Genomic DNA, 54,995 nt, shown 5'->3' with positions numbered 1-54,995 from the left:
CGCCGCCAGCGTTCGTCCTGAGCCAGGATCAAACTCTCCATAAAAGAGTTCGATGTCTCTGACATCAAAATAAAAATAATTCATTGACGGGATATTTAAATATCCCTCTTCGCTTGGCTTTTTGTTTAGTTTTCAAAGGTCAAAAATCCGGAAGCTGCCGACTTTAAATGTTGCCTCTGCCAGCCATCCGATTAATGTGTTGTCGTTTTTTGCGACTCAATTAATATAACATCTTTCGCCGAAGCCGTCAACAACTTTTTTAAAAAACTTTTCAAAATGTTTTTCAATGCTGTTTCCGTTTCGCAGCGACGGATAATAATATACCATGATATAAAAAGATAATGCAATACTTTTTACAAAAAAAATTATTTTTTCTCAAAAACTTTTGATTTTGTCCCATATTCCCCTTTTCCTCGGACACTTCTATCACTATATACCAGGCCGCGCTCTGCATATCTTAAGAACTCATTCAGAAATCAAAGCTATTTTTCCACCAGAATCAACTTAGATGAAAAGTCAGAGGCACTCCTGCAGGCCAATTCCCAAAAATTCATGGCTCGACCGCAGCAAAAAACTAAAATACCTCCATTTATAATAACAGAGCTGAAAATTAAATGAGAGAGGAACTTAATGGAATGAAGATAATTAATAAAGGTTATCTTTGCCGCCTGCCAGATACCATGATCTCTTTTTCCCCCACTAATAAAATTTGTTCCTTTTATCCCCAAAAAAATCCTGTACCGGTGAAAGCCGGTACAGGAAATTAACGTTAATTCTCTTCGTGTCCATCTTCACGCTTGCGCATTTGAGGGAATAACAGAACATCCCGTATTGACTGGGCATTCGTCAGCAGCATCACAAGCCTGTCGATCCCTATGCCTAATCCACCGGTTGGAGGAAGACCGTATTCGAGAGATTCAATGAAATCTTCATCCATCATATGAGCTTCATCATCCCCCTGTTCCCGTTCAACTAACTGAGCTTCAAACCGCTCCCGCTGATCGATCGGGTCGTTTAACTCTGTAAAGGCGTTGGCATGTTCACGTCCAACAATAAATAATTCAAATCTGTCCGTAAACCGCGGATCTTCATCATTTTTCTTAGCTAATGGAGAAATATCCAGCGGATGGCCGTAAACAAAGGTAGGCTGGATAAGCTTTTCTTCTACGAACATTTCAAAGAATTCATTTACGACATGGCCAAACTTCATTGTTTCTTTAACAGGAACGTTATGCTCTTCAGCTAACTTCCTGGCATCCTCATCACTCATCTCCTGCCAAAAGTCCACACCGGTATGCTCTTTAATAGCGTCAACCATATGGACTCTCTTCCAGGCAGGAGCAAGGTCAAGCGTTTCCCCGCCGTACTGGATTTCAGTTGTGCCAAGAACGTCTTGGGCAATGTGGGCTACAAGGTTTTCAGTCAGAGCCATAACATCTTTGTAATCCGCATAAGCTTCATACAGCTCTATCATTGTAAACTCGGGATTATGCCTCGTAGAAACCCCTTCATTACGGAAAACACGGCCGATTTCATAGACCTTTTCCAGACCGCCTACAATAAGGCGCTTCAAATGAAGCTCTATCGCAATTCTCATATAGAGGGTCATATCCAGTGCATTATGATGCGTAACGAATGGACGTGCGGAAGCACCGCCCGGAATAGCATGCATCATCGGTGTTTCAACTTCCAAATAACCGTGGTCATCTAAATAGCGGCGCATGGATTGAAGTATTTTACTGCGCATAACGAATGTGTCACGCACTTCAGGATTTACGATTAAATCAAGATAACGCTGACGGTATCGCTGTTCCACATCTTTAAGCCCGTGATATTTATCCGGCAGAGGACGAAGCGACTTAGTAAGGATCTGGAAGTCTTGTGCTTTTACAGACAGTTCTCCCACTTTTGTTTTGAATACCACACCGGTTAAACCGACGATATCACCGATATCAGCCCTGGTAAACAAGTCATATTGTTCCTCGCCCACCTGGTCTTTACGTACATATATCTGAATTTGGCCGGTTAAATCCTGGATATGAGCAAAGCCGGCTTTACCTTTTCCCCGCTTTGTCATCATGCGGCCTGCCATCGTAACAGATATTTCTTTTTCAGCTAAATCATCTTTTTCAAACGAATCATAGGCCTCTTTAATGGTCTTGGCATCATGGGAACGCTCAAACCGGGAGCCGAAAGGATCTATCCCTAAATCGAGCATATTTTTTAATTTTTCCCGGCGAACCTGCAGCTGGTCAGTGGCATCGAATTCTTGAGTCAACTCTACCATCTCCTGTAATATGAATTTTTTGCACGCTTTATCTATTGGCACCTTACATCAATCCTGTATGTATTCCTTCCGGATCTTGCTGTAAATATACCTTTAATGAGCTTGCTCAACAAAGTAAAAGCTTAATCTCTAAGAAGAAAACTGCCAGTAAGCTACTGGCAGTTTCGTCTGATTCTCAGAGGTATTATAGGAGAGTTCTCCCTTATTGTCAACTTATTACGCCTGCAGAGCTCTTTTTCGGGAAGGCTTTTCCTCAAGGACTGACGATAAGTTTGTTAAAACCTCCGCCATTTCATCCCGTGTGGTAAGCTTATTAATTTCATCGCGCATGCGTGCAGCGCCGCGCAGTCCTTTAATATACCAGGAGGCGTGCTTGCGCATTTCCCTGACAGCCACCTCTTCACCTTTCAGCTTTATCAGCCTGTCCATATGAAGAATGCAGACTTCCATTTTTTCCTGTGGTGCAGGCTCGGGTATATTCTCTCCTGTTTCAAGGAAATGAACCGTACGGTAGAGCATCCAAGGATTACCCAGTGCCGCTCTTCCGATCATCACACCGTCGACTCCTGCCTGATCCATCATTCGCTTGGCATCTTCCGGTGTTTCAATATCACCATTCCCAATAACAGGAATATTTACCGCTTCTTTTACCTGCCGGATAATATCCCAGTCGGCTTTTCCTTCATACATCTGGTAGCGGGTGCGCCCATGCACAGCGACTGCTTTTCCTCCTGCAGCCTCAACCGCTTTGGCGTTTTCAACTGCATACACATGGTCGTCATCCCATCCTGTACGCATTTTCACTGTCACCGGTTTATCTGCAGCTTTTACCGCCACGGAAACCATTTCATATATTTTGTCCGGGTTTAAAAGCCATTTAGCTCCTGCGTCACACGAGGTGATCTTTGGAACCGGACAGCCCATATTTATATCAATAATATCGGCATTCGTCTGTTTATCAACGACTTTAACAGCTTCAACGAGTGTGTCTTTCGTCCCTCCAAAAATTTGCAGACTTAACGGTTTTTCCCGCTCGTCCACGTAAAGCATTTGCAGGGATCTCTCATTTTTATGGAGGATGGCTTTGTCGCTCACCATTTCCGCACAGACGAGACCTGTTCCAAATTCTTTAGCGATCAGCCGGAACGCCGGGTTACAGACTCCTGCCATCGGTGCAAGAACGACCGGGTTTTTCATGGTGATATCACCGATTTTTAACATCATCTTCACCTCTTAATTCAATTAATGGATGTCAGCTCGTCGTACGTGACATTTAAAGCCTGTGTCACACGTTTTACGAGATCATCTCCAGGTTCGCGGGTTCCCCGCTCCACTTCCCCCAGGACCGACACAGAAACACCCAGCATTTTCGCAAACTCTTCCTGTGTATATCCCTTCAGCTTTCGGAACGCCCGAATCCTTCTCCCCCATATGAGCTCTTCCATTTACGCACACCCTCTTTTCCGGTTAATTGACCAGTATAATCATCAATCGTCCGTCCATTTCCAAAACGCAGGTAAGGCTCAATTTCTTGTAAAGGTATTAAAACAAACCCCCGCTCAAACATACGGGGATGTGGAATTTGTAATGTTTCCAACTCTATATTTTCATTGTTATACAGTAAAATGTCAAGGTCAATCGTCCGTGGTCCCCATTTTTCTTTACGCTTCCGTCCGCCTGCCTGCTCAATTTCCTGAGTTAAATCCAATAATTGTAAAGGCGGCATAGAAGTAGCTATTTTTACTGCCATATTTAAAAAAGAAGGCTGGTCCTTAACACCTACAGGGGCGGTTTCATAAATGGAAGATACTTTAAGCATTTCAACTTCCGGATTCTCTGATAATTGCTGGACAGCCTCAGCTAAATAATTATCCCTCTCTCCCTGATTAGAGCCGAGTGCAATATAGACGGTATTGTGTTTATCCCCTGTACTCATCCGCCTTTCTGCTCCCTTCGGATTTCGACTGCCACCGAATCATAATGGCCGGGTATAGGAGGATCAGGCTTAGTCACTTTAACGACGCAGGCATCGATTATTTGAAATCTTTCCAGCAGGATATTCGCCAGCCGGGCTGTCAGTGTCTCTACTAATTTCACAGGCTCTCCTTCAAGAACTTCCTTGGCCGCTTCATAAACTTCAGCATAATTAACTGTCTTATTCAGATCATCGTTCTCGCCTGCCTCTCTTGTGTCCATTTCAAGGGTGACATCAGCGAAAAAACGCTGTCCTAATTTATTTTCTTCCGGAAAAGCTCCATGATACCCGTAAAATTCCATTCCTTGAACAAATATTTTGTCCATCAGCCCCATCTCCCTCTTCTTAGATTGTTTGAGGTAAAGGAGAATCCCCTTTACCAATCATGACGTCCATCATTTTTGTCATCCTGCTGATCTCAAGGACATCATGGACTCTTACGATATCGCAGCCTTTATCAATTCCAAGGCATACAGTCGCTCCGGTGCCTTCCACCCGTTCTTCTACAGGAAGGTCAAGCGTTTTAGAAATCAGGGATTTTCGTGAGGTTCCTAACAGAACCGGATAACCGAGAGAAGTTACCTTCTCCAGGTTTCTCATGACCAGAACATTTTCTTCGTAAGATTTTGCAAATCCTATCCCGGGATCAAGAATGATTTTGTCTTCTTTTACACCTGCCTCCCTGCAGATACGAATACTTTCCAGCAAATCAGCTTTTATATCATCCATCAAGTTATCATAAACCGCTTCTTTCCGGTTATGCATAAGGATAATTGGCACACGGTGGCGGGCGGCTACTTCAGCCATCCGGGGGTCGGCTTTACAGCCCCACACGTCATTTATAATATTTGCTCCGGACTTAATTGCCTCATCAGCAACTTTCGCTTTATACGTATCAATGGATATCGGAACGTTTACCGCTTCTCTAACTGCCTTAAGGGGAGAAAGCACTCTCCGGAGTTCTTCCTCTTCCTCTACAGCTGTGGCACCCGGCCTCGTCGATTCTCCTCCAAGGTCAATAATATGAGCGCCTTGCAGAACCATATTTTGAGCCCTTGAGGATGCCTCCTGTTCCTGATTAAACTTGCCCCCATCTGAGAACGAATCAGGAGTCAGGTTAAGAATACCCATCACATACGTTTTTTTGGAAAAATCAAGTTCATAGCCGTCCCATCGTACTACCTTGTCCTTCTTCATCTGCGATCACCTTATTCCTCTCTTAGTTAAGCTCGTTACGGGTCCACAGGCCAGGCGTATACTTATTGAATTTCTCTTTAATCTGCTTATAAAGGGCGCCATCGCGGCCGGGGAATAACTGCCCGTCCCACTCATTTACTGCAACTGCCTCCTGAATTGCGTTGGTTACGAAGACTTCATCAGCCTGAAGAGCCTCCTCCAGAGGGAACCGCCCTTCGTTCACTGGAATCTGTTCCTTCACTGCCGAAGCACGTACAAACTGCCTTGTAATACCGTTTAAACAGCCGCAAGTTAAATCGGGTGTATACATTCCCCCGTTTTTTACCCAGAAAAGATTAGACACGATCCCTTCAGAAAGAAAGCCGTCTTCCGTTAGAAAAATACCTTCTTCTCCTGGAGCATTCCCCAGTTCTCTTTTACCTAATATATTATTTAAATAATGGTGGGACTTCAAACGGTATGCTCCTTCCGGATTATTTCGTCTGAGTGTGAGAGTGGAAGCTTTCTTTTGATCAGGCATAGACTGCGGCAGTGGTTTTACGAAGACGATAGTGACCGGTTCCTCATATGTCTCTGTTGTTAATCCTATACCCCTTTCGCCCGCAGAAATATTCCACCTGAAATATCCGTCATTTAACCCGTTCAGCCGGAGAAGTTCTTTAATAATTACGCTGGTACGTAAACGGCTGTAAGGGGGAAGCTTTATATTCATCTCTTCAGCGCTTTCATGGAGACGCTGAAAATGGTCATCCAGTAAAAATGGATGACCTTCATACGTACGGAAAGTTTCAAATAACCCCAATCCATATAAGAATCCATGGTCAAACGGCGAGAGACGTACGTCTTCCTCTTTCATAAAAGAACCATTTACGTAGAGGTACATGTTTTGTCAAACTCCTTATACCGGTCAAGAAAGTTTCTTAAAAGCTGTTTTCCGGTTCCTGTCATAATTGATTCCGGGTGAAACTGTACACCTTCAAGAGGATATGTCTTATGGCGGATGCCCATAATTTCTCCTTCTTCCGTTTCAGCAGAAATTTCAAAGCACTCAGGGAGTGTTTCCCTTTTTACAATTAACGAATGGTAACGTGTGGCCGTAAATGGATTTGAAAGACCTTCAAAGACGGTTTTACCGTCATGTTTAACTTCAGACGTTTTTCCGTGCATCAGACGTTCTGCCCTGATCACATCTCCACCAAACACTTGAGCCATCGACTGGTGGCCTAAACAGACGCCAAAAACAGGAATTTTTCCGGCAAACTGCCTGATTGCCTCCATACTGATACCCGCTTCATTAGGCGTACACGGCCCAGGCGATATCATTAAATAATCAGGTGACAACTCTTCGATATCTGCAACAGTGATCTGGTCGTTCCTCTTGACGATGAGCTCTTCTCCCATCTCACCTAAATACTGTACAAGGTTATACGTAAATGAATCATAATTATCAATCATTAAAATCATAATATTTTCCTCCTCAGCTCTTCTTCACTCATCTCTTTTGCTTTCCATAAGGCTTTCGCTTTCTTCAAAGATTCTTTATATTCCGCCTTTGGATCCGAATCAATCACTATGCCTGCCCCGGCCTGGACATGCGCCTTGCCGTCTTTGATCACCATTGTCCTTATCGTGATGTTTAATTCCATATCGCCCTGAAAACCGATCCAGCCGAATGACCCTGTGTAGGCCCCGCGTCTTACCGGCTCCAATTCTTCAATGATTTCCATCGTCCTGATTTTAGGCGCCCCTGTAATTGTACCTCCCGGAAAAGTCGCCGATATCACATCAAGTGCATCATAATTATTCGCTTTTTTTCCTTTAACGTTGGAAACGATATGCATGACGTGGGAGTATTTTTCAATCACCATGAGCTCGTCCACTTCCACCGAACCATATTCGCTTACACGCCCGAGGTCATTCCGCTCCAAATCCACAAGCATGATGTGCTCTGCACGCTCTTTTTCGTTATTAAGCAGCGTATCAGCGAGCGCCTGGTCTTCCTCGTCGTCTTTCCCTCTTGAACGGGTTCCTGCTATAGGCCGTGTGGATATTTCCTCACCTTTCACTTTAACTAAAAGTTCAGGGGAAGCACTGACGTACTGCAATCCCGGTGTGGCCATATATCCCATGTACGGAGATGGATTAACCCGCCTCAGGCAGCTGTAAATATGAAGCGGTTCTGTGTAAAGCGGCCGTGTTTCCCTGACAGAAAGGTTAACCTGAAACACATCGCCTTCCCGTATATAATATTTTGTTTTCTCTACTGCCTTTTTAAATTCCTCCTCAGGGAACGAACGTTCCAGAACTTCCCTGTCAGGCTGCTTTTCTGTTTTTTTTACCGGAATATAATGGTGCCCGGCATTTTTTCCGGCATTCATCCACTTCTCTTTCAGTAAGACTGGCCTTTGTACAGCATCAGTTTCTTCCTTGGGTACAATAGTTATAAACCAAATCTCATCTTTTTTATGATCTATAACCGTGACTTCATGGAAAGCCAGCAAGCAGACATCATCCGTTTGCAAGTCGTCGGCCGCCTGGTCAGGGAGACTTTCAATTTCACGGATCAAATCGTAACTGAATTGCCCGATCAGGCCGCCTTGAAATTCGGGAAGAGACGGATCAGATTTAACGTGAAAGGGTTCAAGCCACTTTCTCAATGATGAGAGCAGCGGTCCTTTCAATTGTTCCTCACCATCTGCTGTCTGAACTGTAAGTAAATGATCTTTCCCGCGCAGCACAGCCCACGGATCTAAACCTATGATCGAATAACGGCCGCCCCGGCCGCTTTCAAGCAATATATGATAATCTTTATTTTCAGATAAATAACTGTAAGTTTGAAACCAGTCGGGGGTAATATCCTTTAATGGGCTTACTTCGCCGACGGCCTTGTATTTTTCCCGAGTCATTAATTAATCCACCTCACGCTAGTTGACCCTATAAAATGTCTTTCAACCATTATACGGTGCAATGGAAAGGGGCGCAATCTTTCAGTTTTCGCATACCAGGCGGAACTGTGTCCTTATTCAATAAAAGAAAGGCCCCGCACAGTTGTGCAGAGCCTGCAGTAAATAACAGTTTTTATTGTTCTTCTTCGAACTGGTACAGCGGCGTACTTAAGTAACGCTCACCGTTACTTGGAATGACAGCAACTACTTTCTTTCCTTTTCCAAGGCGCTTTGCTACGTCCAGAGCAGCATAAATAGCTGCCCCTGAAGAAATGCCTCCTAAAATACCTTCCTCACGTGCGGCACGGCGGGCATATTCAAAAGACTGCTCGGTTGACACTGTCATGACTTCATCATAAATATCTGTATTTAAAATATCAGGAACAAATCCGGCTCCAATACCTTGTATTTTATGAGGCCCTTTGTTTCCTCCGGATAAAACAGGAGAATCGGATGGCTCAAGCGCGATCAGCTTTACGTCAGGAAATTTGGATTTCAGCACTTCTCCTGCACCTGTAATCGTCCCGCCTGTACCAATACCTGAAACAAATGCATCAAGCTGGTCCCCGACCTGCTCGAGCAATTCTTTCCCTGTTGTTTCACGGTGGATTTTTGGATTGGCTTCATTCTCGAATTGCTGAGGCATAAAATAGCCATTCTCTTTTTGTAATTCTCTCGCTTTTTGAATGGCGCCTCCCATTCCATCAGGGCCGGGTGTAAGTACAAGTTCCGCCCCATAGGCGCGAAGCAGGTTCCGCCTTTCCAGACTCATTGTCTCAGGCATAACCAGAATAGTACGATACCCTTTAGCAGCAGCGACCATCGCTAAACCGATTCCTGTATTTCCGCTCGTCGGTTCTACAATTGTATCTCCTTCTTTTAAGGTGCCCTTCTCTTCGGCATCTTCAATCATAGACAAAGCGATACGATCTTTTACGCTGCTCCCCGGATTCATAAATTCTAGTTTCAGATAAACATCTGCATGCTCATCTGTTACAAGCCTTTGCAGTTTTACTAAAGGGGTTTCTCCTATTAACTCAGTAATGGAATTCACAACTTTCGCCATCTTTGTTCCTCCTCTTTTAATACCAAGTAAATCGATTGGTTTAATTTAGATAAATCGTACCAAAGTTTCTTCCGGAGGTCAAGAAATATATGGTTACTCCTCCGCCCGTTTTTCTTCCAATAAGTCCTGAAGCTCTTTCTTGGAGAAAAGGTACCTTTCATTACAGAAGTGGCATGTTGTTTCGGCGCCTTCATCTTCTTCGATCATAGCTGTAATATCCTCTTCACCCAGGCCGATAATAGCGTTGCCAATTCTTTCTTTTGAGCATTGGCACTGAAAGGATACAGCCATGTTATCAAGCGTTGTATAATTCCCTTCCCCGGTAAGCGCCTCTATAATCTCTTCAGGCTTTTTACCTTCCTGAATCATTGAAGAGACAGGAGGCAGGCTATTTAGCCGCTGTTCGATCTCATCAATTGTTTCGTCTTTTGCTCCCGGCATCATTTGAACAATAAATCCACCTGCTGCTTCTACTTCTTCTTCCTGGCCAATGACGACACCCAGACCTACTGACGACGGCGTTTGTTCAGAGGAAGCGAAATAATACGTGAAGTCTTCTCCTAATTCTCCTGAAACAATTGGGACACTTCCGGTAAAATAATCTTTCATACCTAAGTCTTTAACCACAGAGAGTGTTCCTTCCCTGCCTACAACCGCAGCGACATTCAGTTTTCCATTTTCTCTCCGTTCAGGGTCGAGGTGAGGATGGGTGACATATCCGCGGGCCGTGCCGTCCGCATGCGCATCAATAATTATAGGGCAGGCGGGGCCGTTCCCTTCAATTTTAATTGTAAGCTTCTCGTCTCCTTTAAGCATAGAACCCATCATCGTTCCTGCAGTAAGAGACCTTCCAAGTGCCGCTGTCACTGTGCGCCACGTTCCTTGCCGCCTCGCAGCCTCTTTGACCATTTCTGTAGACTGGATGGCATACACTCTTACTGTTCCGTCATAAGCTAGTGCTTTAACTAAATAATCTTTCATAATATCTGTACTCCTTTTATCTGTAAAAATGTTAATTTGTATTTTTCTCGTAAATCAGCTGAAGCCCTTTAAGAGTCAGCCATTCGTCTGCAAAATCTATAGCATCTGTTTCCTTCTTTATCATAGCTGCCATACTCCCCGTAGCTACTACGGCAGGATGGGTCTTAGCTTCTTTTTTTATCCTGGTGACCATGCCTTCCACTTGTGCCGCCATGCCGTAAAGAAAACCCGACTGCATCGCGTGGACCGTATTTTTGCCAATGACACTCTTAGCTTTAATTGTTTCCACTTTAGGCAATTTAGAAGCGTGGGAGGATAAGGCGTCCATGGAAATAGACATGCCTGGTGCGATGACTCCGCCAGCATATTGTTTTTTTTCGTTAATATAACAGAACGTGGTCGCAGTGCCGAAGTCCACTATGATGAGAGGCGACCCGTAATAAGCTGTGCCTGCTACTGCATTGACAATTCGGTCGGAGCCTACTTCTTTAGGGTTGTCATACAGGATATTCAGCCCCGTTTTAATTCCCGGCCCGATAAACATCGGCTCTGACTGAAAATAAGAAGCGCATACCTTCTTCAGGCACTGGTCCATTTGCGGGACAACAGAAGAAATAATAATACCATCTATCTCTTCCAATTTAAGCCCTTTAAACTGAAACAGCTGATGGATCAGGACGCCGTACTCATCTGCTGTTTTCGCAGGGTTCGTTTCTACTGTCCAGTGAAATAATAACGTTCCATTGTTATATACCCCTAAAGCGGTTTTCGTATTCCCTGCATCAATAACAAGATTCATGACACAACCTCCGTGTTATATTTTCTCAAAAAAAAGGGTGCCCTCACTGCCCTCCACCTCGCGTTTAACATTTTAAGTTTTAAATAACTTAAAACGGAGTTAAACATCGTGATGGACGACACAGTGTTAATGGCACACCCTTAATTATTTACTCGTCTTTTTTCCGGTTATCGTCGTTGTCATCATTAGCCGGATCTGTTTTATCATCTGAATCGGATCCAAGGAAGTCTTCCATGGCATCCTTTTCTTCATTTTTACCTTGAATGTTGACCTTCACATCATCTTCTCCTTCTGACCCTTTCCCATTTAACTTTTTAGTTACGTGGTGGTCATCCGGAAGCTTGCCATCTTCAATAAGAGAACGAATCTGTTCTGCATCCAATGTCTCGAACTCAAGTAATGACTGAGCCACAAGCTCGAGGCTTGCTTTATTATCGAGAAGAATCTTTTTACAGCGTTCGTAAGATTCTTTTAGAATGCGCTGGACTTCAAGGTCAATTTCGTGAGCAATGGCTTCACTGTAATTCTGTTCATTATTAATGTCTCTGCCAAGGAACACTTCTCCCTGAGAGCTTCCAAACTGAATTGGTCCAAGCTTATCACTCATACCATACTCCATAACCATTTTACGCGCAATTCCAGTAGCACGCTGGAAGTCATTATGAGCACCTGTACTTACTTCATTGAACATTACTTCTTCAGCAACACGGCCACCCAGAAGCCCGACAATTTTATCCAGCAGTTCAGGTTTTGTCATAAAGTACCGGTCTTCCTTAGGAAGCATCATAGCGTAACCGCCAGCCTGTCCGCGCGGTACAATGGTTACTTTATGCACCATATCCGCACTTTCCAGTTTTACCCCGACGACAGTGTGACCCGCTTCATGATGGGCAACAATATTTTTCTCTTTCTCAGAGATGACACGGCTTTTCTTGGAAGGCCCTGCAATGGTACGGTCGATCGCTTCTTCCACAGATTCCATGTCGATCTTTTTCTTATCGGAACGGGCCGCAACGAGTGCAGCTTCGTTTAATAAGTTCTCCAGATCGGCCCCTGAGAATCCAGGAGTACGCTGGGCAATCGTTTTTAAATTCACGTCATCTTCAAGCGGCTTGTTTTTCGCGTGTACGCCAAGAACCGCTTCACGGCCCTTAACATCAGGACGGCCAACCATAATCTGACGGTCAAAACGTCCAGGACGCAATAACGCCGGATCAAGAATATCTGCACGGTTCGTTGCAGCAATCAGGATAATACCTTCATTGACACCAAAGCCGTCCATTTCAACCAGCAGCTGGTTTAACGTCTGTTCACGCTCGTCGTGTCCTCCGCCTAAGCCGGCACCGCGGCGGCGGCCCACAGCATCAATTTCATCAATAAAGATGATACATGGCGCATTCTTTTTCGCATTTTCAAACAAATCACGAACCCGGGATGCCCCGACCCCGACGAACATTTCAACGAAATCAGAACCACTGATTGAGAAGAAAGGCACACCGGCTTCACCGGCCACTGCCCTTGCTATTAATGTTTTACCTGTACCTGGAGGGCCTACTAACAGAACCCCTTTAGGAATACGGGCACCTATATCAGCAAATTTTCGCGGTTCCTTGAGGAATTCCACGACTTCAACCAGTTCCTGTTTCTCTTCGTCTGCTCCGGCAACATCTTTAAAGCGGGCTTTTTTCTTGTCCTCACTGACAAGCTTCGCTTTACTTTTACCGAAGTTCATCACACGGCTTCCGCCGCCTTGAGCCTGGCTCAGTAAGAAGAAGAAAAGGATAAATATGATCACAAACGGAATGATGGCTGTAAAGAAATTCACCCAGCCGCTTGGTTCTTCTGCCTGTTCAATCACAAGTTCATTAATTCCTTCTTCACCTTCACCCGTCGCAGCAACAACTTGCTCCAGAAGTACCTGGAGGTCCGGCACATTAACTGTAAAATATTCGTCCTCTTCTGCACCTCTCAGTTGTCCACGGGCTGCATATACATCTAATCTGGGCTGAATCGATAAGGATTCAATATTATCATTTTCCAGCTCCTGCTGAAATTCGTTAAATGATATTTCTGTCGTTTCATCCGGGTCTGCCTGAAACACACTGACAATCCCGACAATTACTAAGAAAATCAATAAATAAAAGATCGTATTTCTAAAAATCCGATTCATCCTGAACCTCCTCCCACGTCAAATACACTTAGGTAATAGTATCATACAAATGTCATAAATCACAATTAATTACTTTTGATAAATTTCAGGTTTTAAAACCCCGATATACGGAAGGTTACGGTAACGCTCAATGTAATCAAGCCCATAGCCCACAACAAATTTATCAGGAACAGTAAATCCGGCGAGATCAGGGTAAATCTCTTTTTGTCTACCTTCCGGTTTATCAAGAAGGGTTACGATTTTCACTGACTTCGCCTGCCGGTAATGAAAGAGCTTGACGATATAGCTCAGCGTGTTTCCGCTGTCTATAATATCTTCAAGGATTAACACGTCTCTTCCTTCAACAGATGTATTTAAGTCTTTAACAATCTTAACTTCTCCTGAAGAAACAAGTTCATTCCCGTAGCTTGAAACATCCATTAAATCAAATTCAAGGTGCGCATCAATCTTTTGGATTAAATCTCCCATAAAAGGAAGAGAGCCTTTTAATATTCCTACCACTAATGGAAACTTGTCTTTATATTCTTCCGTTAATTGCGCTCCTAATTCACTAACTTTCTGCTGAATTTCTTCTTCAGTAATTAATATTTCCTGCATATCTTCTCGCATAATTTTTTCAAAAACCTCCTAAATAATGTATCGTCCTCTACCCAGTTACAAAGCCCTGTGCCTATGTATAGATCTGATAAGTCAGTTTAATGACTCTTCCCGATTCACTGTCTACAACTGCTTCATTGGACCGCTTTAACAATGGAACCCACACTATTTTACCTTGACGGTCAGTCACAACGGGCCAAAGATCCCTGTCTCTTTTAGGAACCTTTTCTTCCATAAATAAATCTTTCAGCTTTTTTGTGCCGTTGCTGCCGTAAAAAGACATTCTGTCTCCCGGAAGCCGGGCCCTCACAATAAGCGGAAGAGCTAATTTGTCCATATCAAACCAGACTGAATCTTCTGAAGCATTTTTATCGGCTTGGGGAGAATCCGGCATGATAAGCAACTTTCCTAGAGGCAGTTCTGTTTCTCCGGGGATAGCCAGTTCCTGCGGCTCAAAGTGATCGATCCTATGGAAATCGGCCGAATCATTAATCATAAAAATTAAATGGTCGTAGGACTTTTCGACGACCGTGTGATTAGGCAGATGAAGCAAAGCCGAGGGGTGGCTGTTTTTCAACAAACCTATAACAGATTCAATATGAGACCGGTCAATTTGTAACTGATTTTTTATCGAAAGATAGTTTAATATTAGATGAATGACCCTTCTTTGTAAAGCATTGGGGATTTTTTTAAACTCAGGAAGGGAAATAACTGTTTCTTTCTCTTCGCGTCTGGTAATTATACCTGACGCAAACCTTTCTGCTTCACTTTGAAGCCACATTTCTTCTTCTGCCCACACTTCTGACTGCCACTGAAAAGCCTCATGGGCTTTAGGGTTCTCTTCTTTTACAAAAGATAACACATGATTTCTAATACGGTTTCTCAAATAGAGACCCGTCTGATTTGAGGCATCCTCATTATAAGGAATCCCATGACGTTCACAGTAAGCCTCCAAATCGCTTTTCTCCACCGCTAAAAAAGGCCTCACGAGCCAGCCTTCGGCAAATGGGCGCTTAACCGGAATTCCTTTTCTCCCTGACAGGCTTCCCCGGATCTGTCTCATAAGCATCGTTTCGACCTGGTCGTCACCATGGTGTGCAGTGACCAGTTTATCTGCGCCAAGTTTCTCCATTAAACCGGCAAACCACTCATACCTGCATGTTCTGGCTGCCTCCTGCGTTGATAACCCTTCCTTTTCTTTCAATGCTTTTACGTCCGCTTCATACAGATAATAAGGAACATTCAGACGGCTACAGTAGGAGGAGACCAGTTCGGCATCCTTTTTGGAGGCTTCACCCCTTAAGCCATGATCTACGTGAGCCACACTGATGAAAAGCGGAATGTCTTCTTTCATATTATGGAAAAAATGGAGCATAGCCATGCTGTCCGGGCCTCCTGAAACTGCAAGAAGAAGGTGGTCTCCCGCATTTATCAGCTCATGTCTTGAAATAAATGAATTAATGGCCTGTTTCATAACGGTTTCCTATTCCTTTCCCGAACGAGAAGATTGATAATGCCAATACCAGCCCCGCAGCAATCGCTCCTGCCTGAAGCATTGTTTCTACACCGTATTCAAGCCCTTGAATATACTCTCCTTCTACAAAAGAAAGCATAGTGAAATACGCCCTGCTTCCTGGCACTAGAGGTAATATGCCCGGAATAGACAATGTTGTAACCGGAATTCGTATTTTTTTTGCTAAAAGATGGGCTATAGTCGCAGCGGTTAATGAGGCCATCACTGTGGCAATTACAGAAGAAGCCCCTATTGCTGTACCTGTCTGGAGAACGAGCCACGTGACTACGCCGATGCACCCGCCTAACAGGAGAGCACGTCTCGGCACACTGAATATAATTCCGAATCCTATAATAGCAGCAAACGTCAGTACTGATTCAATTAAAAGGTTCATAAGATAAACTCCTATCTATATAAACAGCGAAATGGATAAGGCTATTCCACTCGCAATGGATAAAGATGTCATTAACGCTTCCACCCCGCGGCTCATACCCGCCAGCAGATCTCCTGACAAGAGATCCCGGACAGCGTTCGTTAAAGGAACCCCGGGTACCAGCGGCATGAGGGAACCGATAATAATCTGGTCAAGGTTAAAACCTAAACCGATAAACACGAGAAAAATCGCTGCAGAGCCGCCCAGAAATGCAGCTGCAAGCTCGGCTGCAAATCTGACCTTTAAATACCGTTCAAACTCAACGAGTGCCACACTTGCCGCGATAGCAGCAATAAATGCCGGTAACAGGTCACCAAGACCGCCGCCAAACAAATATGAAAACCCGCTCCCGGCCACCCCCGCGGCCAGGTGTATAAGCCATATCGGGTAATTAACGGGAGAATGGTAGATGGATTCCAGTCTTTCATGAGCTTCTTCAACACTTAATTCACCCGATGTAAATTCGCGGGACACCTGGTTTACTTCGGTTACTTTATTTAAATCCTGCATACGGTCGTCGATCCGCACCATTTGCATCAGATCTTCTTTTCCCTTTCGCTCTTCAAAAGAAAGAAAAATACCTGTAGTTGTCGTAAAGCAGTGCACATTGGTAAACCCGGCCGCACGAGCCATTCTTTCCAAGGTTTCTTCCACGCGGTATGTTTCTGCCCCATAAGTAAGCATAATCTCTCCTGCCAACAGGCAAATATCCATGACTTCATCCGCCGCATTCATCCGCTCTTCCTCCCGTCACTCCCTGTAAACCTTATAAACTATACGTTCAGGAATCTATTATCCCACCAAGTATAGAATATAAATGGTAAGAAGAAAAGAGGCAAAAAACACTGTTTCCAAATAGCCTTTACGTTCCCGCGTGACAGGAGTTCCTGCCGTTTTATTGACAGGTGCATTCCTTTTTTTCAGAACAGCTTTTCTTTTCAGCCTGGACGGCACGGCCGCGCGTTTCTGGTTCCGCAAAGCCATTAATACGTCTTCCTTCATTTGCCCTGCATCTTCATATTTTTGCTCAATTCCTTTTTTAATGACAGTAAAATACGGGTGCAGAAGCGGTGCGCCTGTCACCTTTTCCAGAATATAATCAGTTCCTTTCTGTGATGTTTTCCGGAAACGGCTTGGGTAAGCCCTGTTAACCATCAGCATAGCGACCGCGAACAAGTCGTAAGAAGGTTCTGCTTTCCTGTCTCCTTCTCCCCAGTAACCCCGGTCAAAATACTCGGTATATTCTTTTATAGAACGTCCGGCTTTAGTAATCCCCCCGGGATCAATCCACCTCAACTGATAAGGCTGTTTTGTAATAAGAAGGTTTTCGGGCTTTAAATCACCGAAAATCCAGCCTCCAGCATGCATTTTGTGTAAATCTCCAAGAAGTTGGGCGGTAAACAGGCCAAGCCACTCGCTTCCTTTATTAATAACAAAGGGCATAAACGGCTGGCCCTGAATAAACTCCATCACATAAAAAGAAGTGGTGCCGTGTGACGTAACAACATCATCCATATCCAAAAAAGAAGGTCCGAGGGAAAGCCCCTGAACCTTCGACACCCGTCTGAGGACATTAACCTCAGAAGAAACAGACATGGCCTGACGGGCGACCTTAACAGCCACAAGACGCCCCCCTGTTTGAGCTAAATAAACGCGGCCAATAGCGCCTTCCCCAAGTATTCGGATAATCCTGTATTTGTTTCCGTGCCACTTGCCGGTAATCACCTGTCCGGGAGTAAAATTATATGCCTGTTTCTTCGATAAAGAGTCTTTCATTATCTGACGGTCCTTTCTTCATCCTTTTCATATGGACTTTGATGGCTTCCGTAATAGCCGGACCGGTAGGCGTAATGCCTGAGGAAGATAACTTTTTAAAAGCCCCTTTCAAAGAATCCAGCTGCGGAGTCCAGGAAACAAGTTTATCAACATGCGATCTTTTCCCGGGAAATGAATAAAGGCAAAAATGATTTTCACCCTCCCGGGAACGAAGGCTCAGCGATAAATCCAGCAAAGCTTCCTGAACTCGCGGCAGTTTAGTTTTCATACTTGCGCTCGTATCTACTAAAATGAGAATATCCAGGTTCGACGTCTCGCCCAGCTCATCGACTACTTCCATTAGCTCCTCTCTTTTTTCAGGCTCTAAATCTTCCATTTCCTGTTTCGTTCCTAATATTTGCCGAATTTCCCTGTTAACCACGCCGTGTATTGTTTGAGTCATTGCTTTTTTAGTCACCATTTGAACTGTCTGTGAAAGCTGCCTTGCATAAACCACCTCGCTCATGCCGCCTCCGGATTGGGCGATCTGTGTAATTTCTTCCATCCCTCTTTCACTTTCATCGCCTTCATTCGTAATACCTATAACATTTACTGACAGCCCTTCTTCCCTGGCCATGGCAGCCATTGCTACAGGGTCTTCTCCCGCATTTGAGCAGCCGTCTGTAATTAGCAATATTTGTCTTACCGTACCTTGACTCATGGAAAACACGCTCCTATCTTGTTTTTATAAGCCTTTACAAGATTAAGAGAGTTTATACATGAGTTTACGCCCAATTCTGCGCCGGAGAAGCAATAGTTGCCCACTTAGGTGCATAGTGGTCTATTCTTGCGGCAAGCACCGTCATATCATCATGAATCTCCCCTTCTGATTCACGAATCATTCGTTCCATTAGTAAGTCAGCCACCTCCTGAGGATCATTCGTTTCCATCTCACGGATCATCCGTTTCATCCATATGTCTTTGTTTTCCACCATTTTAGAAGCTTCATAAATTCCGTCACTCATCATTATGAGCAAGTCTCCTGCCTTTAACTGCTCCGATACAACATCAACATCCACTTCTCTGATCATGCCTATCGGTAAGTTCCCCGCTTCAATAGACATCACCTGATCACCGCGTTTAATATAACTCGGCGTAGACCCGACTTTCAAAAATTTAACAATACCAGTCTGCAAGTCAATCATTCCAAGATCCAATGTGGAAAACACTTCCTCATTCGACCTTAGCGAGAGGACTGAATTAATGGACTTGATTGCTACCGTCTCATTAATTCCAGACAGTAAAATTCTCTTTAATAAGTCAATCGTTTCCTGGCTTTCAATGTGAGCCCGCCTTCCGTTCCCCATGCCGTCGCTAATGGCAAGAGCATATTTCCCTTCACCAATCTCCATCGTAGAGAAACTGTCTCCCGAGACCCATTTCCCCCCTTTTGCTGTATGAGCCACTCCTTGCTCAACTACAAATGTTTTTGTAGAACCAAATAATACTTTTGTTTCCGGCCCTGAAGAAGATACTGCTTCTGTAAACTTAACTACAATAGCTTCATTGAGAATATTTGTAAGGAGCGGTGCCACTACTTTTTCAGCTTCATTATAATTATTTTGCGGGAGCACCATCTCTATATCCACATTCCCCGGCTCAAGACCGTACACATCCACCATTTCCACATCTATTCCGATATCTTCCAAAGATTCTTTAATATCCGCTTCCTGCTGGTCGTGCACTTTCTTTTCACGCTGAATATCCTTAGCAAAGTCTCCCATTACCTGAGAGACCCCGATAAGCTGGTCAGCTACAAGACGCCTGCTTTCGAGCAGCTGATGTCTGATCCGTTTTTCGCCGTCCCGTTCTTTCAACTTACTATTAACTGTGTCTACCACCTTTTGGTCTATCAGGCAATGAGTTCGCCAGGAAGCAGCCAGCCCCCTGTCTTTAATTTTCCCATGCTCTTCGCAGTCTTCTGCGATCCTTTCCATAAGAGAGTATGTTTTTTCGAAATCCTTTGCCCAGCACTGATGTTTTTTCATGCACGTCTGGCATGTAGTTTCCGTGACCGTGCTTAAAAATAAATCAACCTCCCTGTCTTTTTCGGCTTGAACCTCATTTTTATCATGAAAGGAAAAGCTGCGTGAGAGGCTTAAGAACAATTCCGAAAACTGTTCAACCTTCCCGGCAGTCATATCCCTGATTTTTCTCAAATACTTCTGTTGTTCCTGAGCGTGTTCAGTGGTCCCCGGAATATAGCCAGCCAGACGGTCTGTCCACTTTTTAGGCGTGACCAGGAACAGACCTACTGCCACCAGACTTTCATAAAGAGTAATAGTCAGCGGAGCCTGATTGTCTGCATACATCGCCATTAACAGGCTGGCAACCAGAAGGCCTGAAGCTGTGGCAAGTTTCCTGCCCTCTTTTAATAACCCCCCAAGTAAACCTGCAAAAGCAAGCAGACTCATGGAGAAAAGATGAGCTACATTTGCGAGCGAGAGAATTAACCCCATAATGACCCCGGCCGTTGCGCCGATCGTCGCACCGCCTGTAAATGCAAAGATCAGTACAATATATCTGGCTACCATATGTTCAATTGACAGCTGGTAGATAAGCCACCCTACTGTCCCAGTCAGCAAGGAGCCAATTAATATAACGAGGCAGATGACCTCTTCATGCCTTAAATTTAAATGCTTTCTTCGTTCGAAGAACAATGGAACACTCTGAAGGAAAATAAGTGTGATGATCATAGCCAGTGCACCTTCAACTGATGCGGTAAAAAGGTGGTACAAGGAAGCCTCCTGCTGAAGTGATAAACTGATCATCCTGGTTGCGGCTACCACTGTAAACACAGTTACAGGAAGGAAAAGGTCTTTTTTATCCACTTTCAGCATGATGCTCTGTAAGAGGAAATACAGGAGAATAGCCATGGTGGTGTGCCCGGCGTATTCAAAAGAAAGACTTGTCGAGCCGGCTATAAGAGCAAAGGAAGCCGGCAATGTCATACTTCTCCGCCATTTGAAAATAACCGCCAAAAAAGGAATCGTGAACGGAAGCAGCTGGAGGAGGATCACAGCCCTTCCCAGCAAAAAGCCTATCCCCATAATCAGAAGAAGAGCTTTCCAGTTTCCAATACGCGCTTTAGTCTTCACTGCTGATGGCCGGCTTTCCTCCTTTTTTCTCCATGTCATCCCCCTCAGTCCACCGATTGGAGAAACAGCTTGTCCATTCATCTTAGTAACCCCGCTTACCCCGCCTCTTTCAAACATTTTCTCCACCACCCCTGTTAAAAGTTCGTTCTCTTATTAAATCACGGGACAAATACAAACTTTGTCAAAGCAATGGAGTAAATTACAAAAACTCTTCGACCATTATCTACGGCATACGTCTGCTAATCGGAAGATGGTACACAATGATTCGCAGACCCTTCCGTATAGACCCACACTATGGAAAATAATGACACATATTATAAGTTTACAGTTTCTGGGGGGTCTGACCCCTTTGTGAATTTAAATCATACAAAAAGCCGTTTTGGAAAATCGCTTGTGCGATTAACCAAAACGGCTAATATATTATATATTTAAGTTTCAGCAGTAAGGTGTATTATCCTCGTTTAGAATTTCGCCCCCCGCGCTTAGATTCCGTATTACGCTTCAAAGAGGTGAGTCTTTCTTCGCTGTCTTTAAGAAATCGGCTCATTTTATCTTCGAAAGACATGGCCGGTTTCCGCGGGCTTGGCTTGGAAGACTTTCTTGGAGGACGTCGCTCTGATGTTTGAGCGCTGGCCGGCTGTGCCTTCGCTTTACGAATGGAAAGACCGATCTTCCCGTCTTTTTCCACATTCATGACTTTCACAGTTACTTCGTCACCGACAGTTAAAAATTCATTGATGTCCTTTACATAACTGTCCGCCACTTCACTGATATGGACAAGTCCTGTGGACCCACCCGGCAATTCAACAAAAGCACCGAAATTAGTAATACCAGTCACTTTCCCTTGATACTTACTGCCTACTTCAATGGACATGTAAAAATTGCTCCTCCTTCATGGAACTTAAGTAAATATTATTTTTTTATATTATACAGATTGTCTTGGATGTGTGTCAATCAGACGTTGAAGATCTTGGAAGCTGGAAGAGCGTTTCTCCTTCTTTCGTCAGAAAGAAATCCCTTCTGGCCAGTTCAGCGATATATTCCGGGTCATGAAGCCACTCTATTTCCTGTTTGAGGCTCTCTTCTTCCCGTTCCATTAACTGTAACTCTTCTTCCATTTGGCGGTTTTCTTCTTTCTGCGCCTGAATAGATGTATGCTGCTGGTAAAGAGTGACACCCGCGACGCCCATAATAAGGGAAAAAATAATCGCAAACACAGACAATCGTCTGATCAGCCCTTTTTTTCGTCTTAGTCTTTGTTCTTCTAACAAAGTTTGTTTTTCCATATACTCTGAACTTAACTGACGCACTTTCCTCCGATTGTCCTGCTGCATGTTTTCACCCCTTCATGGTTTTTTCCGAAACTTGTTAAAAATATGACCTAAACTTCTGCCTAGCGCAGCGATTTTTAATCTCTGTTTTTTAAATGGTTGTCCACTTTTGTCATCGGCAAATTTTATAAGTTTAAAAATAGGCCAAAAGGTCCATTTTAGAAAAAAGGATAATATTCCCCATATTGCAATTACTAATATCATACCTAAGTGGACAACCAGTTTCAACAGACCTTTTGTTGGATTTATAAAAACAACATAGGTAAAACGAACTAAAAATTGATATATTCCTGAAATAATCCGTAACAAAGTCTCCAGAAACCTTCTGTAAGTCCGTTCAAATAAGGCACGGTAGGCGGCATAACCAAATAAAACGGCCAGAAACAGATAAAACCGAACCTCCCCGTTATTCACATAAAGGAGCACTCCAAAATAAATAAGTCCCTGAGCCACCCAGAACAAAAAATCGTTTAACGCCCTTGTCCAACGGAATGCTTTTCTTTTTCCCAGCACACGCTCATAAGTATCAAGAGAAGAGCCCAGCCACAGACCCATGACAGCACTTGCCAGCATGGAGGCCATTTGAATATCTAAACTCACTTGAATAACTTCCCAAAGAGGCCTTTTGATTTCTCGCCATGATGCTGGTCAAGGTAAACGAGGTCATCGATCCTTCCTTGAATTGATACATTACCCTCCTCAACATCCAGGTTCTTCATCTGAAGATTGTGTCCGCGAATGGATAAATAGCCCATATCTGTTTCCAGCAGAAACTCTTCGCTGTCAAAGCTTTCAACTTGCTTAACCCCTGATATATCAAGTGTCTTTCTTGCATTCAGAATAAGCCTGTGATCACGGGCAGGACCTCCTGCTCCTTGCTGCATATAATTATATGAGTGTTCCATTGCCATCCTCCTTCATACATTCTTTAAATCTAATGTATGACGGCAAGGAAGGAAATAGAACAAGCCCTCTACTCGTTATTGACTCTCTCTTCTTTTAATACGGTATAAAAAGTCGCCGCATCTTCTTTTTTCGCTGCTTCTTCAGTACGGTCAATTCGAAGGACGAGGTGTTTCTGGCCAAACTGGATCTCCAGTTCATCTCCCACCTTTACATCCGTTCCGGCTTTTGCCGTCTGCCCATTTACTTTTACTCTTCCCTGGCTTGTTACTTCTTTCGCCATCGTCCTGCGTTTAATTAAACGGGACACTTTTAAATACTTATCAATACGCATCGTGTTTTCCTCCTTCTATTCCTTCTCTTTCGCTTCTTCCCACAGAGCATCTAGTTCCTCAAGCGACTGGTTTTCAGGGGCTTTGCCTTGCTTATTGAGAGCCTGCTCAATATAACGGAACCTTCTCTCAAATTTGTTATTTGTCTGCCTTAAAGCCTCTTCCGGGTCAATCTTGTGATAACGGGCTAGATTAACAAATGCAAAAAGAATATCACCTAATTCTTCCACAGCGGATTCATAGCTTCCTTCTTTTAAAGCATGGAGCCATTCAGCGATTTCTTCCTGCAGCTTCATCCACATAGGAGCTTCGTCTCCCCAGTCAAAACCCGCTTTAGCTGCTTTCTTTTGGAGTTTATAAGCTTTCAGCAAACTCGGGAAAGAGGCTGGGATACCGTCCAGTAAAGAAGTAATCTCATCTTCTGCACGCCCATTTTCCTTTTTCTCCTGCTTTTTTATATCTTCCCAATTGGCTGTCACTTCTTCAGCATTCTCTGCCTGGACGGTGCCAAATACATGCGGATGTCTTCTGACCATTTTTTCATTTAAACGCTCTATCACATCTTCCATGTTAAAGAAACCTTCATCTTCACCTATCTGGGCATGGAGGAGAACCTGAAGCAGAACATCCCCCAGCTCTTCAGTAAGATGGTCGTCATCTTTTTCATCAATGGCTTCAAGCAGCTCATAAGCCTCTTCAATTAAATACCGTTTTAAAGATTCATGGGTTTGTTTCTTATCCCACGGACAGCCTTCAGGGCCCCTAAGCTGCCGGATAATCGATCTGAGTTTAGAGAAATCCCGGTACAGCAGGGTTTCGCTTTCGACGGGCGGTATATAAACGGCTGTTAAATTACTTAGCTCTGCCACTCTGTCCAATTCGTACAAAGGGACGTGCACAACAGATTCATCTGCAGTCCCTGCCGCTGTAACGACAGCAACTGGATAGTCATCAGGCAGGCGTTCCATAAGGGAAAGTTTAACCGCAGAGGCACTCATCGAATCATACACTTGGCCAACTATAATATGCTGGGTAAGCACAAGATCTTCCGGTCTCATCTGCAGACCGTCCACGAGCTGAAACCCTTCAACAGGATCTATTTTTAAGGCATTAAACATAGCATCGAGGAAACTCTGCCCGCCTTCCACTTTCACCTCAATTTCCCCTTTTTCACGAAGAAGCTGCTGAACCGTGGCCTCAGCCACCATCGGATGGCCAGGAACGGCATAAGTCACAGTTCCCCGGTCCTTAACTTCATCGAGCAGCTTTTGCACAATCTCTCTATAGACATCCTCAAATTGTTCGTGAGCCTCATAAACAAAATCAAAGCTTTGAAACGTCATGCCTTCTTCAATTAATTCTTGAATGACGGGATGCTTTTCGGTTCTGACAAACACTTCGCCAGAGGCCTGTAATTTACGGTAGATGCCTAGCGGAAGCTGAGCCAGGTCTCCCGCTCCCAGGCCGATAATATGTATTGCAGGTGTCATGAATTTCTTCTCCTCTTTTCTGAATGATATTTGCCGCTGTAAGGAATGAGACGGCCTAATTTAGGAAGGGCTTCCCATTCATCTTTTGAAAAAAGGCGAAGCTTCCAAATAAGCCATATAAAAACAAATGCCCCTGCGGCTGAGGCAGTTACTGATTTCATGGTTTCTGCTCCCCTGCCGTCTGAAGAAAAGCTGGTAAACACCCATAAATATACATTTACCACCACTGCCATGCCTGCTAAACTTACCAGCCATTTCATCCAAAAAAGGAACGGCAGCGGAAGCCAGAAGGAATGTCTTACGAGGGCGGCTAATGACATGAGAGCAATAATTGCAAAAGATACTGTGGTACTGACTGCTGCACCCATAATACCGTAAACAGGTACGAGCCATAAATTTAAAAGGGTTTTGACAGACAAACCTGCCATCAGTATATATACAGCCAGCCGCGATTTTCCGGCAGCATGTAAAAGGGCAGCTGCTGTCATAAAGAGCGAGCCAAAAAGAACAGGAAAAGAAAAAATCTGCAGAACGCCCGAGCCTTTTTGATTCATGAACATCATCTCGTTGAGCGAGGGCATAATTGCTGCCATACCTGCCGCAGCCGCCCCTCCGAATACGAGGCATAATTTAACCGAGCGGCCGACTTCCTGCCTGACTGTATCCATCTGTTTTTGTTCATAGGCACGGGACAGCAGCGGAATGGCTGCGTAGGAAAAGACGGTCGTTATTACCGCCCCAAATTGAACAAGCGGCCACCCCCGGTCATAAATTCCTTTCTCAGCAGCAGCGGCGGCAGTACTCCATCCTCCAATTTCCAGCTGGCGGAAAACGGTAAAAGCATCAGCAAGTTGAAAAATAACTAAAGCCATCGCACTGATAGATACAAATATACCCGACACAAGAAGTTCTTTGAGGTCTTTTCGCCAATTGACCGATAAAAGCTGCAACCGGGTATTTTTGTAAATGAAAATGCGCCTGTATTTCCACCCCATCACGGCAGATATAATAATACCAGCCAGTCCGCCTATAAATGCACCCGCTCCTGCTGACACGCCAGCCAAATAAGGATCTCCCTGTTGCATAGCCCAGACGGCCACTGCGAGGATAATAATCACCCGTACCAATTGTTCTGTAACTTGGGAGACTGCTGCAGGAGCAGTATGTCCAATTCCTTGGTACAAGCCTCTTCCCATGGCTAAAAATGGAATAAGGAAAAAAGGCGCCCCCATCCAGCCGATAGCTCCTGCAAGCCCGGGATCTCCCATTAAAGCCGCAATGGGTTCTGCCAGTATGATAATGAGCGTGCCCAGCAAAGAATGGAAACAGACTAGGCAAAGAAAAATAAAGGTTAACCGCTCAACAGGGACGAGTCCTTCTTTTACCTCTGAAGAAGTATTCTGAGCAATCATTCTTGCAATGACAAGCGGGAACCCGTATGTCCCTAAAACAAAAGCTGCACCATACAAAGGGTAAACCTGCTGGTAAACATAAAAACCGGTATCACCGGTTATATTCTGATAAGGTATTTTATACATCGCGCTTAAACCTTTAGCAATAAGCGCAGCTAAAGACAGGTAAACTGCCCCTTTCATCCATGATGCCTGATTAAAACTTACCGATTGCCCCATGATCCAGTTGATTCCTCTCTCATTAATAATTTCCATGCTATTATAGCACACGAACAAGGCAGAAGACCTGTGCTCTGGGGAGTAAACTGGTCATGCCGTGATAACTCATCGGCCATATATCTGGAAAAAAGAGGCAGACCCGCATGAAAACACAGGACTGCCTCTTTAACATAGGGCCGTATCTTATTGAACCTTTTTTACTGTTCCATTTGCCGTGCCAGAAAGCCTGCTGCGGTCTCAGCAAGTTTCTGTTCCACGTCTCCTACCGTACCGCTTCCTTTACTTAATAAAATGACTGCCCCGATTGGGTCACCATTGGCAATAATAGGAGAAATACAGTAGCCGTCCAAAGGCTCACTTGTTTCTCCGGCAATGACATAATCACCTTTAGAACTTTGGACATTGGATTTACGTGAATCCATTGTGGACTCAACCAGTTCACCAATAGCTTTATTATGGTATTCTTTTTTGGAACCGCCTGCAACGGCGATGAAGGAATCCCTGTCTGCTATAAGAACTATATGATTCAAACTGTCATAAAGAGCTTCCGCATATTCTTTCGCAAAATCTCCGAGTTCTGAAATTGGTGAATATTTCTTAAGAATTACTTCTCCTTCTCTGTCCACAAAGATTTCCAATGGATCTCCTTCACGGATACGGAGGGTTCTTCTAATTTCTTTTGGAATCACCACCCGGCCTAAGTCATCAATACGTCTTACAATTCCCGTTGCTTTCATAGTGATCACAGCCTCGCTTTCTTTGTTGTATTCTCAAGATGTGCTTATGCTAGCTAAGATGAACCTAAAAACTTGTCTTTATTATCTGATTAAAAAAAAGAACTATTCACCAATTAAAGAATAAATTTGTCGAATTTCCTTAGTGACCGGAAAAATTGTTTAAAAAAGCTATATAACAGAAGGGGCTGAAACAAAAGCGGGCATAGGGAAAATGATTACTTTCAAGGTATTTAATGAATTTACAAAAAAAAGAGCTGCCCCTCAAAGTCAAACCTTTGGGGCAGCCCGTCACTTACGCATTTGCTACTTCATCTTTCTGCACTTCGTCCAGTTTATCCAATACCTTCTCTAAAATTTTCATGTACTCTCCATCTTTCAGAGACTTGGTTTTTAGATGGATAACAATCTGATTACCTGCCATTGAAAGATGTAATTTAGGGGACACTTTATTCACTAAAGAGAAAAGTTTCGACCCATCGATCCGGTTTGTTGTTTCTTCACTTAGTACGACTTTACACAGCTGGTTTTTTTCAGAGACTGACTCTATTCCTTCCTGTCTGGCTAGAAGTTTTACTTTGGACACTGAAAAAAGATAGCTTACTTCAGGAGGATAATCGCCGAATCTGTCGATCATCTCATTTTGAAGGTCTAATAAATCCTTTTGTGAATCCAGCATTTTAAAACGTTTATACATATCAATTTTTTGTTTTGAATCCGCAATATAAGTTTCCGGAATGTAGGCATCGACTTTTATATCCAGTTCGATCTCAGGTTCCTTTGTTTGCTTCTGCCCGTCAGGCTCAGCGTCAGCTGCATCTTTTCTTTCGTCGATCGCTTCTTTCAGCATTTGAGAATATAAATCAAAACCAACCGAAGCTATGAAGCCATGCTGTTCGGCCCCAAGCAGATTGCCCGCCCCTCTTATAGATAAATCACGCATAGCTATCTTAAAGCCGGAGCCCAGCTCAGTGAATTCTTTAATCGATTGGAGTCTTTTTTCAGCCACTTCAGTCAGGACCTTATCCCTTTGATGTGTAAAATACGCGTAAGCGATGCGGTTTGACCTTCCGACACGGCCGCGCAGCTGATAAAGCTGTGAAAGGCCCATCCGGTCCGCATTATGGATAATAAGCGTATTTACATTTGGAATGTCTACCCCAGTTTCGATAATAGTGGTCGTGACTAATACTTCTGTTGTGCCTTCAAGAAAATCGAGCATGACGGTTTCAAGTTCCCCTTCTGTCATGCGGCCGTGGGCGAATTGAACATTCGCGTCAGGCACAAGCATGGATATTTTATCGGCCATTGATTCAATATCCTCTACCCGGTTATATAGAAAGTACACTTGGCCGCCCCGTGCCAATTCCCTCTCAATCGATTCCCTGACGAGCGATTCGTTGTATTCAACCACATATGTCTGAACCGGGAAACGGTTCTCGGGCGGCGTTTCTATTACCGACAGATCCCTTACGCCAAGCATTGACATATGAAGGGTCCTTGGAATAGGTGTAGCTGTTAAGGTCAACACGTCGACATTCGCTTTCAGCTGTTTAATTTTTTCTTTATGAGTCACACCGAAACGCTGTTCCTCATCCACGATTAGTAATCCCAGTTCCTTAAAGGAAATATCTTTAGAAAGGAGCCTGTGGGTCCCGACAACGATATCGCATGAGCCTTTCTTAAGAGCTTCTGTCGTTTGTTTCAATTCTTTTCTGGTCCGGAACCGGCTTAACAGCCCTATATTCACAGCGAAATCCTGAAACCTTTCCCGAATGGTTTCATAATGTTGCTGGGCGAGGATCGTAGTCGGAACGAGAATAGCAACCTGTTTGCCGTCCATAATCGCCTTAAATGCTGCACGAAGCGCTACTTCTGTTTTTCCGTAACCTACGTCGCCGCACAACAGGCGGTCCATCGGACGTTCGCGCTCCATATCTTTCTTAATTTCTTCGATAGCCTGTAGTTGATCATCTGTTTCCTGATAAGGAAATGAAGCTTCAAATTCCTGCTGTTCAGGGCCATCCTGGGAAAACGAATAGCCTTTCGTCCGTTCCCGCTCGGCATATAGCTTGATTAGATCATCAGCAATGTCCTGGACAGAAGATTTAACCTTCTTTTTAACTTTCTTCCAGTCGCTTCCTCCAAGCGCATAAAGTTTAGGGTCTTTATCTTCTGACCCCACATATTTCTGCACCTGGTCGATCTGTTCGACCGGCACATAGAGCTTATCGTTCCCGGCATATGAAATATGCATATAATCCTTATGGATATCTCCGACTTTCAGAGTATCTATACCTAAATACTTCCCGATTCCATGGTTGACGTGCACTACCCAGTCGCCTACATTAAGCTCTGAGTAGCTCTTTATTCTTTCAGCGTTTGAAAGCTTTTGTTTCCTCTTAGGCTTTCTCGTTTTTTTCGTAAATACCTCTTCTTCTGTAAGGACGATCATGCGCTGCATCGGAAGTTCAAAACCGGCCATGACATGGCCCTGAATAATTTGAGCCTGGCCTTTTACAGGCTCCTGATCCCCTGTGACAATCACTGCTTCAATCTCGTAATCTTCCAGCACATTTTTCATTCTTTCCGCCCGTTCTTTTCCAGCACAAATAAACGAAATTGAATAATCTGCTTCCTTCCACCTGTCGACTTCATTTTTCAGCAAATGGAGCTGGCCATGAAAGTTCTGCATAGATTTACTTTGAATATTTATAAGGTTTTGCGGGCTGGTTGAAGGAACGTGACGCAGGAATAAACTGAGATAAATTTTAGGCACTGCCGTCTTTTGAATAATATCTTCCCAAGACTTTGACATTTGAAGATCTGAAACAACAGACCCTTGCGACAGCATTGTTGTTTGCCAATCGGCTTCTTCTCTTTCCAGGCTTTGAACCATTTCCTGCACCCGGCTGACTTCATCGACAAAAACAGTACCGCCAGCCGGCAAATAATCTATGATAGTGTTCTCGTTTTCATAGTATAACGACATATATTTGTACATGGCATCAAACATCGTCTGCTGTTTTAAATAATCTATTTCCATACCGATGTTTTCTGCCAGGCTCTCTTTAACAGAAGCATTTTTTACTTTCTTTAGACTGGAAGCTAACGCCGCCTCCAGCTTCGAGGCACCCCGCTTAAAATGTTCGTCATCAAGCAGGATCTCCCTGGCAGGACTGATCGTAACTTCTTTCACCTGGGATTTTGACCGCTGTGTCTCAACGTCAAAGAAGCGGATGGAATCAACCTCCGTATCGAATAATTCCATACGCACCGGATGTTCCTCCGTTAACGGATATATATCAATAATTCCCCCGCGCACGCTTAGCTGGCCCGGCCCTGAAACCATGTCCACCCGTTGAAAACCCATTGAAATACATTGAGTTAAAACCTTTTCTAAATCTATTTCTTCGCCTGTTTTAAAAGAAAGCTGTCTTTCCCTCCACATCGACTGAGGCGGAAGAAGCCGCCTTGCTCCTGCCACCGGGGTAATCACAATCGCTTCATTACCGGAAGCCCACTGGTTTAATGCTTCCATCCGCTGCCCTCTCATCTCAGGGCTTGCGACAGCAATCTCAGCAGAGATTAATTCATTAACCGGATACAAAAAAACATGCTCTTCGCCTGCAATGGAGACGAGATCATCATAAAGCTTTTGAGCCTGAAATAAATTATGAGTGACTATTAACTGTGATTTTCCAGTCCGCTCAAAGATCGATGCAAGCATAAGCGAACGTGCGGAGCCTGTGAGACCTGATATCATCTGCTCAGACAGGTTTGCTTCTAATCCCTCAACTATGCTTGAGACATCATCCCCATGATAAATTGATTTAATTAGCCCTTCCAAGGTTTTCCCCACCTTTTCAAATCCTTTCTTAACGTCATGCCCATGAAAGGATATAATTAATCTTATTTTAATAATACTTAAACATGTATCTCATTCAGAAATAGTAGAAAAACGCTTTGGCCTTAAAAGCCAAAGCTTGTTAATCTGTTTAGTTATTGAATAAACGTGTCCTGCTCGTGATAGTCAGGAAACTTCGCCAGTGCCTGCTCACATTCTTCGCATATACTGCGGATGTATACATTTCCTCGCTTATCATATTCTATCATTTCCTGTTCGTCCTGTTCTGATAATTGCTCAAGTCCTAGTTGCCGCCTGTCTATATCTACATCCAGGTCGCCAATTTTCTGCCGGCAATGCCTGCAATAGTAATGAAATGCCATCATGATCCTCCTTATTAAACACCGTTCATTAGTCACTAGTATGAACAACCTTCAGAGACGGTATTCAATAAGAGTCCGGTCACTGCGGCAGGCGCCTTGACTCCTACTGGTTATACTCATTCATCACTTTTACAAAATCAGTCTCCGTCCAGGCTTCTGCTGCCAGGGCTGCTTTTTCAACCGCATCATCTATTTCCTGCCTTTCCTTTGGAGGAAATGTTCCGAGGACATAGTCAGGGACAGCTACTCCAGGTTCAGGCCTCCCGATTCCTATACGGATACGATTAAATTTGTCTGAGCCTAAATGCTGAATGATTGATTTCATCCCGTTATGCCCGCCATGACTGCCTTTTTGCCTTAATCGGATTTTACCGGGAGGAAGGTCTAAGTCATCGTAAATAACAAGTAAATCTTCAGGCTTCAATTTAAAGTAATTCATAAGCGGCACAATTGATTCTCCGGATAAATTCATAAACGTAAGAGGTTTCAAAAGAAAAGTTTTCTCTTCTCCGGCTCTAGTAAAACCGTAGGCTCCTTTAAATTTAGCCTGATCAAGCTCTATATTAAGCCTCTTCTGACACTTATCAATTACTTCAAAACCTACATTATGGCGCGTCCTTTCGTACTTCTTCCCCGGGTTTCCCAGTCCTGCGATGAGCTTCATCTGTCCATTCTCTCCTTCTGGTTCTTCAGCTCTTCTCTGGAAAAGCTTTTTAAAAAACATATTGTTCTCTCCTTATACCGGCTGCTTTTATTATACTGGAATGTTAAGGAAAAGTTAACTGACCTTTTCGGTTATTTAAATCGTTAAAAGGGTATAACCTGAGTGGTTATACCCCTGCACCCTTATTCTTCTTTTTCTAACGCTTTTTCTTCATCTGAACCGCTCTTCTCAGGTTCCGCATCAGGATCCCCGTCTACAAGTTCAGGTGCTTCCCCATCTTCTGTCATTGGCTCTTCTGGCTCCTCATCCGGTGGAGTCACAGAGACTACAACTTCTTCAGGGTCATTATTAAATTCAAACTTAGCACCTGCTTTTAGATCTTTAACAAGAAGTGCATCATTTACATCAAGGTCTGTTACCTCCACTTCGATAGAGTCCGGAAGATCTCTTGGAAGGGCCCTTACAGAAAGTTCATAAACAGCCTGCTGGAGAACACCGCCGTCTTGTACGCCTTTAGATTCACCTGTAACCTGGACAGGCACATCTGCGTCCATTTCGGATTTCATATCAGCTGCATAAAAGTCGATATGGATGTATTGGTTCTTCATTGCATCATATTGGAGATCATAAATCATAACGTCTGTTTTCTGGCCATCTATTTCCAGGTGGAAAACACCTGTTTTTCCTTGTTCCCGAAGTGTTTTAATAAAAGCCACTTCTTCCACTGAAACTGGTTTATTTCCAAACTCTTTACCGTATACAACGGCTGGTATGTTTCCTTCATTACGGATTTTTGCTAATCTCGAACCTCTCAGATCTTCTCGTACTGCTGCTTGTAAAACTGTAGCCATATTGAATCACCTCATCATTTTTTAGGTTCTTTCTATGGTTTTCCCCACATTCTTTTAATTAAAACCTATAATTTTCACAGAATTTAAATGAAGGCCCCTTTAAAACCATCTAACGACCTGGTTAAAACAGCTTTGTCAGACTTACATGCGGCTTACCTGAGTTAATCAAACAGGCGGCTGACTGAACGTTGTTCATGTACATGGACAATCGCTTTAGCCAATAACGGGGCTACCGAGAGCTGTGTAATATTATCGATCATCTTTTCCTCAGGCAGTGGAATTGTGTTAGTTACCACAAGCTCTTTAATTTTTGAATTTTGGATGCGCTCGATTGCCGGACCTGACAACACCGGATGAGTACTGCAGGCATAAACTTCTTTTGCCCCGTTCTCTATCATAGCATTTGCAGCTAAAGTCATTGTTCCGGCTGTGTCAATGATATCATCAATGATGATTGCTGTTTTCCCCTCAATGTTACCCACTATATTCATGACTTCCGCCATGTTAGGTTTCGGACGGCGTTTGTCAATAATAGCAATAGGAGCTTTTAAACGATCGGCCATTTTTCGGGCTCGTACCACTCCGCCGTGGTCTGGAGAAACGATAACAATATCTCCTAAGTCTTTCTCTTCGAAATAGTTGGCTAAAATCGGCACTCCCACTAGCTGGTCCACAGGAATATCAAAGAAGCCTTGAATCTGTGTCGCATGGAGGTCTAATGAAATTACTCTTGTAGCGCCTGCTGTCTCAAGAAGATTTGCTACAAGTTTTGCTGTAATAGGTTCACGTGAACGGGCTTTCCTGTCCTGCCGGGCATATCCGTAGTATGGAAGCACCACATTAATATTGTTGGCGGACGCACGCTTTAGGGCATCAATCATAATGAGCAGTTCCATAATGTGCTCATTAGCCGGTGAAGACGTTGACTGAATAACGAAAATATCGCATCCTCGAATACTTTCTTCAATATTAATCTGAATTTCCCCATCACTGAAACGGGTAACGGAGCTCTTTCCCATTTCCACTCCAATTTCTTTTGTAATTTCATAAGCCAACTCAGGGTTGGAATTTAACGTGAACACCTTTAGATTATCATCTTTATACTGAGCCATCGTTTAAACCTCCATATTGTTTACTTTCTTACTTCTTGTCGATATAGCCTTCTTTAGTAACCTGCCGCTCACGGGCAATTGCGAGAGAGTCTGCTGGAACGTTGTCCGTGATGGTGGAACCTGCTGCAATATACGAGCCTTTGCCTACTGTAACAGGTGCAATCAAATTTGAATTGCATCCTATAAAAGCCCCATCCTCAATTTTTGTCAGGTATTTATTTTTTCCGTCGTAGTTTACAGTAATTGATCCGCAGCCGACGTTCACTCCGTCACCGATCTGTGCATCTCCGAGATAACTCAAGTGAGAGGCTTTACTTCCTTCTCCCATAGATATCTTCTTTAACTCCACAAAGTTGCCGACGCGGACTTTATCAGCTAATTCTGTTTGCGGACGAAGGTGGGAGAAAGGTCCGATTGAAACAGCTGAGCCTACCTCGCTTAAGTTTACGACTGATTGTTGGACAGTGGTCCCATTCCCGATCCTGCTCTCTGTAATTTCTGTGTGCGGGCCAATATTACACCTTTCGCCGATTATAGAGTTTCCTGAGATAACCGTGCCCGGTAAAACAGTCGTATCTTTTCCTATTTCTGCATCAGCAGATATATAGGTATTTTCCGGATCCATAATCGATACGCCTTCGCGCATCCATTTCTCATTAATCCGCTTTTTCATCCATTTTTCAGCCTGGCTTAAAGCAACACGATCGTTGACTCCCATCGTTTCATTGAAGTCCTCCGTCTGGTAAGCAGCTACTGTTTCCCCGTCTTTTTGCAATATTTCAATGACGTCAGGTAAGTAATACTCGCCTTGAACATTATCGTTCCCTACACGTTTTAATGCTTTAAAAAGAGATTCATTATCAAAACAATAAGTGCCGGTGTTTATTTCTTTTACTTGTTTCTCTTCGTCTGTTGCATCTTTATGTTCAACTATTTTGTTCACAGCCTGGTTTCCGTCTCTCAGGACTCTGCCGTAACCGGAAGGGTTTTCCGCATGGGCAGTCAGGATGGTGGCTTTTGCTTGTTTTTCCTCATGGTGCTTAAATAAAGCATGCATCGTGTCTTTCGTAAGTAAAGGAGTGTCTCCGCAAACGACGATTGTCGTTCCGTTTTCATTTGCCAAAGCCTCTTCGGCTTTCATCACCGCATGGCCAGTCCCCAGCTGCTCTTCCTGCAATGCATATTGGGTGCGTTCTCCCAAGTGCTCTTTAACTTTTTCGGCCCCATGGCCGACAATAGTCACCGTTTTATCGATCTCACATTGTGTGAGCTGGTCCACTATATGCTCAACCATCGGCTTTCCACATACAGGGTGAAGCACCTTATAAAGGTCTGATTTCATTCTTGTACCTTTTCCTGCAGCTAATACCACTGCAAATCTCTTATTCATTGCATAACCTCCAGGCCTGATTTTCCATTATGAATATATCTTATATTGCCGTTCTTTTCAAGGTTAGGGAGATAGAAAAACGTGGAACTGAAGCACTTTTAACACAGTCCCTTTGTTTGGAGGCTCCTGGAAAGGGGGCTCCGTCTGTCAGGGAATAAAAAATACGCCTTTTCTCAAGGCGTATGCAGAAGTAACTTTGGTCTCGTTATGACTACGTCATTATCTATCTTAGAATCAGGATGCCCCAGCTTCTTCAAACTCCTCTTCCTTCTCTCCGACACGATCATACTCTTCCAGTACTGCTGTCTGAATTTTTTCCCTGGTTTTAGAGGAAATTGGATGAGCAATGTCCCTGAACTCCCCGTCCGGCGTCCGTTTACTTGGCATTGCTACAAACATACCATTATTGCCGTCGATGACCCGAATGTCATGCACGACAAATTCATCATCGATGGTAATAGATGCGATTGCTAGCATACGACCTTCCGTATTAACCCGGCGAAGTCTCACATCTGTTACTTCCATATCTGCCACCACCCTTTTCACATGATATTGTTATCTGTTAACGGTTTCTATGCAAATTGGAATTATCCTTCTTTTTTGATTAAAAAACCCTGAAAATGTTAGCGCTTTATCTTTCATTGTTAAAAAATGTTCAAAGTGTGACTTAAAGGGGTCAGACCCCCCATTAATTTCCATAACAAAACACCTGACAAAAATCAGGTGTTTTGTTGAAAAATGTTTCCCCGTTCCACTTGGATCTTTTTATTTTTTACGTCAACATGCGAAAGCTTAGTCAGAGAAGTATAATCGCTCACCAGCTTTTCTTCTTCGTGGACAGCTTCGGTCAGGACTCCTACCCCTGCCACTGTGGACTGAAACTCCTGCACTAAGTCCTTCATCCCGCGTATGGTGCCTCCAGCCTTCATAAAATCATCAATTATGAGAACATTTGAATGAGGTTTTAAACTGCGCCGGGCGAGAGACATTGTCTGAATGGTTTTTTTAGAGCCGGAAACATAGTTGATGCTGACAATAGACCCTTCAGTGATCCGCTGTTCATGCCGTACAATACTAACGGGAACATGAAGATGAGCTGCTACGGAATAGGCAAGGGGGATCCCTTTAGTTGCCATCGTCATAACGGCATCCACCTTATCCCGCCGGTAATAGGAAGCAAATATTCTTCCAAGTTCCTGCGTTAATGCAGGGTCGCCGATAATATCCATCATATATAAATAGCCGCCGGGTAAAAGCCTGTCCGGGTCCTCCAGCTTGTCGCACAGCTCGTCAATCAGGTGCTCTGCTGCTTTCATATCCACCGTAGGGATGAACGTGACTCCGCCTGATGCCCCTGCTGAAGTTTCCACACTGCCCAGGCGCCTTGATCTCAAAATCTCATTAACTATACCGAGGTCTTCACTGATTGACGATTTCGCCGACTGATACCTTTCAGAAAAAAAAGTCAATGGTATGAGCTGATGAGGATGGGCTAATAAGTATTGAGTCATGTCGACCAAGCGGCCGCTTCTTCTGTATTTCATAAGCCACCTCCTTAAAATCCGAATATTCTACAGACAATATACCACTATCATACGGATTTAACAAGGAGGCATTCAGCCTTATTCATGCCTGTGTCCTAAAAGACGAACAACAAAGACCCCGTCCATAAAGCCTTTCAATCCATTATACAGCCGGTATGCTTTGGATTCGGTCTTGGCGAGGGAAAACACAGTCGGTCCGCTTCCGCTCATGACAGTCCCTTCTGCTCCGAATTGAATGAGGCGCTGTTTAATCTTTTTGACCTCAGGGGCAAGCTCAAACGTTGCAGGCTCCATCACGTTTTCAAGGTTATTGCATATTTCCTTGAAATTTTTTGTTTCAATTGCCTGAATCATCGCTTCAGTATCAGGATGATTCATTTGATCCAGATTCAGCCGCTGATATATATCTTTAGTAGAGACGCCTGCAGGCGGCTTAGCCAGAACTACCCAGCAGGGCGGAGGAGATGATATAAACGTTAAATCCTCTCCTCTGCCTCTCGCTACTGCCGTTCCTCCAAAAACGCAAAACGGGACATCTGAGCCTATTTCAAGGCCTATGTCTGCCAGCTCTTCAAGTGACAGACCTAATGACCACATGTCATTTAGTCCGCGAAGTACGGCAGCAGCATCTGTGCTGCCTCCTGCCAAACCCGCTGATACCGGAATGTGTTTATCTATATAAATCGAAACTCCGCCTTTTACGGGATAACGGTCTTTTAGTAATCTCGCGGCCTGGTATGCCAGGTTATTCTTATTTGCGGGCACATGGCCTTTATTTACTTCAACCCGGATCTCATCCTCTGCCAAAAGGGTCAAATGAATGCGGTCTGCCAGATCTACGGTAGTCATTACCATTTCCACATCATGGTAACCATCGTCTCTTTTTCTCAATACATCAAGTGTTAAATTTATTTTTGCCGGTGCTTTAACCACCTTATGCATGTCATCACCTGCTTCTTCAGTTCCAATCTCCCGTTATTTTACCATTTGTGCACAATCCGTACTACCTTTTCATTACAAAAGAGAATGCAGGGCAGTTTTTTCCTCATTTTTAACAGACCTGCAAAATAAAAAGACCAGAGTTGATCCTCTGGCCTTTTGCCGCAATTGGAATTGTTGTTTAACTTTTCGAACGTTGCTGAGCCATTTCTATGGCCCGCTTAACCATGTTTCCGGCGTCTCTTGACTTAATACCGCCCCAGCCTTCCCGCTGAACCGTATCATAAAAGCCCAGTTCTTTTGCCAGTTCCTCTTTAAATTCTTCTGACATAACGCCTCTGCGTCTGCCCATTTCGCAACATCTCCTTTTTTGTTTGCGGCCTTAATAGGTTGCCCAGCATCATAAAATTGACTGTAGCAATAATTGGCGCTTTTTACAGAGATCCTGCACTTGGGCTTTTTGCTAATCACCTGCACAAAAAAGAAGCCTTGCAAGGCTTCTTTTTTGTAAAAAATGTCACGATGACCCAAAAAAAAATCTAAACTGCCACCTTCTTTTCAGTTAAATTACTTTTTGAGTAACCGCCTGTATAAACTCAGGCTTCGTCTGCCAGTTCCTCAGGCATCGTCAGCTTGACTGTTTCAGTTAGAACATCTGTGTAACTGTAAGACAGTCTCTCCACAGAATTTTCGCCTTGGTCCAGTTTAACAGTGAAGACTGCCGGATAGATCCCTTCAAGGAGCCCTGAGCGCTCGATCATTTTCTTTCGTCCGCCATTTGCTTGAATCGTTACTTTCTTTCCTACGTTAGCTTCGAGTAAATGTTTAATTTCCATTAATGTTTTCGCCATCCACCACACCTCACTTAGAGAAAAGCATACCACAGAGATGGACAACTGTCAAGCAAAACTAAAATTATAACAATGCTTCCCATCAGTGTCAACACATTTCTCATTATTTTTCACATTTCTTAGGATGACCTGATTTCAGCAAAATATGTGAACGTCAATTATTCTTCTTCTTCGTTTTTCGGAGAGAAAAATGGCGCCCCCCGTCTAAGTAATCCAAAGGTCTCAAGACCTCCCAATCCCTTTTCACCTGAAAGGGTCGTTTTCAAGATGTCCCACATTCCGACTCTTTCTGTAAAAGGCGTTAAACTGACTTTAGATACAACGTAGACCGGATCAAGCGCATGAATATTAACTCTTTCAGGAGAACTTGCAAAATTGGCGCCGGCCTTTAGGATTGTCTGAAAATGTGACTGGCACGCTCCTGCAAAAATCATTAAGTGATCCATATAGGGCACGACTTTCCGTGCTTCACGCACAGCTTCAGCAAAGTATTTAGAATTTCTGTAAGCTTTAATATCCGTTTTATCTCCTCTTGATTTCATATAAGCATCATGTCCGGTAATAACTAATAAATCCGGCCGGACCATTTCCACTAAAGAAGCCACCTGTTCAGGCATCTTTTTCTCAGGCAAATGTACCCCGTAAACAGGCACTCCAAGCTGATCGTAGACTGACGTGCACTTTTTCAAATACAGCTGATCACCGTCAAGATGAAGCACTCTCCCCGGCACTTCAAAATAGGCGTTTTTTTTTGTGTACCCGGAGGTCATTTCGTACTCATTCTGCTCACGCGTCAGCTTCCGGTCCTGCCTGAAAAGCTGGTAACAGCTTTCTTCTTTGATTTGCTGCTTTTTCCTTCTTTCCTTTCGTTCTTCTTCTTTAATTAGTACAAGATCACCTAATGGGGCATCTGCCAACAGTCTTTCGTCTTCACCGTGAAGCTCAGCCACATCGCCTTGAATGCTATGAACACGGAAGAGTACATCACAGTTGTATGATGCTCTGCCTACAATTTGACCCACTTTGAACTCTGCCATTAAAAAACGCCTCCTTCATAAGCTAACATATGCAAGGAAGCGTACAGGTGCCACCGGTGGACACCAGGCGATTTATAGAAAGTTCTTTTTTCAGTTTCTGTTAATTATGAGTGTTTAACCTTTCATTGAAATGATTAGCAAGGCTTGCAAATTCTTTAATAGAGAGAGATTCTGCCCGCCTTTTCGGATCAATATCCAAACTTTCAAGAGCAGACTGGACAGTATGTTTGTCTAACTCGTCTTTAAAAAATTTTGAAAGGTTATTCAGCAATGTTTTCCTTCTCTGCACAAAAGCTGCCTGAACAAGCTTAAAAAAGAAAGTTTCATCACTCACATCGACTGGTGGTTTAGTCCTGCGTGTAAGCCTGAGAATAGCAGAATCAACGTTAGGCTGAGGTACAAAAACAGTTTTAGGCACTGTAAAAACCGTTTCCGCCTCAGCGTAATACTGTGCAGCTATAGATAACGAGCCGTAGCTCTTAGATCCCGGTTCAGCCGCGATCCTTTCTGCCACCTCTTTTTGAAGCATAACAACTATAACCCTGACAGGCAGCTTTTCCTCCAGCAGTTTCATCAATATCGGAGTGGTGACATAATAAGGAAGATTAGCTACGACTGCCACATCTTGTCCTTTACTGAAAAATTGCCCGATTTCTTTATGCAAATCTGCTTTTAGCACATCTTCATTTACAATTTTGACATGGGGGTAAGGCGCTAACGTTTCCTTAAGGATCGGAATGAGCCGCTGGTCTATCTCAAACGCAAGCACCCGTTCAGCCGTTTTAGCTGACTGTTCTGTCAATGCCCCGATCCCAGGGCCTATTTCGATAACTCCTGATTCCCCGGTTAAATCAGCGGCTTTTACAATATTGTTTAAGATATTCGGATCGATAAGAAAGTTTTGGCCAAGGCTCTTTTTAAAAGAAAACCCGTATTTTTCAAGAATTTCCTTCGTCCGTTTTGGTGTAGCAATATCTTTATGCATTTAATCCTGCAGCTCCTTTTCCACCTTTGAAAGTGCGTTGTTAAAATCGTCATATGAGATCCGGAATTGCTTTAGGCGCTTATAAAGCTGCTTTCCATTCGTATAGCCAATGTGCAGTTCTTTCCCAAGCAGCTCCCGCTTCGTTTTTGAAAGCGGTCCGGCTATGAGTCCGGCTCTCTGCAAGTCAGATGGAGAAATTTCTTTATGGCCGGAGGGAACCTCTTTTTCGGAAAAAGAGGGTTTAACCGCCATCAGAGCAGCGGTAAGTTCTATTCTTCCTGCATGTTCAATTCCAATTTTCCCCTTACGGCTGTCTGATGCCGATTCCTTATTCACAAACGCATGTTTACATCCCGGCACGTCCCGGTCAATGGTTTTACGGATTTTTTCGCCCGGATAATCAGGGTCGGTAAAAACGATAACTCCTCTTTTTTTAAGAGCAAGCCTGATTTTTTCAATAGTCGATTCGGAAAGCGCCGATCCATTTGTCTCAATTGTATCGCAATCGAACCAGCTTTTAAGAGTATTGGTGTCATTTTTCCCTTCCACGACAATCATTTCATAAATCTTTTTACGTTCCATGCAGTCATCCTTTCTTTCCCGTCTCCTCCATTTGTTTAACCGTTCTTGAAAATAAATGCTGTGATCCCCGCCTCTGTGCCGGCTGTCAGGCATTTATATTAATAATATTATATTTTTCTTATACTTAAATCCTTAAACAGAGTTAAAATTTCTTAAAGTATAAAAAACACAGAGAGAATCCTCCCTCTGTGCCTCTATCATATCATATCAGTCCAATACCCGGACTTGTACATTTCGCCGTCCGAAAGACTTAACTTTATTGGAGTCAGGGATAAATATGTCGATTTTTTTCCCTTTAATTGCGCCCCCGGTATCTCCTGCAATGTACGTGCCGTAACCTTTCACTTCCACACGGGACCCCAGTGGAATGACAGCAGGGTCTACAGCAATAACATTGGCATCAGGATTGGCTTTTAAATCAATCCCTGTAGCAGTGACCCCTGAGCATCCTGTACAGGAGGCCGTGTAGGCAGTAGCAGTATATGTTTCCCAGTTTCCTCCCGAAGAAGAACTAGAATTACCAGATGACCCGGACCGGTTCGATGAGCCGGAAGAGTTTGAGGAATTTGAAGAACCTGATGAACTGGCCCCGGAGGACGATTCGGATGAGGATGAGCCGGCAGAGGAAGATCCCCGCGACACACTCTCAGTCTGTTTTTTTGTACCTACCGCGACGATACGGTCTTCACTTTCCTTAACAACTTCTTCATTAATGAGTTTTCTTGAGACCTCCTCGCCATCTTCTAGAACCACCTCATAACGCTTTTCTATTTTGCCTTTTTTTCCTTGCTGCTTTACTTCCTCATTTCCTTGCTGCAAGGATGAATCATTTCTTGTAACGGTAGCATAATCAACTGTTTCTTCTACAACATCGGTGACTTTTTCTACCCTGATGACCTTAATTTCTGCTTCTTCCCGGAGCTCTTCTTCTGTTTCCGGCTCCACGCGGTCCATTTCACCTAAGGTAATATTTTCATTTTCTAAAAAGTCAGCGACAGTTGTCGAAGTAGACCAGACAGTTTCCTTTTCTCCATCACTAATAACAGTCACCTGAAAAGCAGGTTTAAAAATTACCTGCATCCCTTCGTTCACTTGTTTATCCAGTTCCGGATGAATATAATCGTGTTCATCCACCGTTATGTATAAGTCATCCATCAGCTCGCCTACTGTAGCCGCGGTTGTCCATACAGACCGCTCTTCCTCTTCAAGGTTCACCTCAACTCTCTGAGCCGGTTTATAAACGATCGTCATTGCTTCCGAAATAACTGTCTCTTCTGATGGTTCAATATAATCATGGTTTGTTGTATCAATGTCCTGTTCTTCCAGCACTTCGCCGACAGTTGATGCATGCGTGTAAACAGCCAGCAACTCTTCATCGGCTTTTACGGTGACTTCGGCCTTTGTCAATTCGTAAACGGCTAAAATCAAAATACCTGTCAATGCCAGAAGCCCAACGCTGGATACGGCCAGCTTTCGCCATGTAAAACGGGCGTAAAGCTGCTTCATCCAATGGCTCATAAAAGAACCCCTCCTTATCGAAAACGAATTATACTCCGCCCCTTCTAACTTGTCAATATAAGTATTGTGAACATTTTCCTAGTCCTGACAGTTTCTTTAGTCCCTCCTGTGACCGCGAAAAATGAAACGTTAAAAAAAACTATATTTTATAAGGACAGGGGCTTCAAGCCTTTTTTTTCGACAGAGGCTCTTTCTGGAATAAAGTACCTTCCAAATTAATAATAATAAAAGCGAATGAGGACAAGTTCTGCTATCATTCGCCACATGAATAACCCCGGATTTTGTCAGGAAATACCGAAAAGTTTTTTGGCATTTTCAGTTGTTTGATTTGCTACTTCTTCAAACTCAACCTCTTTCAGTTCCGCAATTTTTTCGGCCACCAGTTTCACATACGAGGGTTCGTTTCTTTTCCCTCTGTAAGGATGAGGAGCCAGGAAAGGGGCGTCTGTTTCAACGAGAAGCCGGTTTAAAGGGACTTCTTTAGCTACTTCTTTCGGCAGCTTTGCATTTTTAAATGTTACCGGCCCGCCAAAAGAGATGTAAAAATTCATTTCCAGGCATTGTTTAGCCATCTTTACATCTCCCTGAAAGCAGTGCATAATACCTCCTGCTTCTTCAGCATTCTCTTCTTTCAATATATCCACAATATCCTCGTGAGCTTCCCGGTCGTGGATAATGAGCGGCATGTTTAACTTTTTCGCAAGCCTGATCTGTTTCCTGAAAGCTTCCTGCTGTATATCTTTTGGAGACTTGTCCCAGTAGTAATCAAGCCCTGTTTCCCCTATAGCCACAACTTTTGGATGGTCTGACAATTCTTCGATCCAGGCTAAATAGTCGTCGGTTAAATCTACCGCATCCACAGGGTGCCAGCCCACTGCTGCGTATAAAAAGTCGTAGGTTTCTATTAATTTCAGAGCTTTATTTATTGTTTTCTCATCAAACCCGACCACGACCATGTGTTCCACGCCCTTTTCACGGGCACGTTTAATCACTTCTTCTGCATCGTCTTCAAACTGGTCGGCATTTAAATGAACATGGGTATCAAACAGCACGTTTTTTGTACCTCCTTTGCAAATAAGCGCCTTTCCTTTATCGTACCGGAAAGGCGCATGTTATTTTGAATTATTTCACTTGCGATCCATTCGGCAAATTCTCAGCTACCGTGGCAAGAGTAAGATCGTTATCGTGAGACCCGGCCAGAATCATTCCTTGCGATAATTCACCGCGCAGTTTGACAGGCTTTAAATTGGTGACACAAATAACTTTTTGGCCAACGAGGTCATCCGGTTCGTAGTATTTAGCAATGCCTGAGACCACCTGGCGCTTTTCATAACCTAAATCAAGCTGGATCTTTAAAAGTTTATCCGCTTTTTTCACTTTTTCCGCACGGATCACTTCTGCTACCCTGAGATCGACTTTAGAGAAATCATCAATTGTGATTTCCTCGACCTCAGGTGCTTCAGCCTCCTGTTTTTCCTTGCTGTCCTCTTCAGTAACAGGCGTGCCGCCCATCATTTTGACAATACTTGTTACTTCCTCTTTCACATCAAGACGAGGAAAGAGAGGCTCACCTTTGGTAATCACTTTTGTTCCTCCAGGAATCTGCCCGAATGTCCTGAGTGAACGCCATGACGTTAAGTCGTCAGTAATACCCAGCTGTCCCCATATTTTAACTGGTGTTTCTGTTAAGAACGGCTGAAGCATAATTGAGATCTGCCGGAGTGATTCTGCAAGGTGGTGCATGACAGAACCAAGCTGGTCTTTTGCCTCTTCATCTTTAGCTAAAATCCAGGGCTGAGTTTCATCGATGTATTTATTTGTTCGGCTGATTAACTGGCCAATTGCCGTGAGCGCAACGGAAAACTCCATATCCTCCATAGCCTGCTCGACTTTAATAACTGTCGCTTCCACCAGATCAACGAGCGATTCATCAAAGGAAGTGGCGTCTTTGATATAGTTTGGAATTTCCCCGTCAAAGTATTTATTAATCATAGCAACGGTACGGTTTAGCAAGTTGCCTAAATCATTGGCCAGGTCGTAGTTTACACGGTCAACAAACCCTTCCGGAGTAAATACGCCGTCGGAGCCGAAAGGCACTTCCCTAAGGAGATAGTAACGTAAAGCATCCAGCCCGTAACGGTCAATTAACGGAACGGGATCTACCACATTCCCTTTGGATTTGGACATTTTGCCGTCTTTCATTAGCAGCCATCCGTGGCCAAAAACTTTTTTAGGAAGAGGCAGATCTAAAGCCATCAGCATAATAGGCCAGTAGATCGTATGGAAACGGACAATTTCTTTTCCGACCAGATGGACGTCCGCAGGCCAGTATGTCTCGTAATTGGCATCGTTATCCGTCCCGTAGCCGAGAGAGGTTATATAGTTGGATAGTGCGTCAATCCATACATAAACGACGTGTTTAGGATCTTTGTTTACCTTAACCCCCCAGTCGAATGACGTACGGGACACGGCAAGATCCTCCAGTCCAGGTTTAATAAAATTGTTAATCATCTCGTTTTTCCGGGATTCCGGCTGGATAAATTCAGGATTCTCCTCATAATATTTGAGCAGACGGTCGGAATACTTGCTCATTCTGAAAAAGTAAGACTTTTCCCTTACCCATTCAACAGGATGTCCGCTGTCGGGGCTTTTCCCGCCAATTATGTTTCCATCATTATCGTATTCTTTATCCTCAAGCTGAAGGCCGGTATAGAATGTTTCATCAGAGATAGAATACCAGCCTTCATATTCGCCAAGATAAATGTCTCCCTGTTCAAGGAGCTGGTCAAATATTTTAGCTACAACTTTTTTATGACGGTCTTCTGTCGTCCGGATAAAGTCATCATATGAAATATCAAGTTTTTCCCATAATTGCTGAATATCCTTAACGATACCGTCCACAAAATGCTGAGGGCTGACCCCTTTTTCCTTTGCTTTTTGTTCAATTTTCTGCCCGTGCTCATCGGTCCCCGTTAAATACCTGACGTTGTATCCCCTCAGGCGCTTATACCTGGCCATTGCGTCACCGGCCACGGTTGTATAAGCATGACCAATGTGGAGCTTGTCACTTGGATAATAAATCGGTGTCGTAATATAAAACGTGTTAGTGTCTTTTGCCATTTTTTATCCTCCTTATTGAAAATGATGTACGGGCGGTTCCTTCATAAAAGAAAATAAAAAACTCCCGTCCTCACTTGGGACGAGAGTTAACCTCACGTGGTACCACCCAGATTTGTCCACAGGATCATTCCTGTAAACCTCTAAGTACTGCACGGCTTTAAAAAACATTGCAGTATCCTGTCTAACGTGCAGCGCCGTGCTTCCCTTACCTTTGCCTTGCCATCCCGCATTAAGGCTCGAAAAGCAGTTCCTCTCAGGACCATATTCAAAAGTTCAGCTTATACCGGCTTTCACCTGCCCCGGCTCTCTGTTCATAAACCTCTCTTTTTACTCATCCCGTCATTGGAATCACGATTATTCATTTAAAACCAGTTATTCCTCTTCTTTCAGAATATACATAAGGATGCAGGGACTGTCAAGGCTTCAGCCTGGCGAATCACCGCTCTTAATTTTCAAAAAATTTCCTTAATTACTGTTACATTATTGGTTGAAAAGGGTATTAGTATTCATAATAGTATATTTTTATTTGAGGAAATCTTTAAGGGAAGGGGGAGAGCCTGGCAGAATACCTCTCATTTTTTTGTCGCCTGTTGTCGAAAAATGTTTTAAGCTGTTGGTTTTTTATTACTTTTTCTCAGTCTTTCAGTCGATGGTTACATTTACCAACAACGCTTTATATCCCGCCACAGACGTTTAGAAAACTCCCATTTTCTAAATGCTTTGAATTTAAACATTTTTTAATTGACTTCTTTTGGAAGACTTGGTATTCTGAGTTTACAAGAATTTTGTCGAAAAATGACACAGAGACATACGAGTTTGTCGGACAAAATTTAAGAGATGAGAGGAGAAATATCATGAAATCTACTGGTATCGTAAGAAAAGTTGATGAACTTGGCCGCGTGGTAATTCCGATTGAACTGCGCAGAACTTTAGACATCGCAGAGAAAGACGCGCTTGAAATTTATGTTGACGATGACCGCATCGTCCTTAAAAAGTATAAGCCTAACATGACCTGTCAAGTAACAGGGGAAGTTTCAGATGACAACTTATCCCTTGCTGAAGGTAAAATTATCTTAAGCCCGATGGGCGCCAAAGAAATTGTAAGAGAGCTTGAAAGCTACATTCAAAAACAAGAAAAATAATATTAAAGACTTCCTCCAGCAGTTCGCTGGAGGAAGTCTTTTTTTGACCAGTTTTAGTTGTTTTCTACATGGTATGCCTGATAAACCTCACGTTTAGGCATGTCCCTGTCCAAAGCAGTCAGTTTGATAGCCTGTTTTGAGGTTTCACCTTTTTGGATATATGAAGTCACATGCTCTTTTAAAGTAAGCGTCTCCCACCAAGGGGCTCCGGCTGCCGCTTCCCTTTCTCTTTCTGATGCTCCTTCAACGACCACGACGCATTCCCCTTTAACTCCCTCTTTCTCAATATATTCTTTAAGGGCTTCCAGATCTCCCCTTAAAATCGTTTCAAACTGCTTAGTTAATTCACGGCATAGCACAGCCTGGCGGTTACCGAAACTGTCTAGAAGTGCAGACACCATCTCTTTAAGCCTGTGGGGGGCTTCGTAAAATATCAATGTAGAAGGAGAGGCCTGCCATTGTTCAAGCTCCTTTTTTCTTGTCTTTTTATTGCGGTCAAGAAATCCGGCAAACGTAAAACTGTCCGTCGGAAGACCAGCACCAACAAGTGCGGTAACTGCTGCATTGGCTCCCGGAAGTGAAATAACAGGCAGCCCTTCCTCAGTCATCCGTTTAACAATATCTGCTCCCGGATCTGAAATAGCGGGCATTCCTGCGTCACTGACCAGTGCAACCATTTCTCCGCTTTTCACCCGGTTTACAAGTTCCTCTTCACGTTCCCGTTTATTGTGCTCATGATAGCTTATAAGAGACGTTGTAATTTCAAAGGCGTGACACAGTTTTTTAGTATGCCTCGTATCTTCAGCAGCTATGATATCTGCCTTTTTTAATGTGTCTACCGCGCGAAATGTCATGTCCTGCAAATTACCGATCGGTGTAGGCACAAGATAAAGCGCCCCTGTCTCCTCTTCCTGATCTTTAGGGTAGCTCCGTTGTTCCTTTATCTTCATACTTCTCCCTCCTCCATTTACAAATGATTGCTTCTTTTTCCTTCCGCGTCATCCGTTTAATTTCCCGTTCCCTTTTCAAAGCGTCCCCTTTATAGTCAAGTTTTTGCTCATATACAAGGGTGAAGGGGCCCCGTCCTCTCGTGTATTTCGCTCCTTTCCCATTTTCATGGGCATTGAGCCGCCGCTGGACATCTGTGGTATAGCCTGTGTAATAGGTGGCATCTTTACAACGGAGAATATACACATAATGATTCTTCTCACTCATAATGTTCTTTAAACTCCCCTGTATATGTATTGTCCTCTCCGTATACAATCCACGGAGGCATTGTCTTAATTCCGGGCTTTCCTTCCCTGACAGCTTCCACAAGGACGATATTCGCTTCCCTGTCACTTTTAGGGTGCACATATTGGATTCGTTTCGGCTCCAGCCGGTACTTTATCATGGTTCCAAAAATATCCGGGAGCCTTTCAGGACGATGGACGATAGCTACACGGCCTTTCTGTTTAACAAGCCTGGAAGACACCCTGATCACATCATCCAGTGTACACGCAATTTCATGGCGGGCGAGCGACAGGTGATTATTCACGTTCTTTCCTTTTTCGGCTGTTACCGGAAAATAAGGGGGGTTACATGTGACGGTATCATAGCTTTCCCACCTCACAAGCCCGTCCAGTTCCAGTATGTCAGCTTCCATTACCCTGATCTGGTCAGCCAGGTTATTTTCATGCACAGACTTTTCCGCCAGTGAGACTAAAACCGGCTGAATTTCTACCGCTTCAATAAATGTCCGGGTTCTCTGGGACATAATGAGGGGCACAGCACCGGTGCCTGTACAAAGATCCATAATTTTTCCTTCACCGGACTTAGGAAGCTGTGCAAACTTTCCGAGAAGGACAGCATCCATTGAGTATGAAAAAATATCAGGCCGCTGATAAATCGCTCTTTCCCATCCCGGGAGGTAGTCAAGCCTTTCTATTCTTTCTCTCTTCGTCATCTGGGCCTGCTCCTTTCAAAAGAGTAATTGTGGTTTTTATTCCTTTTGCCCCGTTAGTAATTATAAAAAAAGCCTTTCCGTCTGGCGGAAAGGCTTAGCCGGTCCTTATTTTTTGTGGAGAAACGACAGGCAAAAGAGGCAGTCGCCTTCTTTTCGGATGCTTCCATAATGTAAATTGCAAATATGGAAGCCTTCTTCGTAAAGCCGGGCGAGATTATCGTAGCCTTCCCCGAATCCGGGCTGAATTCTGTCTTTCGTTTTAGAACCGCCTGCAGCTTCCTTCGAATTTTCCTCTTCTGTTTCTTCCGCTTCTCTCATGAGCCGTTCGCGTAAATGCTCGTTTTCCATTTGCAAGTGGGTATTTTCCTCCAAAAGCAGAGCCAGCTGATCCTTGAGTTCCCCCAGCTCGTGGTGAAGCCCGCCGATCCGCTCTTCCATTTGACTTACGCGAGTAAATATTTCGTTTTTATTCACGATTCCCACACCTCATTATTTCGTGGATTCCGTGGCGATCGCTCCTTCTTCCAGAAGCTCATCCAATGTGTATTCAACCACTTGCCCTGATTCAAAAATCTCTATTTGAACCAGCCTCTCCAACATGTTTAAGCCGACAACTTTTCCTTTTCCAAGGCTTGTTTCCATTTTTTCATTTAAATCCGGCAATTCTTTTTTGGCTGTCTCATACATATCATTTTCATATTTCAGACAGCACATCAGCCGGCCGCAGAGACCTGAAATCTTTGTTGGATTTAAAGATAAGTTCTGGTCTTTTGCCATCTTAATTGAGACAGGTTCAAAGTCTCCCAGAAAAGTGGAACAGCATAGCATTCTGCCGCAAGGGCCTATGCCTCCAAGCATTTTAGCTTCGTCACGGACACCAATCTGCCTTAATTCAATCCGTGTTCTGAAAACAGAGGCAAGATCTTTAACAAGCTCACGGAAATCAATCCGTCCGTCTGCCGTGAAATAAAACAGCACTTTATTCCTGTCAAACGTATATTCAGCGTCCACCAGTTTCATTTCCAGATTATGTTCCGAAATTTTGGCGAGACATACCTCAAATGCTTTCTGTGATTCTTTTTTGTTTTCTTCGACAATAAGCTTGTCTTTGTCAGTGGCTAGACGAAGGACATTTTTAAGCGGTAAAACGACATCCTGTTCGTCAACTTCCTTCACACCGATAACTACTTTGCCGAATTCTACCCCGCGGGCTGTCTCCACTATGACATAATCATCAAGCTTTATATCAAATTCACCTGGGGAAAAATAATAAATTTTCCCGGCTTTTTTAAATCGGACACCTACCACCTGATGCACGTTATCCCTCCTGTAACCGAAGAAGCAATTGCTCCATTAATAGCTGGGGAGCGGTATTTGCATCCAATCGACGCTTCGCATCCATTATTGCCTGGAGGTTGTTTCCCAGCTTTTCTTGCGACAGTTTCAGGGCATGGTCCTGAAGCTTGTCCTCTTGATCTATATAAACGATCTGATCCGTCTGGTCTACTTGCATCCGGATCACATCCCGGTACCACAGCATTAGTAAATCTATACCCAGCTGTACCTCTGTTTTTTCCTTAAAAAAAGGAAGCCACTCTTCCTGCAGGGTAATGAATGCATACCTTGGACGCATTGAAAGGTCATCAATTAATTGTATCACTTTGTTTCTGGCTTGTGCAATCCAATCCTCCTGGCAAAGCTGGAGTGCTTCTTCCAGATCATTGGTCATTTTGGAGACGGTCCGCGCATATTTCTCGTGAATGCCATGCTCTGTCAACTTTTTAATCAGCAGGTCTGCCGGCAGAGGTGCAAACTGCAGTACTTGCGACCGGGATATAATTGTTTTTAATATTTTATGAATCTGTACAGTTAAAAGGACGGCCAGTGCCTCTCCATCAGGCTCTTCCAAAAACTTAAGCAGACTGTTGGCAGCAGCGTCGGTCATTTTCTCCGCATCTTGAACAATATAAAACTTCTTATGGGATTCAACTCCCCTTAAGCTGAATTCTTTTTTTAAATTCCTGATTTGTTCAACTTTAATAGAAGCTCCGTCGGTCTGAATGATATGAACATCTGGATGATTTCCTGACTCAATCCTTTTGCATTCCCGGCAGGTTTGACATGGTTCTGCGCCCTGTCTTTGAGCGCAGAAAAATGTTTTTGCGAGAAGCAAAGCTGCTTCTTTTTTTCCAGTACCCCGGCCGCCCGTAAATAAATAAGCATGAGCCAGACGGTTCTTTTCAACACTGTTGGTAAGCATCTTGACTATGGCTGGCTGAGTTTGCTCCAGCTGTTCCCAATTTCTCATAACTATAACTCCTCGGTTTTCACTATGATGCCCTGTCTAAAACTTCTCAAACTGTTCAACCGGCAGAATAAAGACTGTCGCTCCGCCCACCTGCACTTCCACAGGATATGGCACATAGGAATCAGCATTGCCTCCCATTGGCGAAATCGGCGCTACGAGCTGCTCTCTTGACTGGCAGTTATCCTTTATAATCTCAAGCACCTGCTCCACTTCTTTATCTTTGACCCCGATCATGAATGTCGTGTTGCCCGCTTTTAAAAAACCGCCTGTACTGGCCAGTTTTGTTGCCTGAAAGTCCCTTTCTACAAGAGCATCGGACAAACGGTTGCTGTCTTTATCCTGAACTACTGCCATGATGAGTTTCACTATTATCGGGCCTCCTCGTATGGAACCTTTTATATATAATATTATAACAAGAAAAATTCGTTCTTACGTTCTATTTGTTCTTCAGAAACCCGCTGATTTCCTGCCAGGCCCGGCGAGTTACCTCCTCTAAACTGTCAGAAGCATCAATCGTGTGAATTCTTTCAGGAGCCTTTTTCTGTAATTCGAGATAAGCTTCCCGCACCTGATAATGAAAAACTAACGATTCACGGTCAAGCCGGTTGTATTCTCTGCCTTTATGTTCAGCAATTCTCGCAAGCCCTTTTTCCGGCTCAATATCAAAGTATAGAGTGAGATCAGGCAACATTCCTTCCGTGGCAAACAGGTTTAAATTAAGGACTTCCTCTACACCAATTCCTCTCGCTACCCCCTGATACACAAGGCTGCTGTCAACAAACCGGTCACAGAGTACAATTCCACCTTTATTTAAATAAGGAATCACAGTTTCAGCAAGGTGCTGCCTCCGGGCAGCTGCATAAAGAAGTGCTTCGGTTCTTCTGTCCATCTCAGTGTGGGCAGGGTCAAGAATAATCTGCCGTATTTTTTCTGCTATAATGCTTCCTCCAGGTTCACGGGTAGCTATTACCTGACGTCCCTCTTCCTCAAGTTTCTGTTTTATTTTCTGAAGAACCGTTGTTTTTCCGGCCCCTTCTCCACCTTCAAACGTAATAAATATACCGCTCACTCGTCATTCTCCTCTATTGCAAAAATATTTTAATACCTTCTTCAATCCATTTTTTCCCTGTCTGAAATGAAGCCCCGGCATCCACCAGTTCAGCCAGCCTCGCCACATGAGTCCTTTCAATGCGTTCCCCTTTTAACACTAAAGGAATTCCTGGCGGATAAGGAGTAATAGTCTCTGCGGAAATAAATCCTTTACTGGCTGTCCAAGGCACAAGTGACGTTTCTCTGTTTCTCATCTCATCTATTGTATAAGCAAGTCCGGATATATTTTTTTCATGAAAAAAAGCAGTCTTCCGGCGTGTGTGGTATCGCTCGATATCGTCCTTATTTAAATGAAGCACCTCCTGGAAAAAACCGGGCCACCTTTCTCCAGACGGCAGTTCACTTGTTAACGGCAAGGTAAGCAGAAGGTGATATGGCGATACAAGTTCAGGAAAAACGTTGCTTTCTTCCATCCGGCGCTTCCATTTAAAAGGCACCCCCGCAAACCGAGTCACAAAAGCCAGCTTCAATGGATCCTGCACATAGTTTCCCAATTTCTGGGGGGTCTGACCCCAACAAGAACCTCGCCCTACTTCCTCCTTAAACTGAGCAACCCGTGCAGTTATATGCCTCCAGTCCGAATCTGTAAATGATGCCAGGTAAGCCCTTGCTGTATCCAGTGAGGCCATCAGCGGATACGACGGACTGCTTGACTGCAGCATTCGCAGACAATACCGAAGCCTTTCCTCATTAACCCGGCTGCTGTTAACATGTATAAAAGAAGACATGGTCATAGCAGGCAACGACTTATGCGCGGAGTGTACTACCATATCAGCTCCTGCTTTAATGGCACTCTGCGGCCAGGATGCCCCCTTTTCATAAATAAGATGGGCGCCGTGCGCTTCATCCACACAAACCATTAAACCGGCTTTGTGCGCAGCTTGGACATGTTCTGATAGGGGTTGACCGTAACCTTCATACGTAGGGGAGGTCAGAAAAACCGCTTTTGCTTCAGGGAAGGCGGCTATCCCTTCTTTTAAAGTACGAAGAGAAACTCCCAGCACTGTTCCTGTCTCCTCATCTCCTTCAGGCTCCAGGAAGACCGGCTTTACTCCTGCCAGCTCAATTCCGTGGAAAACTGATTGATGACTGCTCCTCTGCACCAGGACAGTCTCTCCCCGTTCTGCAGCTGTCATCATCATTGCCAGATTTCCTGCCGTAGAACCGCCCACCAGAAAATTAGTCTTACGCACCCCGTACAATTCTGCGGCAAGCTGCTCTGCTTCTGCAATCACTCCATCTGCCTCATGCAGATCGTCCAGCCCCTCAATTTCAGTCTGGTCTATATGTAAAATGTCTTGAAACATTGTTTTCGCTTTTTCATAAAAAACCCGGCCATTTTTATGCCCTGGTACATGAAATGACTGCGGAGACTGTTCTGCATGTTTTTTTAACTGGTTAAATAGCGGGGTATCTTTCTGATTCATTATAGGCCTACTTTCCAAATCATAATCCTCCACCCATTATAACGAAACATGCGTTAATTTTCTTCCTAAATTAAAAAGAGAGACGGTTCATTTTTGAACCGGCCTCTCTTCTCCACCTTGCAAGTCAGGTTTTAGCATTTTTAAACGGTCAACATAAATGGCGTACCGGTGATCTCCTGTATCAGTGCGGACCATCTGTGCTTCGCATTCTTCACAAATAAATGTTCCAAGTACATATATTCCTTCTTTCTTTGCCTTGGAACAAATCAAGCAATCTTTTAATAAAGGCAACTCTTTATTCATAGCATAATTCACGCTTCTGCACCTCCCTTAACATTATGGCCCGATCTTCTATTCTTTAATCCTCGAACTCCATGAAAACACGTGCTTTACTATATGCCGCACATGTCGTCCGTGTTGTCAGTTATTTACACTTTCTCTAACTTACTCCGTTACTGTTTTCTATATAGTTATAAATATGTGAAAATGCCCTCTCTGTGCCTGAACCACCATAATTTTTAAAAAGAAAGATGGGATTCTTCCGGACTGATGGGTCTAAGAGCAAAAATTGGTGAGCTGGGAAGTGAATATTTAGTGGGCAATCTGGGATTTTTGGGGTTCTATCAGCGATTTTTGTGATCTATCAGCGATTTTTGTGGTCTATCAGCGAAATTAAGGAGCCTATCAGCGATTTTTGATTTCTATCGGCTAAAATCGATACTCAATCAGCGAAAACCACGATCTATCGGCGAAACGCCTGCCCAAAAGAAAAGTAATCAGCTTTTAGCGGGAATGGTTTAAGGTAATTAATCTTTCCCTTCTTTCCTCCACGCACAAAAAAAGACATCCTCTTCTGAGAATGCCTTTGAGCCCAGCGACGTCCTACTTTCACAGGGGGAGAGCCCCCAACTATCATCGGCGCTGGAGAGCTTAACTTCCGTGT

Annotated in this window: 56 protein-coding genes and 1 rRNA gene; 1 reads left to right on the top strand and 56 read right to left on the bottom strand. The window is 43.8% G+C overall.

Annotated elements, in window-relative coordinates:
* Positions 1 to 769 precede the first annotated feature (769 nt).
* The 45 genes from lysS to metG form a co-directional block, all read right to left on the bottom strand.
* Positions 770 to 2,218, bottom strand: coding sequence for a lysine--tRNA ligase (gene lysS, locus BMW59_RS20010; protein WP_425441286.1), 1,449 nt, complete (start codon positions 2,216 to 2,218; stop codon positions 770 to 772).
* Positions 2,219 to 2,503: 285 nt separating this feature from the next.
* Complete coding sequence (gene dusB / locus BMW59_RS20005) at positions 2,504 to 3,508, bottom strand: tRNA dihydrouridine synthase DusB (RefSeq protein ID WP_093055878.1); 1,005 nt, start codon at positions 3,506 to 3,508, stop codon at positions 2,504 to 2,506.
* Between the two features lie 17 nt (positions 3,509 to 3,525).
* On the bottom strand, positions 3,526 to 3,732 hold the full coding sequence (locus BMW59_RS20000) for a helix-turn-helix domain-containing protein (RefSeq protein ID WP_093055876.1): 207 nt from the start codon (positions 3,730 to 3,732) through the stop codon (positions 3,526 to 3,528).
* Positions 3,684 to 4,223, bottom strand: coding sequence for a 2-amino-4-hydroxy-6-hydroxymethyldihydropteridine diphosphokinase (gene folK, locus BMW59_RS19995; protein ID WP_093055874.1), 540 nt, complete (start codon positions 4,221 to 4,223; stop codon positions 3,684 to 3,686). The genes BMW59_RS20000 and folK overlap by 49 nt, the downstream gene beginning before the upstream one ends.
* Entirely contained in the window at positions 4,220 to 4,588 is a 369-nt protein-coding gene (folB, locus tag BMW59_RS19990; protein ID WP_093055872.1) for a dihydroneopterin aldolase, read from the bottom strand. Before folB ends, folK begins: the two co-directional genes overlap by 4 nt.
* Before the next feature lie 19 nt (positions 4,589 to 4,607).
* Positions 4,608 to 5,459 (bottom strand): dihydropteroate synthase, encoded by an 852-nt coding sequence (folP, locus tag BMW59_RS19985; protein WP_093055870.1) that lies wholly within the window; start codon positions 5,457 to 5,459, stop codon positions 4,608 to 4,610.
* Positions 5,460 to 5,481: 22 nt separating this feature from the next.
* Complete coding sequence (pabC, locus tag BMW59_RS19980; RefSeq protein WP_093055868.1) at positions 5,482 to 6,342, bottom strand: aminodeoxychorismate lyase; 861 nt, start codon at positions 6,340 to 6,342, stop codon at positions 5,482 to 5,484.
* The gene (gene pabA, locus BMW59_RS19975) at positions 6,327 to 6,923 is read right to left on the bottom strand and encodes an aminodeoxychorismate/anthranilate synthase component II (protein WP_093055866.1); all 597 of its coding nucleotides are present in this window, start codon (positions 6,921 to 6,923) and stop codon (positions 6,327 to 6,329) included. The genes pabC and pabA overlap by 16 nt, the downstream gene beginning before the upstream one ends.
* Positions 6,920 to 8,365 carry an anthranilate synthase component I family protein gene (locus tag BMW59_RS19970; RefSeq protein WP_093055864.1) on the bottom strand — a complete coding sequence of 482 codons (1,446 nt, stop codon included), beginning with the start codon at positions 8,363 to 8,365 and terminating at the stop codon, positions 6,920 to 6,922. The genes pabA and BMW59_RS19970 overlap by 4 nt, the downstream gene beginning before the upstream one ends.
* Positions 8,366 to 8,537: 172 nt before the next feature.
* The gene (gene cysK, locus BMW59_RS19965; protein WP_093055862.1) at positions 8,538 to 9,470 is read right to left on the bottom strand and encodes a cysteine synthase A; all 933 of its coding nucleotides are present in this window, start codon (positions 9,468 to 9,470) and stop codon (positions 8,538 to 8,540) included.
* Positions 9,471 to 9,563: 93 nt separating this feature from the next.
* Entirely contained in the window at positions 9,564 to 10,451 is an 888-nt protein-coding gene (gene hslO, locus BMW59_RS19960) for an Hsp33 family molecular chaperone HslO (protein ID WP_093055860.1), read from the bottom strand.
* A gap of 31 nt (positions 10,452 to 10,482) precedes the next feature.
* A complete protein-coding gene (locus BMW59_RS19955; protein WP_093055858.1) occupies positions 10,483 to 11,250 on the bottom strand; it encodes a type III pantothenate kinase in 768 nt (255 codons plus the stop codon).
* Positions 11,251 to 11,398: 148 nt separating this feature from the next.
* Positions 11,399 to 13,420 (bottom strand): ATP-dependent zinc metalloprotease FtsH, encoded by a 2,022-nt coding sequence (gene ftsH / locus BMW59_RS19950; protein WP_093055856.1) that lies wholly within the window; start codon positions 13,418 to 13,420, stop codon positions 11,399 to 11,401.
* 69 nt (positions 13,421 to 13,489) lie between these two features.
* The gene (hpt, locus tag BMW59_RS19945; RefSeq protein ID WP_093055854.1) at positions 13,490 to 14,029 is read right to left on the bottom strand and encodes a hypoxanthine phosphoribosyltransferase; all 540 of its coding nucleotides are present in this window, start codon (positions 14,027 to 14,029) and stop codon (positions 13,490 to 13,492) included.
* A 61-nt stretch (positions 14,030 to 14,090) separates the two neighbouring features.
* The gene (gene tilS, locus BMW59_RS19940; protein ID WP_093055852.1) at positions 14,091 to 15,491 is read right to left on the bottom strand and encodes a tRNA lysidine(34) synthetase TilS; all 1,401 of its coding nucleotides are present in this window, start codon (positions 15,489 to 15,491) and stop codon (positions 14,091 to 14,093) included.
* The gene (locus tag BMW59_RS19935; protein ID WP_093055850.1) at positions 15,475 to 15,924 is read right to left on the bottom strand and encodes a threonine/serine exporter family protein; all 450 of its coding nucleotides are present in this window, start codon (positions 15,922 to 15,924) and stop codon (positions 15,475 to 15,477) included. Before BMW59_RS19935 ends, tilS begins: the two co-directional genes overlap by 17 nt.
* Positions 15,925 to 15,939: 15 nt before the next feature.
* On the bottom strand, positions 15,940 to 16,698 hold the full coding sequence (locus tag BMW59_RS19930) for a threonine/serine exporter family protein (RefSeq protein ID WP_093055848.1): 759 nt from the start codon (positions 16,696 to 16,698) through the stop codon (positions 15,940 to 15,942).
* A gap of 57 nt (positions 16,699 to 16,755) precedes the next feature.
* Positions 16,756 to 17,739 carry a protein kinase domain-containing protein gene (locus BMW59_RS19925; protein WP_245733247.1) on the bottom strand — a complete coding sequence of 328 codons (984 nt, stop codon included), beginning with the start codon at positions 17,737 to 17,739 and terminating at the stop codon, positions 16,756 to 16,758.
* The gene (locus tag BMW59_RS19920) at positions 17,705 to 18,439 is read right to left on the bottom strand and encodes a vWA domain-containing protein (RefSeq protein ID WP_093055844.1); all 735 of its coding nucleotides are present in this window, start codon (positions 18,437 to 18,439) and stop codon (positions 17,705 to 17,707) included. Before BMW59_RS19920 ends, BMW59_RS19925 begins: the two co-directional genes overlap by 35 nt.
* Positions 18,440 to 18,503: 64 nt before the next feature.
* Positions 18,504 to 20,993: a stage II sporulation protein E gene (gene spoIIE, locus BMW59_RS19915; protein ID WP_245733245.1), complete on the bottom strand. Its 2,490-nt coding sequence runs from the start codon at positions 20,991 to 20,993 to the stop codon at positions 18,504 to 18,506.
* Between the two features lie 334 nt (positions 20,994 to 21,327).
* Positions 21,328 to 21,750 (bottom strand): S1 domain-containing RNA-binding protein, encoded by a 423-nt coding sequence (locus BMW59_RS19910; RefSeq protein WP_093055842.1) that lies wholly within the window; start codon positions 21,748 to 21,750, stop codon positions 21,328 to 21,330.
* Between the two features lie 76 nt (positions 21,751 to 21,826).
* On the bottom strand, positions 21,827 to 22,210 hold the full coding sequence (locus BMW59_RS19905) for an FtsB family cell division protein (protein WP_093055840.1): 384 nt from the start codon (positions 22,208 to 22,210) through the stop codon (positions 21,827 to 21,829).
* Between the two features lie 12 nt (positions 22,211 to 22,222).
* Positions 22,223 to 22,807, bottom strand: coding sequence for a spore cortex biosynthesis protein YabQ (yabQ, locus tag BMW59_RS19900; protein WP_093055838.1), 585 nt, complete (start codon positions 22,805 to 22,807; stop codon positions 22,223 to 22,225).
* The gene (gene yabP, locus BMW59_RS19895; RefSeq protein WP_370640469.1) at positions 22,804 to 23,091 is read right to left on the bottom strand and encodes a sporulation protein YabP; all 288 of its coding nucleotides are present in this window, start codon (positions 23,089 to 23,091) and stop codon (positions 22,804 to 22,806) included. The genes yabQ and yabP overlap by 4 nt, the downstream gene beginning before the upstream one ends.
* An 89-nt stretch (positions 23,092 to 23,180) precedes the next feature.
* A complete protein-coding gene (locus BMW59_RS19890; protein ID WP_093055833.1) occupies positions 23,181 to 23,444 on the bottom strand; it encodes an RNA-binding S4 domain-containing protein in 264 nt (87 codons plus the stop codon).
* 15 nt (positions 23,445 to 23,459) lie between these two features.
* On the bottom strand, positions 23,460 to 24,932 hold the full coding sequence (gene yabN / locus BMW59_RS19885; protein ID WP_093055831.1) for a bifunctional methyltransferase/pyrophosphohydrolase YabN: 1,473 nt from the start codon (positions 24,930 to 24,932) through the stop codon (positions 23,460 to 23,462).
* Complete coding sequence (locus BMW59_RS19880; RefSeq protein ID WP_093055828.1) at positions 24,929 to 26,599, bottom strand: putative polysaccharide biosynthesis protein; 1,671 nt, start codon at positions 26,597 to 26,599, stop codon at positions 24,929 to 24,931. Before BMW59_RS19880 ends, yabN begins: the two co-directional genes overlap by 4 nt.
* 161 nt (positions 26,600 to 26,760) lie before the next feature.
* Complete coding sequence (gene spoVT, locus BMW59_RS19875) at positions 26,761 to 27,300, bottom strand: stage V sporulation protein T (protein ID WP_093055825.1); 540 nt, start codon at positions 27,298 to 27,300, stop codon at positions 26,761 to 26,763.
* Positions 27,301 to 27,592: 292 nt separating this feature from the next.
* Positions 27,593 to 31,147, bottom strand: a complete 3,555-nt coding sequence (gene mfd, locus BMW59_RS19870; protein WP_245733242.1) for a transcription-repair coupling factor — start codon at positions 31,145 to 31,147, stop codon at positions 27,593 to 27,595.
* Between the two features lie 152 nt (positions 31,148 to 31,299).
* The gene (gene fin, locus BMW59_RS19865; protein WP_093055823.1) at positions 31,300 to 31,527 is read right to left on the bottom strand and encodes an anti-sigma-F factor Fin; all 228 of its coding nucleotides are present in this window, start codon (positions 31,525 to 31,527) and stop codon (positions 31,300 to 31,302) included.
* Positions 31,528 to 31,630: 103 nt separating this feature from the next.
* Positions 31,631 to 32,191: an aminoacyl-tRNA hydrolase gene (pth, locus tag BMW59_RS19860; RefSeq protein ID WP_093055884.1), complete on the bottom strand. Its 561-nt coding sequence runs from the start codon at positions 32,189 to 32,191 to the stop codon at positions 31,631 to 31,633.
* A 182-nt stretch (positions 32,192 to 32,373) separates the two neighbouring features.
* Entirely contained in the window at positions 32,374 to 33,042 is a 669-nt protein-coding gene (locus tag BMW59_RS19855) for a 50S ribosomal protein L25/general stress protein Ctc (RefSeq protein ID WP_093055821.1), read from the bottom strand.
* A 161-nt stretch (positions 33,043 to 33,203) separates the two neighbouring features.
* Positions 33,204 to 34,154 (bottom strand): ribose-phosphate diphosphokinase, encoded by a 951-nt coding sequence (locus tag BMW59_RS19850; RefSeq protein WP_093055818.1) that lies wholly within the window; start codon positions 34,152 to 34,154, stop codon positions 33,204 to 33,206.
* A 28-nt stretch (positions 34,155 to 34,182) separates the two neighbouring features.
* Positions 34,183 to 35,544 (bottom strand): bifunctional UDP-N-acetylglucosamine diphosphorylase/glucosamine-1-phosphate N-acetyltransferase GlmU, encoded by a 1,362-nt coding sequence (gene glmU, locus BMW59_RS19845; protein ID WP_093055815.1) that lies wholly within the window; start codon positions 35,542 to 35,544, stop codon positions 34,183 to 34,185.
* 234 nt (positions 35,545 to 35,778) lie between these two features.
* Positions 35,779 to 36,069 carry a septation regulator SpoVG gene (gene spoVG / locus BMW59_RS19840; RefSeq protein WP_093055813.1) on the bottom strand — a complete coding sequence of 97 codons (291 nt, stop codon included), beginning with the start codon at positions 36,067 to 36,069 and terminating at the stop codon, positions 35,779 to 35,781.
* Positions 36,070 to 36,263: 194 nt separating this feature from the next.
* Positions 36,264 to 37,088: a pur operon repressor gene (gene purR / locus BMW59_RS19835; protein ID WP_093055811.1), complete on the bottom strand. Its 825-nt coding sequence runs from the start codon at positions 37,086 to 37,088 to the stop codon at positions 36,264 to 36,266.
* A 78-nt stretch (positions 37,089 to 37,166) separates the two neighbouring features.
* Positions 37,167 to 38,030: a 4-(cytidine 5'-diphospho)-2-C-methyl-D-erythritol kinase gene (gene ispE / locus BMW59_RS19830; protein ID WP_093055809.1), complete on the bottom strand. Its 864-nt coding sequence runs from the start codon at positions 38,028 to 38,030 to the stop codon at positions 37,167 to 37,169.
* A 178-nt stretch (positions 38,031 to 38,208) separates the two neighbouring features.
* The gene (locus BMW59_RS19825) at positions 38,209 to 38,379 is read right to left on the bottom strand and encodes a small, acid-soluble spore protein, alpha/beta type (protein ID WP_093055807.1); all 171 of its coding nucleotides are present in this window, start codon (positions 38,377 to 38,379) and stop codon (positions 38,209 to 38,211) included.
* A gap of 244 nt (positions 38,380 to 38,623) precedes the next feature.
* Positions 38,624 to 38,878 carry a Veg family protein gene (locus BMW59_RS19820; protein ID WP_093055805.1) on the bottom strand — a complete coding sequence of 85 codons (255 nt, stop codon included), beginning with the start codon at positions 38,876 to 38,878 and terminating at the stop codon, positions 38,624 to 38,626.
* A gap of 158 nt (positions 38,879 to 39,036) precedes the next feature.
* Positions 39,037 to 39,915, bottom strand: coding sequence for a sporulation peptidase YabG (gene yabG / locus BMW59_RS19815; RefSeq protein ID WP_093055803.1), 879 nt, complete (start codon positions 39,913 to 39,915; stop codon positions 39,037 to 39,039).
* Positions 39,916 to 40,015: 100 nt separating this feature from the next.
* Positions 40,016 to 40,900 carry a 16S rRNA (adenine(1518)-N(6)/adenine(1519)-N(6))-dimethyltransferase RsmA gene (gene rsmA / locus BMW59_RS19810; RefSeq protein ID WP_093055801.1) on the bottom strand — a complete coding sequence of 295 codons (885 nt, stop codon included), beginning with the start codon at positions 40,898 to 40,900 and terminating at the stop codon, positions 40,016 to 40,018.
* A complete protein-coding gene (gene rnmV, locus BMW59_RS19805) occupies positions 40,901 to 41,482 on the bottom strand; it encodes a ribonuclease M5 (RefSeq protein ID WP_093055882.1) in 582 nt (193 codons plus the stop codon).
* A gap of 207 nt (positions 41,483 to 41,689) precedes the next feature.
* Positions 41,690 to 43,000 (bottom strand): resuscitation-promoting factor, encoded by a 1,311-nt coding sequence (locus BMW59_RS19800; protein WP_093055799.1) that lies wholly within the window; start codon positions 42,998 to 43,000, stop codon positions 41,690 to 41,692.
* Between the two features lie 284 nt (positions 43,001 to 43,284).
* A complete protein-coding gene (locus BMW59_RS19795) occupies positions 43,285 to 44,052 on the bottom strand; it encodes a TatD family hydrolase (protein ID WP_093055797.1) in 768 nt (255 codons plus the stop codon).
* Between the two features lie 70 nt (positions 44,053 to 44,122).
* Entirely contained in the window at positions 44,123 to 46,120 is a 1,998-nt protein-coding gene (gene metG, locus BMW59_RS19790) for a methionine--tRNA ligase (RefSeq protein ID WP_093055795.1), read from the bottom strand.
* A gap of 854 nt (positions 46,121 to 46,974) precedes the next feature.
* On the opposite strand from metG, the gene BMW59_RS19785 reads away from it, so the two are divergent.
* The gene (locus BMW59_RS19785) at positions 46,975 to 47,262 is read left to right on the top strand and encodes a transition state genes transcriptional regulator AbrB (RefSeq protein ID WP_093055793.1); all 288 of its coding nucleotides are present in this window, start codon (positions 46,975 to 46,977) and stop codon (positions 47,260 to 47,262) included.
* A 53-nt stretch (positions 47,263 to 47,315) separates the two neighbouring features.
* On the opposite strand, the gene rsmI is transcribed toward BMW59_RS19785, so the two are convergent.
* The 11 genes from rsmI to rrf form a co-directional block, all read right to left on the bottom strand.
* A complete protein-coding gene (rsmI, locus tag BMW59_RS19780; RefSeq protein ID WP_093055791.1) occupies positions 47,316 to 48,212 on the bottom strand; it encodes a 16S rRNA (cytidine(1402)-2'-O)-methyltransferase in 897 nt (298 codons plus the stop codon).
* Positions 48,181 to 48,477, bottom strand: a complete 297-nt coding sequence (locus tag BMW59_RS19775) for a GIY-YIG nuclease family protein (protein ID WP_093055789.1) — start codon at positions 48,475 to 48,477, stop codon at positions 48,181 to 48,183. Before BMW59_RS19775 ends, rsmI begins: the two co-directional genes overlap by 32 nt.
* Positions 48,470 to 49,207, bottom strand: a complete 738-nt coding sequence (locus BMW59_RS19770; RefSeq protein ID WP_093055787.1) for a tRNA1(Val) (adenine(37)-N6)-methyltransferase — start codon at positions 49,205 to 49,207, stop codon at positions 48,470 to 48,472. Before BMW59_RS19770 ends, BMW59_RS19775 begins: the two co-directional genes overlap by 8 nt.
* A 105-nt stretch (positions 49,208 to 49,312) precedes the next feature.
* Entirely contained in the window at positions 49,313 to 49,681 is a 369-nt protein-coding gene (yabA, locus tag BMW59_RS19765) for a DNA replication initiation control protein YabA (RefSeq protein WP_093055785.1), read from the bottom strand.
* Between the two features lie 15 nt (positions 49,682 to 49,696).
* Positions 49,697 to 50,524, bottom strand: a complete 828-nt coding sequence (locus tag BMW59_RS19760; RefSeq protein WP_093055783.1) for a PSP1 domain-containing protein — start codon at positions 50,522 to 50,524, stop codon at positions 49,697 to 49,699.
* A 1-nt stretch (position 50,525) separates the two neighbouring features.
* Positions 50,526 to 51,515 carry a DNA polymerase III subunit delta' gene (gene holB, locus BMW59_RS19755; RefSeq protein ID WP_093055781.1) on the bottom strand — a complete coding sequence of 330 codons (990 nt, stop codon included), beginning with the start codon at positions 51,513 to 51,515 and terminating at the stop codon, positions 50,526 to 50,528.
* Between the two features lie 36 nt (positions 51,516 to 51,551).
* Positions 51,552 to 51,881: a cyclic-di-AMP receptor gene (locus tag BMW59_RS19750; protein WP_093055779.1), complete on the bottom strand. Its 330-nt coding sequence runs from the start codon at positions 51,879 to 51,881 to the stop codon at positions 51,552 to 51,554.
* Between the two features lie 70 nt (positions 51,882 to 51,951).
* Positions 51,952 to 52,584, bottom strand: a complete 633-nt coding sequence (gene tmk / locus BMW59_RS19745; protein ID WP_093055777.1) for a dTMP kinase — start codon at positions 52,582 to 52,584, stop codon at positions 51,952 to 51,954.
* A 13-nt stretch (positions 52,585 to 52,597) separates the two neighbouring features.
* Complete coding sequence (locus BMW59_RS19740; RefSeq protein WP_143051265.1) at positions 52,598 to 54,052, bottom strand: aminotransferase class I/II-fold pyridoxal phosphate-dependent enzyme; 1,455 nt, start codon at positions 54,050 to 54,052, stop codon at positions 52,598 to 52,600.
* A gap of 87 nt (positions 54,053 to 54,139) precedes the next feature.
* A complete protein-coding gene (locus BMW59_RS19735) occupies positions 54,140 to 54,367 on the bottom strand; it encodes a sigma factor G inhibitor Gin (RefSeq protein ID WP_230895882.1) in 228 nt (75 codons plus the stop codon).
* A 554-nt stretch (positions 54,368 to 54,921) separates the two neighbouring features.
* Positions 54,922 to 54,995: ribosomal RNA gene (rrf, locus tag BMW59_RS22465) — 5S ribosomal RNA — on the bottom strand; the annotation flags it as partial.

The organism is Salipaludibacillus aurantiacus (assembly GCF_900111295.1).
GTDB classification, from domain to species: domain Bacteria; phylum Bacillota; class Bacilli; order Bacillales; family Salisediminibacteriaceae; genus Salipaludibacillus; species Salipaludibacillus aurantiacus.
Note: the sequence above shows the minus strand (reverse complement) of the source record. Positions and strands in the feature narration are given on the sequence as shown.

Coding starts and splice junctions, on each gene's coding strand:
- dusB (WP_093055878.1), bottom strand. CDS start 3,508: ATGTTAAAAATCGGTGATATCACCATGAAAAACCCGGTCGTTCTTGCA.
- BMW59_RS19905 (WP_093055840.1), bottom strand. CDS start 22,210: ATGCAGCAGGACAATCGGAGGAAAGTGCGTCAGTTAAGTTCAGAGTAT.
- ispE (WP_093055809.1), bottom strand. CDS start 38,030: ATGCATAAGGTGGTTAAAGCACCGGCAAAAATAAATTTAACACTTGAT.
- BMW59_RS19820 (WP_093055805.1), bottom strand. CDS start 38,878: ATGGCGAAAACATTAATGGAAATTAAACATTTACTCGAAGCTAACGTA.
- BMW59_RS19920 (WP_093055844.1), bottom strand. CDS start 18,439: ATGAGTCAAGGTACGGTAAGACAAATATTGCTAATTACAGACGGCTGC.
- lysS (WP_425441286.1), bottom strand. CDS start 2,218: ATGCTCGATTTAGGGATAGATCCTTTCGGCTCCCGGTTTGAGCGTTCC.
- BMW59_RS19770 (WP_093055787.1), bottom strand. CDS start 49,207: ATGACGAAGAGAGAAAGAATAGAAAGGCTTGACTACCTCCCGGGATGG.
- fin (WP_093055823.1), bottom strand. CDS start 31,527: ATGGCATTTCATTACTATTGCAGGCATTGCCGGCAGAAAATTGGCGAC.
- glmU (WP_093055815.1), bottom strand. CDS start 35,544: ATGAATAAGAGATTTGCAGTGGTATTAGCTGCAGGAAAAGGTACAAGA.
- BMW59_RS19935 (WP_093055850.1), bottom strand. CDS start 15,924: ATGAACCTTTTAATTGAATCAGTACTGACGTTTGCTGCTATTATAGGA.
- folP (WP_093055870.1), bottom strand. CDS start 5,459: ATGAAGAAGGACAAGGTAGTACGATGGGACGGCTATGAACTTGATTTT.
- holB (WP_093055781.1), bottom strand. CDS start 51,515: ATGAGAAATTGGGAACAGCTGGAGCAAACTCAGCCAGCCATAGTCAAG.
- yabN (WP_093055831.1), bottom strand. CDS start 24,932: ATGACACCTGCAATACATATTATCGGCCTGGGAGCGGGAGACCTGGCT.
- yabP (WP_370640469.1), bottom strand. CDS start 23,091: ATGCAGCAAGGAGCAGGAGGTCCTGCCCGTGATCACAGGCTTATTCTG.
- folB (WP_093055872.1), bottom strand. CDS start 4,588: ATGGACAAAATATTTGTTCAAGGAATGGAATTTTACGGGTATCATGGA.
- BMW59_RS19855 (WP_093055821.1), bottom strand. CDS start 33,042: ATGGCTACAGTTTTACAAGCAGCAGTACGAGAAGATCTGAGAGGTTCG.
- folK (WP_093055874.1), bottom strand. CDS start 4,223: ATGAGTACAGGGGATAAACACAATACCGTCTATATTGCACTCGGCTCT.
- ftsH (WP_093055856.1), bottom strand. CDS start 13,420: ATGAATCGGATTTTTAGAAATACGATCTTTTATTTATTGATTTTCTTA.
- BMW59_RS19785 (WP_093055793.1), top strand. CDS start 46,975: ATGAAATCTACTGGTATCGTAAGAAAAGTTGATGAACTTGGCCGCGTG.
- BMW59_RS19955 (WP_093055858.1), bottom strand. CDS start 11,250: ATGAATCTTGTTATTGATGCAGGGAATACGAAAACCGCTTTAGGGGTA.
- pabC (WP_093055868.1), bottom strand. CDS start 6,342: ATGTACCTCTACGTAAATGGTTCTTTTATGAAAGAGGAAGACGTACGT.
- BMW59_RS19775 (WP_093055789.1), bottom strand. CDS start 48,477: ATGAGTGAGAAGAATCATTATGTGTATATTCTCCGTTGTAAAGATGCC.
- BMW59_RS19925 (WP_245733247.1), bottom strand. CDS start 17,739: ATGAAAGACTCTTTATCGAAGAAACAGGCATATAATTTTACTCCCGGA.
- rsmI (WP_093055791.1), bottom strand. CDS start 48,212: ATGAAGATAAAGGAACAACGGAGCTACCCTAAAGATCAGGAAGAGGAG.
- hpt (WP_093055854.1), bottom strand. CDS start 14,029: ATGCGAGAAGATATGCAGGAAATATTAATTACTGAAGAAGAAATTCAG.
- BMW59_RS19880 (WP_093055828.1), bottom strand. CDS start 26,599: ATGGAAATTATTAATGAGAGAGGAATCAACTGGATCATGGGGCAATCG.
- spoVT (WP_093055825.1), bottom strand. CDS start 27,300: ATGAAAGCAACGGGAATTGTAAGACGTATTGATGACTTAGGCCGGGTG.
- cysK (WP_093055862.1), bottom strand. CDS start 9,470: ATGGCGAAAGTTGTGAATTCCATTACTGAGTTAATAGGAGAAACCCCT.
- BMW59_RS19825 (WP_093055807.1), bottom strand. CDS start 38,379: ATGGGCAGACGCAGAGGCGTTATGTCAGAAGAATTTAAAGAGGAACTG.
- BMW59_RS19850 (WP_093055818.1), bottom strand. CDS start 34,154: ATGGCTCAGTATAAAGATGATAATCTAAAGGTGTTCACGTTAAATTCC.
- yabG (WP_093055803.1), bottom strand. CDS start 39,915: ATGGCAGAGTTCAAAGTGGGTCAAATTGTAGGCAGAGCATCATACAAC.
- purR (WP_093055811.1), bottom strand. CDS start 37,088: ATGAAATACAGAAGAAGCGGCCGCTTGGTCGACATGACTCAATACTTA.
- BMW59_RS19910 (WP_093055842.1), bottom strand. CDS start 21,750: ATGTCCATTGAAGTAGGCAGTAAGTATCAAGGGAAAGTGACTGGTATT.
- BMW59_RS19740 (WP_143051265.1), bottom strand. CDS start 54,052: ATGAATCAGAAAGATACCCCGCTATTTAACCAGTTAAAAAAACATGCA.
- BMW59_RS20000 (WP_093055876.1), bottom strand. CDS start 3,732: ATGGAAGAGCTCATATGGGGGAGAAGGATTCGGGCGTTCCGAAAGCTG.
- BMW59_RS19800 (WP_093055799.1), bottom strand. CDS start 43,000: ATGAGCCATTGGATGAAGCAGCTTTACGCCCGTTTTACATGGCGAAAG.
- spoVG (WP_093055813.1), bottom strand. CDS start 36,069: ATGGAAGTAACAGATGTGAGACTTCGCCGGGTTAATACGGAAGGTCGT.
- pabA (WP_093055866.1), bottom strand. CDS start 6,923: ATGATTTTAATGATTGATAATTATGATTCATTTACGTATAACCTTGTA.
- BMW59_RS19890 (WP_093055833.1), bottom strand. CDS start 23,444: ATGCGTATTGATAAGTATTTAAAAGTGTCCCGTTTAATTAAACGCAGG.
- pth (WP_093055884.1), bottom strand. CDS start 32,191: ATGAAGCTCATCGCAGGACTGGGAAACCCGGGGAAGAAGTACGAAAGG.
- spoIIE (WP_245733245.1), bottom strand. CDS start 20,993: ATGTTTGAAAGAGGCGGGGTAAGCGGGGTTACTAAGATGAATGGACAA.
- BMW59_RS19930 (WP_093055848.1), bottom strand. CDS start 16,698: ATGAATGCGGCGGATGAAGTCATGGATATTTGCCTGTTGGCAGGAGAG.
- tilS (WP_093055852.1), bottom strand. CDS start 15,491: ATGAAACAGGCCATTAATTCATTTATTTCAAGACATGAGCTGATAAAT.
- hslO (WP_093055860.1), bottom strand. CDS start 10,451: ATGAAAGATTATTTAGTTAAAGCACTAGCTTATGACGGAACAGTAAGA.
- BMW59_RS19970 (WP_093055864.1), bottom strand. CDS start 8,365: ATGACTCGGGAAAAATACAAGGCCGTCGGCGAAGTAAGCCCATTAAAG.
- rsmA (WP_093055801.1), bottom strand. CDS start 40,900: ATGCATAAAGATATTGCTACACCAAAACGGACGAAGGAAATTCTTGAA.
- rnmV (WP_093055882.1), bottom strand. CDS start 41,482: ATGGAACGTAAAAAGATTTATGAAATGATTGTCGTGGAAGGGAAAAAT.
- metG (WP_093055795.1), bottom strand. CDS start 46,120: ATGGCAAAAGACACTAACACGTTTTATATTACGACACCGATTTATTAT.